Origin of the sequence: Paenibacillus sp. 2KB_20 (assembly GCF_052115765.1) — a bacterium.
Lineage (GTDB): Bacteria > Bacillota > Bacilli > Paenibacillales > Paenibacillaceae > Paenibacillus_AQ.
Map to the genome: position 1 here is coordinate 57,672 of NZ_JBFRHH010000016.1, position 57,671 is coordinate 115,342.

Here is a 57,671-nt window from a genome sequence, read left to right on the forward strand (position 1 = left end):
TATGAAGTCCAGGGGCACGGGAAGGTACTGATGCTGCCGATGAAGGAATTTGAACTTCTCTCCCAGCTTGCGAGCTACCCGGACCGGACGTTCTCGCGCGAGGAATTGATTCAGCTCATCTGGGGAACGGATTTTGACGGAGATGACCGGACCGTTGACGTCCATATCAAACGGCTGCGGGAACGCTTCGCGGACCGAAGCGGAGATTTCCAAATACGGACCATTCGGGGTGTGGGGTATAAATTGGAGGCGGCGCCGCAGTGAGAACTCTCTATTCGCGAATCGTCCTCACTACCATCGCCATTATGGTTATCAGCAGCTTGATTGCTTTTGTGCTGTCCAATCTCTACTACCAGTACAATCTCAAGCCATTTAATGATCAGAAGGTCACCACCATGGCCAAGGATATCGGGGATTTCTATGACAGCCACCCGGAGATTGATATTCATGAATATCTCCACCACATCGGACAGCTCGGCTATCAATTCTATCTGGTGAACGATCAAGGCAAAGAGTGGTTCTATGGCGGCTTATTCCGTGAACGCGATCTCTCGACCGAAACGGTGCAGCGGGTACTGAACGGGAAGGTGTACCATGGCATCGGGGAGTTCCCATCTGAACTGTTCATTACCGGCTTTTTTGACAATGTCCTAAGCAATTCCATCGGCATTCCATTACAGGTTGACGGCAGGTCTCACGCGCTCTTCATCAGGCCCGATATTACCGTTCAATTCGGGGAAATGCGGATCTTCTTCTCGATCATTATGGCCATCGCCATCCTGCTGAGCATTCTGCTTGTAGGCATCATTACGCGATATATCGTGAAACCGATTGTGAAGTTAACTGAGGCTACCCAGAGCGTGGCGCAGGGCCAATATAACATTGAGCTGAATGTCACCCGGCGGGATGAGCTGGGACAGCTCGCAAATCATTTTTCCCAGATGGCCAAAGGTTTGGCGCAGCTGGAGCAGATGCGTCAGGAGTTTGTATCCAATGTATCGCATGAAATCCAGTCACCGCTTGCCTCCATTCAGGGCTTTTCGCAGACGCTGCAAACCAAACGCTTGTCCGAAGAACAGCGGCAGCGTTACTTGTCGATCATTGAAGCGGAGAGCCGCCGCATATCCCAACTTAGCAAACAGCTGCTTATGCTGGCTTCCTTGGATAAGGAAGAGAACATTCTGGAGAAATCCACCTTCGACGTTGCCGAGCAAATCAGGCAGGTATTGTTTCACACCGAATGGAGCTGGCGCAGCAAGGACTTGACCATCGATATGTCGCTGCCTTCAACCTATATCTATGGTGATCAACACCTGCTGCATCAAGTATGGACCAACCTCATCACCAATAGCATTAAATTTACTGCTCCAGAGGGCGTCATCTCGCTGCGTGTCACCGAACAAAACAACAAACAATGCAGCATCGAGATCTCGGATACGGGCATTGGCATTCCGCAAGAGCATCTCCCCCACATCTTTAACAGATTCTACCGTGTGGATGAGGCTCGGGATCGTTCAGAGGGCAGCAGCGGATTGGGCTTATCCATTACTCAGAAGATTGTTGAGCTCCATGGCGGGCGTATTGAAGTAACGAGTGAGCCTGGAAAAGGAACCACCTTCACCGTCATTCTCTCCATCGTGTAATGCAACCTTATCGTGAGTTCATGCTCCGTTCATATTCCATTCCTATACTTAAGGCATATCCCTCAGAGATCGATAAAAAGGGATGATGCGCTACTCAATTACAGGAATGGAGATGAGAAACACATGTTTCTTGCACTGCGTGAACTTCGACATGCGAAGCTGCGCTATCTGCTGATTGGTTTCATTATGGTACTGATTGCCTGGCTCGTCCTGTTCGTGACGGGATTGGCTCAAGGGCTCTCCTCCGATAACGCCTCTTCCATACAAAATATGAAGGCCGACTATTTGGTGCTTCAGGAAGAGTCCGATCATCGGATCAATCGTTCCATTCTTACCGAAGAACTCTGGAACGAAGTACAGCGACACCCTGGTGGAAACGATGCCACGCCGCTAGGGGTGCACATGAACACGTTGACCAAGGAAGGCTCCACGGCCAAATTCGACGCGGCTTTTTTTGCCATCGATGTGGAGAGCATGTTGGCCCCCAAAGTTGTTGAAGGCACCATGATTAGCAATACGGATACAGACCATGTGATGGCCGACAGATCCCTGAAGGACGACGGGTACCGGCTGGGTGACCGGATCGTAGATCAGGCTACAGGCGCCGCTTTTACGATTGCGGCGTTTACGGAAGGTCAATCCTTCAGTCATGCCCCGGTCATTCATATAAATTTTGAGGAATGGAAGGCTCTTCTTCCAAGTAGTGCGAAGCAAGTACCCATCTATAGTGCGGTCGCTTTAAATGGCAGTCCGGAGCAGATAGAAGCCTTGGCCCGGGAGGTATCCGGCATTGAGATCATGACGAAAGACGAAGCGCTGCAGGGCATCCCCGGATTTAAGGAGGAGCAAGGCTCTCTTATCATGATGATTGTATTCTTGTTTGTGATCGCGGCTTTTGTCCTGGCTGTGTTCTTTTACGTCATCACGATTCAGAAAATGAATCAGTTCGGCGTCCTGAAGGCCATTGGAGCTGGAACCGGCTATCTGGTGAGGAATCTCATTTTTCAAGTCCTGACCCTTACCATCGTCAGTCTTGCGATCAGCATTGGCCTGACTTATGGAGTATCGCTCCTACTGTCCGGCATCGTACCGTTTTCATTACCCCCTTCGGTCGTCCTGCTCTGTTCGTTGCTATTCCTCGCGGTATCCCTGATGGGATCGCTATTGTCGTTGTATCGCGTCATCAAGATCGATGCCATCGAAGCTATCGGGAGGGCTGCATAATGAAATCATCCAAACTGTTATTGGATCAGGTGAGCAAACAATTCGGCGATGGGGATACCACAGTTAACGTACTTAACAACATATCACTGGACATCAAAAGCGGGGAATTTGTCGCGGTTGTTGGGCCTTCCGGCTCCGGCAAAAGTACCTTTCTCTCCATTGCAGGGGCACTGCTATCCCCTACCCAGGGACGAATATGGATGGGCGATCAGGAGGTTACAAGGCTATCTGCAAAAAAATTGAATCAGCTGCGGCTGAACCATATCGGATTTGTCTTTCAATCCTCCAATCTGATTCCTTATCTAACTGTTCGCGATCATCTCCTCCTGATTGCCAAGCTGGCAGGACAGCACGGCCAGGAGCCGCAGCAGCGGGCGGATGAGCTGCTTCATCGGCTGGGTTTATCGCACCGTAAGTTTCATTACCCTGAGAGCTTATCCGGCGGCGAACGGCAGCGCGTTGCCATTGCCCGGGCATGGATGAACAATCCGGAGCTCATTCTTGCAGACGAGCCGACTGCAAGCCTGGATTCGGAGCGCGGTCGAACCGTTGTTCAGATGCTCGCCGATGAGGTCAAGTTGCGCCAGAAAGCCGCCGTCATGGTCACGCATGACAAGCGCATGCTCGATCTATGTGACCGAATCGTCTATATCGAGGACGGCAAGTTAACCGAACAGCGACCGCCCACTCTGCTATAGTATGAAAAAACCGGATTCATCCCTAGTAACCTAGTAGATGAATCCGGTTTTTATTATGCTGGATCGTGTACCTTGTCCAGCTCTCAAGAAGGCCATACGCCTCATTGAATTCGTATGGCTTCTGTCCCCCCTACATTGTTCTGACTGCATATACCCGCTGCCTTTAGCCCCAATTCCAAATTATCAGCGTGCTGTCCTCTATGTCTCTCTCCATTATAGGGTGGATGGACAACCGACTAAGGGATAATATTATTCAAATGAAGGGACAAATTCTTCCACATTTTGGGTATCAATGTTATCTCGAGGTGTTTCTTGATTTCACTTCATTGCCCAAAAGAAAAACCCGCCGACAATATCATCGGCAGGTTCATGGACCTATCTTATTGTTGAAATTGAACTTCTAGTCTCTCTATTCTTGGTCCAAAGCGAGATTATTTCTCGTAAATCGGAAGCACTTGATTCGTCTGCTCCCGGTTGCGGCCAACGGAGAAGATGGCAATCGGAATGCCGGTCAGCTCGGATACGCGCTCGACATAGCGACGGGTGTTCTCCGGCAGATCCTCCAGCGTTTTTGCTCCGGTAATGTCTTCGTTCCAGCCTGGCAGCTCTTCATAGATTGCTTCGCATTCAGCAAGCATTTTCAGGCTTGCTGGATAGTGTGTGATTTCTTCACCGCGGAATTTATATGCCGTACAGATCTTAACGGTCTCAAGACCACTCAGCACATCAAGCGAGTTCAGGGACAAGCCGGTAATTCCGCTCACACGGCGAGCATGGCGTACAACTACGCTATCGAACCAGCCTACGCGGCGAGCACGTCCGGTCACCGTGCCGTATTCATGTCCTTTTTCACGAATGTACTCACCGATCTCATTGTCCAGCTCCGTTGGGAAAGGTCCATCCCCTACACGCGTCGTATAGGATTTAGCCACACCGATCACCTGTTGAATCTTCGATGGCCCTACACCGGAGCCGATACATACACCGCCGGCAGAAGGATTCGAAGACGTAACGAACGGGTACGTGCCTTGGTCGATGTCCAGCATAACGCCTTGCGCGCCTTCGAACAATACTTTTTGATTCGCATCGATTGCATCATTCAGGATGACGGAAGTATCACGCACATATTTACGAATGATTTCGGCGTATTCCAGGTATTGCGTCAGAATCTCTTCGACATTGAGTTCTTCCCCGCCATACACCTGGGTAATGACTTGATTCTTCTCCTTCACCAGATGGCGAAGCTTCAGCTCGAACTCTTCCGCATCCATCAAATCTGCGATCCGGATACCGTTACGTGCCGCTTTATCCATGTAGCAAGGGCCGATTCCCTTGCGGGTCGTACCGATTTTGTTCGGACCTTTGCGGTCCTCTTCCAGAGCATCCAATACCATATGATAAGGCATGATAACATGAGCACGATCACTGATTACCAGATTATCCGTGCTGAACCCGTTATCATGAATATAATTAATCTCTTCAATAAGTGCAGCCGGGTTAACGACCATACCGTTTCCGATCACACAGGTTTTATCTTTATAGAATACTCCGGATGGAATCAAGCTAAGCTTGAATTTTTTACCGTCAATCAGAATGGTGTGGCCGGCATTGTTGCCGCCTTGGTAACGGGCTACCACGTCAGCGCTTTCCGCCAAATAATCCGTGATTTTCCCTTTCCCTTCATCTCCCCATTGTGTTCCCACAACGACTACCGTTGACATATTCATTCCTCCGCCCGGGCTGTTACACCCTTAATATTTCACGTAACACTGATGAAATAACCTCTACATGATGAGTAAAATTCAACCTCACTGCACTAAAGCAGCAATACCAGTGTAACAGTCCCCATTTTTAAAGTCAAATACAAAAACGAACAATCGCACATCAGTGTGTACGATTGTTCGGAATTAGGACGAGATTATACAATGATTGCCGCATTATTCGGGGAACCGCCATAAGAAAAACGACTGTCAACGTACTTTCTCTGAAGACAGACCGCGGTTAGAGGAAGTTTTTCTTGCGATATCAGGAAGGCCCAAGCTTCGAAGTTTATACTTGATATCTTAAGAAATGCCCCTAACTTACAGCCAGCGGCAAGTATCTGTCTGGCTAGACCAAGGTTGAATACCGCCGTTATCCGGCGGCGAAGGCATCGGCATGGGTTCGCTCGTAATTGACGAATTTATTAAAGTTCTTCAGGAAGACCAGTTCCACCGTGCCTACAGGACCATTACGCTGTTTGGCAATGATGATCTCGATGATGTTCTTCTTCTCCGTCTCCTGATTGTAATAATCATCCCGGTACAAGAACGCAACGATATCGGCATCCTGCTCAATCGAACCGGATTCCCGAAGGTCACTCATCATCGGACGCTTATCCTGACGCTGCTCCACTCCCCGGCTGAGCTGTGACAGCGCAATAACCGGCACTTCGAGCTCACGGGCGATTTGTTTAAGCGTACGTGAGATCTCGGATACCTCCTGCTGCCGGTTCTCCCCCGCCTTGCCGCGTCCATGAATGAGTTGGAGGTAATCGATCAGGATCATGCCGAGCCCCTTCTCCTTCTTCAGACGGCGGCACTTCGCACGTATATCGGCAACCGTAACGCCCGGTGTATCATCAATGTAGATCTCGGCTTCCGACAGAGCTGCAATGCCCATCGTGAGTTTGGACCAATCCTCATCACCCTTGAAATCACCGTTACGCATGACCCCGGCGTCCAGGTTAGCCTCCGCACAGATCATACGCTGTACGAGCTGCGGCGCTGACATCTCCAGACTGAAGATCGCTACGGTTTCCTTGGCACGAATCGCCACATTCTGGGCGATATTCAAGGCAAATGCGGTTTTACCTACGGAAGGACGGGCAGCTACGATGATCAAGTCGTTGCGCTGGAATCCGCTTGTCATTTTGTCCAAGTCCACGAAGCCGGATGGAATTCCCGTTGTATTTCCCCGGTTCTGATGGAGAACCTCCACCTTCTCGAATACTTCCATCAGCACATCGCGGATCGCAATAAACCCGCTGCCTGTGCGTCGATTGGAGATCTCGAGAATGCGGCGCTCCGCCTCGCTGAGCATACCGGATACGTCTTCCCCTCCGGTATATCCTTCACTGACAATCTGTGTTGCGGTTCGAATCAACCGCCGCAGCATCGATTTCTCTTCGATGATCTGGGCGTAATAATCCACGTTTGCAGCCGTCGGAACCGCATGTGCCAGCTTAGCTAAATAGCTGACGCCTCCGACCTCTTCCAGCTGCCCTTTATCTTGCAGGAGAGATGTAAGGGTCACCAGATCGATCGGTTGATTGCCTTCCCCGAGCTGCACCATAACTTCATAGATCATCTGATGCGTTTTGTCGTAGAAGTCCTCGGCCTGCACCCGCTCCATCGCTGTAATCAGCGCTTCACTTTGCAGCAGAATGGCACCCAGCACCGCCTGCTCTGCCTCAAGGTTCTGCGGGGGGACCCGATCGAAATAGAGTTCTCCTCCCATACTACTCCTCCGTAATTTGAACCTTGAGCGTCGCCTTGACGTCAGGGTGCAGCTTCACCGGAATCTGGGTAACACCCAGACTGCGGATCGGATCGCTAAGTTCAATTTTGCGTTTGTCGATTTTGATCTTCTGTCCTGCCAGAGCTTCAGCAATTTGTTTGCTGGTAATGGCACCGAACAAACGGCCGCCCTCTCCAGCTTTAGCTTTCAGGACAACCGTCATCTCTTCCAGCTTCTTGCCGAGCGCCTGCGCCTCTTCCTTCTCCTGGGCTTTGCGCTTCTCCTCGGAAGCCTGCTGCTGCTCCAGCGTCTTCATGTTGCCGTCGGTTGCCGGACGAGCGACTCCCCGCGGAATCAGGAAGTTTGTTGCGTACCCTTCCGAAACTTCCTTCACTTCACCTTTCTTGCCTTGACCCTTCATATCTTTTATGAAAATGACTTTCATTCAAATAACCCCTCTTTCGCTTCGATGTCCTTCAGTACCTCCATCAACTTCTCCTCAGCTTTCTCAGGCGTCGTATCCAGTTGTACTGCGGCGTTCGTTAAATGTCCGCCTCCCCCGAGACGTTCCATAATCATCTGAACATTCATCTTGCCCATGGAGCGGGCGCTAATGCCAATCTTGCCGTCTGTGCGTTCGCTAATGACAAATGATGCCTGCACATCCGTCATATTCAGCAGCATATCCGCTACTTGAGCGATCAGCAGCTGCGGCATAGGCTCCCCACTCGTCGATACCGCAATGGCGATATGGTCATATACCATTTTAGCATGTTTCACGATTTCTGCCTTCGCTATAAATTCTGTCAGATCTTCCTTGAGCACCCGCTGAATCATCATCGTATCAGCTCCGTGACGCCGCAGGAAACCGGCAGCTTCGAACGTTCTCGATCCCGTATGGAGGGCAAAATGCTTGGTATCCACTGTGATCCCCGCCAATAAGGCTGTCGCCTCAACCGGAGTAAGGGATACCCGCTCGTGAATATATTGCAGCACCTCGGTAACCAGCTCACAGGTCGAGGAGGCATACGGTTCAAGATAGATCAGCACTGCGTCATTAATAAACTCTTCTCCGCGCCGGTGATGGTCCATCACCACAACCCGGCTTGCGCGATGAACCAGCCGCGGCTCCATCGTCATGGAGGCTTTATGCGTATCAACCACAACGAGCAATGTATGCTCTGTCATCATCTGCATCGCTTGTTCGGTGGAGACGAATCGGTTCATCAAGGCCTCGTCCTTGCGGACCTCTTCCATAAGCCTCGAAATCGACGGATTCATTCCCTCCATCACGATATAAGCCTCCACTTTATACATCTGGGCTGCTTTCAGTATGCCGATTGCAGCGCCGACCACGTCCATATCCGGCAGCTTATGGCCCATGATGATCACTTTGTCGCTCTCCTGCATCAAATCACGCAGCGCATGGGAGATGACACGTGCCCTTACGCGCGTCCGTTTCTCCACTGCATTGGATTTACCGCCATAGAAGGAAAGCCTTTGACCCGCTTTGACGGCAGCTTGATCTCCGCCGCGGCCCAGCGCCATATCCAAACTGGATTGTGCCAGCTGCCCCAGCTCCGTAATGTCCTCTGAACCGAAGGCAAGGCCAACGCTTAGCGTCAGCGGTACCTTCAGATCGGCGGTCATCTCCCGGACTTCATCCAAGATGAGAAAACGGCTGTTCTCCAGCGCATCCAGCGACCGGTGGTTGAGCATCATCAAATAGCGGTCCGAGGAAAGTCTCCGCAAATAGACGTTAAATTCACGCGCCCAATCGGTGATCTCACTGGTTACCTTCGCAATCAATGCCGTACGCTGTTGATCATCCATCCCCTGCGAGGCCTCATCGATGTTATCCATCATGATAATGCCCAAAGCCAATCGCTCATCCTCATACCGCTGCCTTAGCACGGCCAGCTCGGTAATCTCATCCAGATAAATGAGTCGCTCATCCGGAATGACGGTTGCTCCATAGAACTTATCCTCGTGGGAGATCTCCAGACGAATTTCTTTCGGCAGCTTCTCCTTGTTATCCTTCTTCTCTTGGGCTTCCTTCATCGCGTTAACCAGCTGAGGAAACAACTCCTGCAAGGATACCCCGACCAACGATTGATGCGGAAACATATTGACTACGAATTGGTTATGCCACTCCACAGTCTTGTCTTCGCTGTACAGCACAATGCCAAATGGCAGTACGCTTACCGCTTCGCCCTCGACCCGCTGAATCCGAAATGACAGATCCCCAATATAATCCACCAGCTCGCGGCGGAATTGCATCTCCGTCTTCAGCATCGCATAGCCGCCTACCACCGCAAGCAGCAATCCGACCAGCCCCAGAATGGTATTGTAGAACGACAGAAAAATAACAAGCAGAAGCACCAGCGCAAACGCCCAGACGGTATGATAGCCGTGCCAGCGCTTCTGCAGAAATTTAGGCATGACTCATCACCCTATCTTTTGGTTTTACTAAACGCCTGACGAAGTGGGAACGCCAAGTCCAGGATTCCGATAATCATAGCCGGCGGGAACAGCACAATCGGTATAGCCGTCAAAAGCGGTACAATCGGATGCCACTTCCGTTCGTGAGCGAGATAGTAGAAGAACCCCAGCGCTTGAATCATGAAGCAGATCTGCAGCAAAGGTGTAGCGTTAGCCACAATCATCTTCATGAAGGTATTGTCCGAATCGACGGTTGCTATGTTGATGAAGAAAATGAGCAAGTAGTACCAGATCAGGGAACGCGGCAGCATCCATTCTCTAGCCGGCTTCAGCCGCGGCACGGACAAGCCCATGCTGCCCAGCGTAGGACGAGCCAAAGCATGGGTTACCACCGTCATGAGGAACGAGCTGATAATCATCGCAAAAGGAACCAAGCGCATCGTTTGATCTTTAATGAACTGTGTATCGAGTTCTGTGCCAAGGAACTGTCCGCCTAGGCCGCCTTCTACACCCATCTCAGTGAGCGGAGCGGTCGTCATCTTCACAATCTCATCCACGTACTCCGACAGATTTAATTGGAAGAAGGCCGTGCTGATCATGAGCAGAATGAGCATTTCCACCAGCATGACAGCCATGCCATACTTCAATACCTGCATGGCAGCCTTCCGCTTCCGGTACAAATACCCCATGACGATCCCCGGAATGGCAAAATAGATCGCGAATAACACATATATGGGATGAATCAGAAGCGCGATCAGCCACACGGGCACCACATGCATGATAAATGATTTTGTATTCAAAGCCGTAAACAGAATCGCAACCGGCAGAACTAACAAGAAAGCCGTTACGATCGAAAAGGGTGTGAGTAGTGATAGCAGCAGAAACAAATAAATAACGCTCCATACCGCCGTAGTCCAGCGCAGTTTCAATATGTTCACCTCTTACGTAAATGTTCTTCGAGCGCGGAAATATCCTGGTACCAATCTTCCAGTTGATGTCCTTCCTGCTTATGCTTTTTCAATTTCTCTAACAAGAGATCGTCCAAATCCCGATAGGTCAAGCCGAGCCTTCGGCCCAGTATGTATGAGCTCATCATCAGGCTTGCCAAACTGTCTCCAACCTTTGTAGTGCTGCCTTCCCATAGAGCTTTGAATAACCGGGATACATTGTCAATTACTTCGGTTTTGAGCCATTCAATCACTTTGGCGCGTTTAGCTACATCCAAGTCCTTCGGCATATTTGGCATATCCATCTCTCCCTGAAAACAGCTTTATTCTCCATTATAGCATAAAAAAAAGCCGCCCACACAAAGGCCCATGCACCCTGTCCATCCTTAGAACCAGTGGATAGAGATAACCTACCTTCTCTTTGTACTCCAATCGGGCCACGGTTATTCCTCCCCGCTCTTTCACTGCTGCCTCGCTTCTATAAAAATAGGACGTGTTACCCACATTGTCATCGTGGTCCCACGCCCTTGTTTATTCACAAATCTACTTGATTATGATGCCCCGTGGGACTCCATCGTCTCCTTGGAGACAAACCGTTCACAATACTCAATGATAAGGCTTCTGCGTACAATGCCGATAAAGCGGTTCATATCGTCCACCACAGGCACAAAGTTCTGCACCTTGGCCAGATTAATCAGATCCTCCATCCGGGCGTCAATCGACACCGGTTTAATATCCATACGAAAAGGAACATCCTTCAATAAAAATTTCGAAGCATTCTCAAAGGTGATTTTGCCATCCGAATTTTTCATATGCCACAACAGATCACCTTCCGTTACAGTCCCTGCGTACTGTCCGTTCTTATCCAGTACGGGCACAGCCGTGTATCGGTGAAACTCCATCCGTTCCAGCGTCTGCCTGAGCGTAGAATCCAGTGTTAAACAGATCACTTCCTGCTTCGGTAATAGAAAAAAAGCGATATTCATAATGCATTATCCTCCTTATGACTCCAACTTCTGAAGTCATGTTAAGTAACCTTCCTGATTTAAAGCCTAGGTATGCAGGTTACTCCTTCCCCTATCCATACTCATACATACGTTAACTTCGTCGTTCTGATTCCTTGTATAGGGCACAAAATCAGCAGCCATCCGACTGCTGATTGAGATGAAGCAACGTACTATGACATTCATCCGGGTATACCGGTGTATATTTATTTCAACTTTTGCTTCTCTGCATCTTTGGGCTGCAGCAGCTGGTCAGCCGGTGTATCCGGATTCATCCAGTTGTCAATTAAATCCCGAGCTTCCTGCACATCATCCATGTCGGGCTCGTTGTAATAGACGCCGCCAATTTTCATGCCTTCCCCCATGATTGTAAAGCTGGTCATATCCACTTTGCCCCCCGTCAGCATCTGCTTCGCCAGGTCAATAATGAATTTAGGCTGCATATCGGTCTGGAAATTATCTCCCATGATCTCAATAAGTTCAGGCACCTTGCCGATCTGATCAAGCTTCATCACCCGCTTGGCCGCTACGTCCAAAAACACTTGTTGTCTCTTCGCACGATTAAAGTCGCTATCTTCCCGATATCGGACATAATTCAAAGCTTCCTCGCCGTTATAAATCGGTTTGTTAGCTTCAATTGTGAATTTCTCATGGTCTCTGCCTTTATTGACGATATCCTTGCCGATCGGCAGCTCCACGCCCCCGATGGCATCAACAACATTCTTCAAGCCCTTAAAATTAATGGAAGCATAATAATTAAGTTCTTCCTCGAAAAATGCCTCCATCGTATCTTTGGCCATTTGATGTCCGCCAAATGCAAACGCGTGGTTAATCTTGTCTTTCTTGTCCTTACCGATAATATCGACATACGTGTCCCTTGGAACCGATATTAAGAGCACTTTGGACTCCATGGGACGCACAACCGCATAGATCAACGTATCCGAACGCGCAGGTTCATCCTCCCGCTGGTCACTCCCAAGCAGCATAACGGAGAACGGTTCGCTCTGGAGTACTACAGGTTCAGGGGTCTTGTCGCTCTGGAGCGGTTTATACGATTTCTGCAATGATTCCTCTACATCTTTTGCCATAAACAGATCAAATGCTACAACCGCAAGCTGCGTTCTGAACAGAAACGCGGTGGAGCCCAGCAGTATGACCAAAGCGAGAGTAATATATATTGATTTCCTCTTCATGAGTTCGATTCCTTCTTTATTATAAAATAATTTAATGGATAAGTCAGATCGTTAAAGGCCCTTGCTTGCACCCCAAGCTACTTGGCTCACCCTCCTCTCCTTATTAAACGGGAACTCTTCCCGTTGACTCACTTCATATCAGTAGGCCAGTTTCAACACATCATCTATTGTAAACCAGATTATTGTTAAATGTGAACCCTTCACGGGCAGTTCTATAAATCTACCAAATCTTCAACGATCCGCTAAACGGGTCTCTTATCATACGTAAGAGCGGCTGTGACTCCTGAATATTGAAACCAGTCATCCAGTCGCTCTCTCCATGTTAACGTTTTAGCAAATCCGTAGTCAAACAGCTTGCGTGTCTCTTCGAATCTTGCTTCTTTAGACTCAGTACCCATGACAACAGCAACAAGCCGACTGCCTTGTTTCTCCGCGGTGCCCGTGAAGCAGTATCCTGCATTGACCGTGTACCCTGTTTTTAAGCCGTCCGTGCCTTCATAGGAATAAGGGCCTCCTACCGATGGCAGCATCCAATTGGTGTTGCTTAAATATAAATTGCGTCCACTGATCTTGGTTTGGGTCTTGCTGGAGGTGCTAAGAATATCCGGGTGGCTGCGAATCAAATGCGCTGCCAGTTTGGCCGTATCCTCTGCGGTCATCACTGTTTCTCCATCCAATGGCCAGGCTTGATCGCTACCTGTGTCTCGCTCGACTCCTGATGCGTTCACGAATCGTGTCGCGCTGGATAAACCAATCTCTTTTGCTTTGGCATTCATTTTTCGGACAAACGCTTCCTCAGAGCCCGCAAAATGCTCGGCAAGTGCTACGGCGGCATCATTCGCCGAATAAACCGTTATGCTCTGGAACAATTCGCGCACCGTCAGAATTTCACCCGATTTCAGGGCAATCTTAACTCCTCTGACGTCTGTTGCAAGATCGCTTATTTTGACTTCATCGTCCCAGGATCTGTTCCCGGTTTTGATATCATCAAGAATAACCAACTCGGTCATCAACTTGGACATGCTTGCAGGCGGTAAAGGTACATCGCCATTTTTGCTGAGCAAAATACGCCCGGTGTTTAAATCCATCAAGACAACCGCTCGCGCGTCCACCTTCGGTTTAAACCCCGCTCGTTCTATATTTCCTATGACAACCGCCCCAATCGGGACGATAATTAACAACATCATGACGAACCAAAGCCACCGTTTTCTCATAGAATTAGCCCTCCATAGTTATAGACGGTTGAAAGGCTCTTTTGGTCTGCTTTTTTTTCAGAAATTTTATTTAGAAATTTTTGTAAATGCGGTCGATTAGTCACTCGAAAATAAAAGAGAGACCCCCTTCCGTCCGCAGACGGAGGAAGTCCCCCTATGAATCTGTTTATTTTCTAATACATGTTCTAATTGCTGTCAGAAAACTTAGATGTGAAGAGTCATATTAAGCGTAGTGACAAGCAACGAAGTGATTGTTCCCCATATCGCGATACTCTGGAATCTCCTGCTTGCATAGTTCTGAAGCCAGTGGACAACGAGTATGGAACTTGCAGCCTGATGGCGGATTCGCCGGGCTCGGAATGTCGCCTTGCAATACAATCCGCTCGCGCTTCAGCGTTGGATCCGGTACCGGAACTGCCGACAACAATGCCTTCGTATAAGGGTGCAGAGGATTGCGGAACAGCTCTTCCTTGCTAGCCATTTCTACCATCGATCCCAGATACATTACCCCAATTCGGTTGCACAGATGCTCTACAACACTGAGATCATGAGAAATGAACAAGTAGGTCAACTGTTTCTCGCGCTGCAAGTCACTAAGCAAGTTGATGATTTGCGCTTGAATCGATACGTCCAGTGCAGATACCGGCTCATCCGCTACGATAAAGTCTGGATTCAGAATCAACGCGCGGGCAATCCCGATCCGTTGACGCTGTCCACCGGAGAATTCATGCGGATAACGATCATAATGATAGGCAGCAAGGCCGCAAATCTCAAGTGTTTCAATAACGCGATCCTTAAGATCCCTACGGTTAACTAAGCCATGGTCAATGAGTGCTTCGCCGATCGCTTCGCCAACCTTGATTCTTGGGTTCAGGGAACTGAATGGATCCTGGAACACGATCTGCATCTTCGGACGGAGTGCACGCATCTTCTCTTTGGATAAGGTATGGATATCTTGACCATTAAAGATAACTTTACCTTCCGTTTTCTCCAACAAACGGAGAATGGTTCGGCCAATGGTGCTTTTGCCGCAGCCGGATTCACCTACAAGCCCAAAGGATTCCCCTTTGTTGATAATAAAGCTGACTCCGTCAACTGCTCTTACATTACCCACCGTCCGCTGCAGTATGCCGCCGGTGATGGGAAAGTATTTCTTCAAACCATCAATTTCGATCAATGCTTGACTCATTACGCTTTCCCCTCCTCTTCATACAACCAGCAAGCGACCTTATGGCCGTTAGGATCCGTACCGAGCGGAGGTGTCTTCTCTCTACAAATCTGCATGCATGATTCACAGCGATCATGGAAATGACAGTTGTCTCCAAGATCTACCGGATTGGGTACCTGTCCCGGAATCGAATACAGACGTTCTTGGGTCTGGTTAATGATGGGCTTAGCTTTCAAAAGCCCCTTGGTATATGGATGCTTCGGCTGCTTGAAGAGCTCGATTACCGGAGCTTCTTCAATGACTTTTCCGGCATACATAACAACAACGTAATCAGCCATCTCAGCTACGACACCCAGGTCATGCGTAATCAGCATAATGGATGTATTCATTTTCCCTTTGATGTCGCGCATCAGATCCAAAATCTGGGCCTGGATCGTAACGTCCAGCGCAGTTGTTGGCTCATCTGCAATTAGGAGTTTAGGATTACAGCTAAGTGCAATCGCGATCATAATCCGCTGGCGCATACCACCGCTAAGCTCATGCGGATAGGAGTCGAAAATCTTCTCCGCACGCGGTATCCCTACCAGATTGATGAGTTCGATGGCACGGTTTTTGGCCTCTTTACGGTTTACGAGCTGGTGTAACACAATAGGTTCTACAATCTGCTCCCCGATCGTTAATACCGGGTTCAGTGAGGTCATTGGCTCTTGGAAGATCATGGCGATATCGTTGCCGCGAATCAAACTCATCTCGCGCTTGCTCATCTTCAGCAAGTCCTTGCCTTCATATAGAATTTCTCCTCCTACTGGAGGTGTATCGATTAAACGCATAAGAGACATGGCTGTTACGCTTTTACCACAGCCCGACTCGCCCACCACGCACAGTGTTTCACCTTCACGGATTTTGAAGCTTACATCGTCGACGGCTTTCACGGTGCCTGCGGAGGTTTGAAAATGCGTTTTTAAATTGCGGAACTCAACTAACTCTTTTGCCATATTCGCATCTCCTACTTCTTCATTTTCGGGTCAAGTGCGTCGCGAAGCCCGTCACCGATCAAGTTAATCGCAACCACGGTAACAAGAATACACATGCCTGGCGGTATCCATAACCATGGTCGCTTGCGGAAGTCGATGAGATTGTTGGCGGCAGAAATCATATTCCCCCACGATGGGGTTGGCGGAACAACCCCGACCCCTAGGAAACTCAATGCCGATTCAAACAGGATAGCCCCCGCTACACCAAGCGTTGCAGATACAATGATGATTGGAATCGTGTTAGGAAGCAGATGACGGAAGATTTTTCGACGATCTTTAAGTCCCAAGGCTTCCGTTGCTTGCATAAATTCCTGTTCACGGAGCCCCAATATTTGACCACGTACGAGACGGGAAATACTGCTCCAACCCAATATACCAATGATAAGCATCAAGAAATAGATGCGTTTGGAAGGATCTACCTTCAAATCAGATAATACCGCACCCAAGATGATGAGAATTGGGAGCGTGGGCAATGCCATAAAGATGTCGGCCATACGCATAATCAGCGTATCCACCCATTTACGGTAAAACCCTGCCAATGCTCCAAGGGTAGAACCGATAATAATGGAAATACCTGTCGCTACCAGTCCAACTGTGAGGGAAATCCTGCCTGCAAGCATCATGCGCAGGAGAATATCGCGCCCCAGTTTATCCGTTCCTAACCAATACTTCGAGCTTGGAGGCAAATTCTTATCAGCTACACTGTAATCAAATAGGGAATAAGGTGAAAAGACCGGGCCCATAAAACACAGCAAAAACATAAATACAATTATGAAAAGTCCGATGACAGCAAGACGGTTTCTGGAAAAACGGCGAATAGCCATTCTCCATGGAGAATCCGGCTGCTTCTTCGATACTGGTAGATTCGTTTTTAATGGTGCAGCCTCTGCGGACAAATGAATCTCCTCCTACTTTAAGCGAATTCTTGGGTCAGCGGCGCCATACAGGACATCAGATAACAAGTTACCTAGCAATGTCAGTACGGAAATAAATATCGTGAAGCCGAGCATAAACGGGTAGTCCCGCATATTGATCGATTCCAGATATACCTGGCCAACCCCAGGCCAAATGAATATCTTTTCCAAAATGATGGCTCCACCAAATAAGCCTGGCAACTCGAAGCCCATCAAAGTGATCGCAGGAAGCATTGCATTACGCAAAGCATGCTTGAAAATAACCGTACGTTCCTTCAATCCTTTTGCACGGGCTGTGCGGATATAATCCTGACGGATAACTTCCAGCATGCTTGTACGGAAATACCGCGTCAAGCTGCCTGTGCTTAGCATTGTAAGTACAGTCACTGGCAAGAACATATGCCATGCGATGTCAATCAGTTGCTGCCATGTGTTTCCATTCAAGCCTGAAGTTTTCATACCACCAACCGGAAACCATCCTAAATCTAAGGCAAAAATCTTGATGAGAAGGAGTCCGATAAAGAAAGAAGGCAGTGACATACACAAAAAGATAAATAAGGTTACGATCTTATCAAACAATGAATACTGAAATTTAGCCGAGAATACCCCTGCAAAGATAGCGATTATCCAGCTAAATATCAACGAAAAAATGGCAATAAAAACAGAGTTCCATACATAGTTACCCATAACGGTGGTAACCGGTTGTTTGTGCTGAAGGGAATCTCCGAGATTGCCCTTTAACATATTGCCAGCCCATGTGAAGTAACGCTCCACCGGCGGCTTATCCAAACCATAAATTTCCCGAAGCTGAGCTGCTTTCTCAGCAGTCATCGTCGGGTTATCCATTGCAGTGATATAATCACCTGGCACCATTGCTGATATTGCAAATATGAGAATCGAGATCCCGATCAATGTCGGGATAATCTGCAGCAGCCTCCGGATAATGTACTGCTTCATAATATTCCTCCCGGCTTATAAGTGGATATGCCCAGCTCTTGCGAGCTGAGCATATGTTTCCTGCTGTTATTGTTCAAGTTCGACTTTGTAAAGATCATGTACGAAGTCTTTATATGGAGTAATTTCCATACCTTTAACTCGGCTGTTGATACCCCACATATCACGTCTTTGGTAAATCGGGAGATCCGGAACGTCTTGATTCAGCACTTTATATGCTTCTGCATATGCTGCTTTACGCTCTTCAAGATCGAAGGCTTTCAGACCTTTATCCATTGCTGCATCATAAGCAGGATTGGAGTATCCGATATCATTTTGCTGTCCATCCGTACGGTATACAGTGGATTCTGGATCTGGAGTTAAGCCCCATGCAGCAAAGAACATTTCGAAATCGCCTTTATCCTTCTTATCCATGATCGCATTGAAGTCTAATGTTTCTGCAACGATCTTAATGCCAAGCTCTTGGTAGTTCTGATTCATTACCGGAATCAAAGCATCTACAACCGGGTTATCAGCTGTTGCAGAGAAGTGAAGCTCAAATTTCTTGCCGTCTTTTTCACGGATGCCATCAGCACCTGGAACCCAGCCTGCTTCATCAAGAAGCTGCTTCGCTTTCTCGATGTCGAAATCATGTGTATCGATACCTTCAGTAGTATATGCCCATGATACATTCGACTGTGGAATGTTGATTACGTTAGCATAAGGACCATAGATAATTTCAACGATTTCTGCACGGTTCAAACCGTATAATAATGCTTGACGAACTTTCGGATCTTGGAACTTAGGATTTTTATGGTTCAAGGCAACGTAACCGTACCCATTGGTTGGGAAGATGTTGATATCCAAGAAGCCCATGGATTTCAACTCTTCTACGGTATCTTCGTTAACGGTAACCATATCCATATCGATTTCACCGGATTGGAACATGGCCAATTTAGTTTCATCAGTAGTTGTTTTGTAAATTACGTTTTTGATTTTCGGAGCCCCCAGGAAGTAGTTCGGGTTAGCTTCCAATACAACCTCTTGACCAGGAGCGAAGCTCTTCAGTACATACTGACCGCTACCGATTGGTTTAGTATGCAGGTTCTTCATGTACTCCAGGTTGCCTTGTTTGTAATCTTTACCGTAGTATGCTTCTGGTACGAAAGAAATGTCTCCTAGAGAATCCTTCGTCATAGCGTTTGCTTCAGTTACTTCAATCTCGATGGTGTGGTCATCGATAACTTTAACACCAGAGATGTCCGTTGCTTTACCATCATGATACTCTTGACCACCTTTTACATGTGTCGAGAAGATATCAGATTGACCGTCATAGCTAGCATCATGAAGAACTTTCATCGCAAATGCATAATCTTTTACTGTTACAGGTGTGCCATCTGAATAAGTTACACCCTGTTTCAATTTAAACGTATACTTTAATTTATCCTCGGAAACTTCAACGCTTTCTGCCAAACGGTTCGAATACGTTCCATCCCCGTTCAACGTGAAGAAAGAATCGAAAATTGCTTCTACAACATATTTATCATATGCTGTTTGCCAGAAGAACGGGTTGAAAACACCTTTTGGTGAAGTCATACCAACGATCAGTGTATCTTTACGATTTTTAGCAGCTGTTGGATTCTTAGATGGATCAGTTGCTTCGAAATAACCTTGGCTTTCGTCTCCAGTTTCAGCAGGCGGTTCTGTAGTATCTTTGTCGCCTTCAGCTGGTGGTGTTTGCTCCGTTTGCTCCCCTTGACTTGGCTGTTCTGCTGTTCCTCCGCCTCCACATGCTGCCAATACCGTCATGGCCAAAAGCATGATTGCAAGCAGGAGTGACATTCTTTTCTTCATGCGAATCCTCCTCTTAAAAAATGTTGTTGCAATATAAATTATCAGGACGAATATTGAAATCATCCTTAAATAATTTCGGTATTGAAGTTCTCTAGGATGTCATTGCATGATGTGAAATAAATTGAAAGTTTTACAGAAAATATACCATTGGTCAATTAGTGCCAAAGTCTCTAGCAAAATCTTCTTGCCTATAAAATTAATGTTATGATACGTGTAAATTTAGGTAACGTCAATTACTTTTTTTCATTTTTCTCAAAAATCATGTTTTTAACGTCATTTTCGAGGTTAATAATTAAGTTTATCTCCGTTGGATATCCTTAGTTTACTGAAAATGTATGTAATATCAAGATTTATTTACAATTTATAACTATATTCGTTCATGGTTTTGCAGCGTTCATGTGATATTAAATTACATATATTTCGGAATTAAATTCTATTTATTAATTTTTCGGTCTATTAGGTAATGTGTATGTTATTTAATTTAACATAACTTGAGTTGGTCTACCCTGAATACAAGTAGGAACCATTTTTATGTAATATATTATCCTTACGATATGCTTCAATTCGTTATTAGATGACGCAGATTTATGATTCTACTTTTTCATAGTTTAGGCTCCTACTGCGTTAAAGCTTAAAAAAAGCAATCCGGGACTGTGATCCGGATTGCTTTCACGTTTAATTTCATGTCAGATAAATCAACCTTGCTCTTTCATACTTGCGAACTACAGATTTTTTACCCAAGCGAGTTTTAAATCCATCTCTTCAATGCACTGCCGTTGATCATGCGTATCGTCAGCTACTAACGGCGTCACCGGATACATTCGCATCTGTCCGCGATAAGTATGCAGCAGCGGATGCACAGCATGTCTTCCTTGGATTTCCGGATCCAGCCACTTTGCCATATTTTCCTCAGACAAAATCGCCGGCATTCGGGTTTCGAACTCTCGAATCGCTTCATTAGCCTCTGTCATTAGAACCGTACATGTTCTCATTTCATTTCCTCTTGCATCTCGCCATGTCTCGTATAGACCGGCCATACCAAATATTTCATGATCTCCGATAACGGTCCGTACCGCATAACTCCGTTTGCCAACCGTTCTCCAGTAATATAAACCGTTACAAGGGATCACACAGCGTCTTGTATCAATCGCTCTACGGTAAGTGGGATTTTGATCAACCGTTGTAATATCCGCATTGACCGCATCTTTACCCCAATAGGGCACTAGCCCCCACCGATACTCGTCGAGCACCCGCTCTCCCTGTTCCTGTACAATGACCGGCATGGTTTGAGTAGGGCTAATGTTGTATCGGCTTTTGTAGTAATACATTACCCGATTGATGCCAAAGCGTTGATTCACTTCATCGATCCCAGCGGACAGCGAGAATCGTCTGCACATACAACTACCTCCTTTTTCCTTTATCGTTTGGATAATGGAGGCGGAATATGCATAATAATACTAACAACATGGAGCTTCCACTACTTGTACGCTTGTATCCCTGGAGTGGACATTGTATAATTGAAAGGTTTCTGCAAGTTTTATGTAATCACATTATTAAATTTTCTTTAGCGCTCTGTCGTACCAATGTTCTGATATCATGTTTGTATACGATAGACATCATCTTCGACCAAGTAAGCATCAAATTTGCCCATAACGTTCTCTTCTATTGAGCCAACATTTCGATTGTACTTTATTTTCAAAGTGGTGATCTTCCCAGCTCTCATTTGATGAGCCGATACATACCTATATATAATAGAAGGAATTTTTTCAGATTTCTTTTTTTCGCCTTCATAATCGTATTTTTAATTCTTACAAGAGTACTCCAGTTATCTTATAAAATGTATTGCTTACAATAGACACTGTCCATTTAAAGCAGACATGGTTTCAGGGCTTTAAAACTGGAAAGCTTTACACTAGGCTTGTGTTTCTCGGTAGCTGCTTTTCCTTCTTAGTGTACACTCTGGGGAGACACGGTTCTTCTGTGGAGACATTGTATATCCCAACATTTGGATAACCCTGATTCATCCCAAAATCAATAATTTCCGCATCACGTGCTGAGCTTTCACACCTGTGAGGTAAGCTTGGATTGTAACTTGTAAGACTCTCGTCTTTAACAACTCTCATCACATCCCTCCTCGAAACCACCCTGTACTCTTCCATAATAAAAAGCGGTCCAGCCTATAAGTTAGGCTGGACCGCTCTGACACAAATGATTACTCAGTTGTGTATGGAAGCAATGCGATTTGACGGGAGCGTTTGATCGCAATCGTCAGGGCACGCTGATATTTAGCGCTAGTACCTGTTACACGACGAGGCAAGATTTTTCCGCGCTCGCTGATGAATTTCTTGAGCAGGTCTGTATCTTTATAGTCAATGTGAGTAATTTTGTTCACAGTGAAGAAACATACTTTACGACGCTTGTTGCGGCCGCCACGGCGTGCCGGTCTTTTGTCGTTGTCTCCGCCTTCTCTTTGTTTAAAAGCCATGTGTTGTCAGTCCTTTCCGTATTAAAATGGCAAATCATCATCCGAAATATCGATCGGTTTTCCTTCATCGGAAAAAGGATCCTGATTGTTGTTTCGCGAGTTGTTATTGTTCCCACGGTTTCCGCCATTGCTATTGCTGTTGCTTCCTCCGCTAAACGATGATTCCTCACGATTTCCTCCGCCACCGCTTGTTTCACGGTTTGACTCCAAGAAGCGAACATTATCGGCAATGACTTCGGTGACGTATACACGCTTACCTTCGTTATTCTCGTAATTCCGCACTTGAATACGCCCTTCTACAGCCGTCAGACGGCCTTTACGCAGATAGTTTGCACAAGTTTCCGCAAGCTGTCTCCAGGTCACGACCGGAATGAAATCCGCTTCGCGCTCCCCGCCTTGTCCAGTAAACGGACGATCAACAGCAAGTGTAAATTGCGTTACAGCAACACCTGAAGGAGTATATCGCAGCTCGGGATCCTTAGTCAGTCGGCCAATCAAAATGACACGGTTCAACAATCCAATCCCCTCCTTAGAACGAAATCAATTACAAAGTTTTTTTACGTATTAAGCAACGTCGTTCGTGATGAGATAACGAATAACTTCGTCAGAAATCTTCATGAGACGCTCAAGCTCAGCTACAACTTCAGGTGTTGCGTTGAAGTTTACCAGAACGAATACGCCATCACGGAATTTCTTGATCTCATACGCAAGACGGCGTTTACCCATTACGTCATGCTTTGTAATTTCTCCGCCGTTGGAGATGATGCCTTGGAATTTATCGACTGCAGCTTGAACAGCTTCTTGTTCAATGTCAGGACGAATAATGTACATCACTTCATATTTGCGCATATGTTTCACCTCCTTATGGACTTCGGCCCTCAATCTCTGTTGAGAGCAAGGAGCGAGTCTAACTCGCACCATAATACTATATCAGAACGGGTGATCGGATGCAAGTTTCTTTTCAATGCTGAATATGCTCTCTTCCCTTTATTACCGCGCTTTTCTCACTTTCCCTGCGATGATTTAGAGTCCAATGGCGCATGATAATACATGCAGTCCATCCATCATAATGAGGAGGAATTCCACAATGGGAGAACAGTCCGAATTTCGTGCAGGTGACAAAGCCCCAAACAACGGCATTTATATGGAAGTGGGCGTCAGAGACCATATCATGGGGATCGAAAATCCTCGTCAAATCCAAATGAACAAAGGTGATACGTTTCCTGAAACCCAAAATGACGATCGTGTATGGTTAAACAAGCGCAGAGTGCAGCCTAAGTAACCACCTGAAGTCATCAGCCTGGAGTTTTTTACATTATGCTTACCTCATCCTATGCGCACGGTACGAAGTCAGGGCATGGCTTGAATCACTGTTGACCAAGCCATGCATTCTAAACATTTGATATTGGAATTTTTATCCGGTGAATTTTGTGTGTATACAAAGACACCTTTATGCGCACATTATAATCAGGCGGTGCATGAGAGAGGTGTGGTTCCGTTGAACGTTGCAGCAGAACGACGCATGAGGTTTCTGATCGTCACACGGATTGCAAGCTGAGGAAATGAGCCGAATGCTTGACCTCTTGGACAAGTGAAGCTATTGACAAGGTTCGCAGAAGTGCTGATAAAATGATTCCAATTCACAAGCACCGCCTACCCAGAAGGAAGGGCCCAATCGGGCCCTTCTTTTTTGTGCAAAAATACTCGGACCAAAAACTCAAGTTTGTTCCAACGAAAAACACCCTCTGCAGGTCGTCTGCATGAGGGTGTATTATTCAAAGGCGCTTTACAGCTTAACGCCTAACTTATGTATCAACATCGTTTATAACCATAACAGCGGAACATTAAACGATTGGTGGCGGAAAGGGTGGGATTCGAACCCACGCACGCCTTGCGACGCCTAGCTGATTTCGAGTCAGCCCCCTTGGGCCTCTTGGGTACCTTTCCACAGCAAGATTGATTATATCATGGAAACATTATATGGTCAATAGCCTATCTTAACGCTTCGGGGAGGAGATATTACGGTGTATCTCCTGCCCCTTCCGTCTCTTGAGCCGAACGCAAAACCTTCTTCATATTCTTCTCAAACTTTAAACGGGGGATCAACACACTATGCTGACATTTGGTACATTTGATCCGAATATCCATCCCCATGCGAATAATCTCCATCTCATTATTCCCACAAGGATGCGGCTTCTTCATCTGAACGATATCCCCTAACTGAAATACCTTGCGCTCCATGGCTACCGCTCCCTTTTACTTCTATCACTTCTTCTATCTATTATATATCATTGGTTAACCGATTAGATCAACCCTGCACGCGTTCTTGTCCCAAATTCCGTGCTTCAATCGCCTGTTTGATATCCGTAAAAATCTGACGCTCCACATCTTCCCTTGCATTCGGATTGCATTCCGCTACAATACGAACAACATATTCGGAAGTATTCAATGACTGGATTCCTAATACATCCGGTATCCTCTGTACCTCTGGGCGACGGTCCATGATTCCCGTAAGGGCCGCTTGAATCAGTGTAATCGTGTCCTTCACCTGCTGGTCGTTCTTTACCGGTAGATCTACAATGGCTAATGAGTTGGAAAGGGAGTAGTTCGTGACACTGGTAATCATCCCGTTCGGAATAATATAGGTTTCCCCATTCAATCCCTTTACACGCGAGGTGCGAAGCCCGATCATTTCGACAGTTCCCCGGTACTCACCACTTTTGATTACATCACCTACCGCAAACTGATCCTCGAATATAATGAAGAATCCGGTAATAACGTCCTTCACTAAACTCTGTGCACCAAAACCTATAGCAAGACCAAGGACTCCGGCACCGGCTAACAGCGGTCCTAACTCGAAGTGGAACTCCGAGAGAATGATCAAAATCATGACAAAGTTGCATACAACGGAGGTTACATTTTTTAACAACTCCCCTACCGTGACAAAACGTCTTGAGTTCACTTGTATTCGACTCTTCTCCTGCCTAAGGAGAAACTGATCAATCATTTTATACACAACCCGTATCACAAGACGCGTCAGAATAAAAATGATGATAACCCGAATGCCGGATGACAGGATATGCATCCACATCTCTTCATTCGTTAACCATCCCCAGACTTTATCTTTCAAGCCTTCAGCCTCCTTAGCCAATCCCTCTAAATCCACATCATCTGCATCCCCTGATAAGTAACCAAAGCCCCTCATCCTGATGTCCTCCCCTTACTCTTCGATGTTGATATACCTCTCGTTGTTATCCAGCGCAAAGATGCCCCGGATCTCCACATGCTCCTGCTGAATGATCTCTTGAACATCTTTTAACGCATCAGATGGGAATTGAATCGATAATGCACAGCCTGCTGTAATCTCTTTTGGTGTAGGAAAAAGATCAATTTCGATATCCGCGTACTCCAACAGCATTTCCGCACGCAGTGCCTGCTGGGTCGAATCGAATGCGATCAACATCGCGCCTTCCACTGCCCTGTCCCCCTCCATCATGCCTATCATTTCTATGTATGTTCTTCTCATCATCATTTCCAATGATTAAGAGTTTTATATAAACCTTTTCATAGATCAACATATTCATATACCTCATGCAGTCCAGGTCATATCCTCTTTCTAAGAACATCCTTCTGTCTGACATGAATATAAATCACATTTTAAGCGAATCCCAAAGTATAAAAACAGTCTTTCATCCATATACTGATACTACCAAATGCAGACGAAAGGAAGATTCTATGAACCGTCTATCTAAAATCACGTCTCGCCCGGAGGCTTCCAGCTTAAAAATACCACACACGGACCCTAATATCCATTCTGCTATTATACATCGCTTGCTCTTCCATCTCTCTGACGCCCGTATTCAGCATCGTCCGCTTGTCATTGTCTGCATCGGTACCGACCGATCTACCGGCGACTGCCTGGGGCCGCTTGTCGGCACCTCACTTGCACGCTACAACAGTTCCATGTTTCATCTCTACGGTACGCTGGACGAGCCTGTCCACGCCATGAATCTGAAGGATACGCTAACGGCCATATACGAAAAATTCGACAACCCTTTTGTAATCGGAATTGATGCTTGTTTAGGGCAATCATCAAGTGTAGGCTCTATTCAGATATCCGATGGTCCTCTAAAGCCTGGAGCCGGCGTACATAAAGAATTACCGCCGGTCGGCGATATCCATGTAACGGGTATCGTCAATGTCGGCGGCTTTATGGAATACTTCGTATTGCAGAACACTCGCTTAAGCTTGGTCATGCGGTTGTCTGATATTATTGCAACCTGCCTATTTGCAGGCATCAAAGAGTGGAACCGTTCTACCCTTCTTGCAGCGCAAGAGTGACGGCCTCTTTTTCTTCCGGAGACAATGGATATTTGGACTGCCCATCCTTCAGTGGTTTAGCATACACAAAAGAGCTCTCCCGGTTATGCAGACCGGTCAGCACGATCCCTTCCTCTTGTTCGCTGAGAATAGCCAGGGAGAAGCTCATTTCGTTTCCCCGCTCGCCAAACGCATTGTATCGTACGATACCAACCTTGGACTTCATCCCTTTCAAACTGCCGCTGATCGTATCCAGCATTTTTTGATGATGGGCATGTCCCTCTTCAATCTCATCCATTTGGATTTTCAATTGGACCAACAGCGATTCGATGTCTTCTACCCCACTGCCTTCCATCATCGCATCATAACGTCGCCTCATTTTACGCAGTTTTGTCCCTTGTACAATTAAAGTTACCCATAAGATCAAGATGATCATGACCATTCCGACGACAAACCAATGAAGCTGCTCCATGATCAATTCATTTAATTCAGACATGCTTTCTTCCTTCCTCTTCTCCATCTTGATCTATTCGATTAACTATGAATCTCTGCAATCGCTTTTCGCATGAACTCTACCTCGTCACGGCTAGTAGATATCCCCACGCTTGCTCTGATTGCACCCGTCTGTTCCGTGCCTGATACCATATGGGCAAGCGGTGTACAATGATAACCGGCACGCACAGCAATTCCATATTCCCGGTCCAGTCGGAAAGCCAATTCAGACGCACTGAACCGCTCCGACACAAATGCAACAATACCTGTCCTCGCCTGTCCAAGAGCAGGACCTAGTATTCGAAGGCCTCCTACCTCTTGTAGACCCTCCATCATATATTGCGTTAACTCCCATTCATGCCGGTAAATATGCTGGGGTGTCCATTCAAGCACCTTCTTCACACCCGCTTGCAATCCCGCATATCCAATCGTGTTAGGCGTCCCTGCCTCATATCGATCCGGACGTACCGTTGGCTGTTCAATAGCCTCCGATTGACTCCCTGTGCCTCCGTGCAGTAATGGTTCCAGATCAATATCAGGCGAGATATACAACCCGCCTGTCCCCTGCGGCCCCAGAAGCCCTTTATGCCCCGGAAAAGCCAACATGCCTACATGTATCTCCTCCACGTGAACATCCAGCATACCGGCACTCTGGGCAGCATCTACGAGCAGTACGGCCCCTTTCCTCTTCACCAGTTCTCCTATTTCAACGAGAGGAATAATCGAACCAAGAAGATTGGAACTGTGACTACATACAACAAGCCTAGTATTAGAACGAAAAGCTCCCTCCATTAGTTGCACATCAAGCTGACCTTCCTCATCGACAGGAACGTAGTCCACTTGTATCCCTCGGGTGCGTTTCAAAAACTCTAACGGTCTTCGCACTGAGTTATGTTCAATCATAGTGGCAATCACATGGTCGCCTTCACGCAAATAGCCTTTGATTGCTAAATTCAACGCTTCTGTTGTATTCGATGTCAGCGCAATATCATTAGGATTTTTCACTCCAAACAAATCCGCGAGCGTCTTTCGCGTTCCGTAGAGTACACGAGAAGCTTTCACCGCCATCCGGTGACTCCCACGTCCCGGGTTTGCAGCCTCCTCCTCCATCGCCTTTCTCATCGCCTCAAATACTTCAGGAGGCTTTGGCCACGAAGTGGCTGCATGATCCAGATAAACGATCGGGTCCATGATGTTTCCCCTTCATCTTTACCGTATTGGTGTCTCTTAACAGGATATGTCCAAAACCTCTTTAATCCAGAATCAAGGCTATGGCTTCACGTTTAGTTAAATAAAGACATATCTCATTCCCTTACAGGAACGTCGACATGTCTTTGGTTTTTAATCACACTCATTTGCTGTTCGACCATTTGTTGTTCAACCCGTCACTCACAATAGTATCTTCTTCAACAAAACTACGACTCTTTATTGAAGAAGTTCCAACAACCGCTCCAGGTCCTGTCTGCTATAGTAATTAAGCTCAATCTTCCCTTTATCCTTATTGTGCTTAATTTTCACAGTTGTTTTAAACCGTTCTCTCAGATCCTCTTCCAAATGATCGATATAAGGATCTCTATTCTTAACCTTAGGCTTCGCTTTATCCGTTGGTTTACGATCCAGATTCTTAACAGCTTCCTCTAGTTCACGAACACTCCACTCTTGCTCAACACACTGTTTTGCCAACTGCTTAACAAGAATTGGATCCTTTATTCCAACGATCGCTCGGGCATGTCCCATGGACAATGTTCCACGTGAAACATTATCCTTCACTTCTTCTGGTAGGGAAAGCAACCGCAAAAAGTTAGCGATGTGAGAACGAGACTTACCTACCTTCAATGAAAGCTCTTCTTGGGTTAAGGAAAATTGTTCCATTAAGCCTTGATAAGCTACAGCAATCTCCATGGCGTTCAGGTTCTCGCGCTGCAGGTTCTCAATCAGGGCAATTTCCATAACTTGTTGATCGCTAAAAGATCGAACCACCGCCGGAATCGTAGCTTTTCCGCAATATTGAGATGCCCGGAATCTGCGCTCCCCGGCAATAATCTCATACCCTTTCAGCACACTGCGGACGATAATCGGTTGTATAACTCCATGCTGACGGATCGATTCCGCCAATTCCTGGATTGCCTCATCGTTAAATGTCTTGCGCGGCTGATACGGATTCGCTCGCAATTGACTGAGCGGAATTTCCACTACCTTGTCATCATCATGAATAGACAAAGATGGAATAAGCGCATCCAGCCCTTTTCCCAATCGTTTACTCATACGAGATCACTTCCTTTGCCAGCTCCAAGTATACTTCCGCTCCCTTAGAACGAGGATCATATGTAATGATCGACTGTCCATGAGAAGGTGCCTCACTCAAACGAATGTTTCTAGGAATAATCGTTCTGTACACTTTTTCCTGAAAATACTTTTTCACTTCTTCAATCACTTGAATGCCCAGGTTCGTGCGCGCATCCAGCATCGTCAGCAATACGCCTTCAATCTTGAGAGAGGTATTCAGGTGTTTCTGAACAAGGCGAACCGTATTCAGCAGCTGACTCAGACCCTCCAGTGCGTAATACTCACATTGAATCGGGATAATTACTGAATCGGCCGCGGTCAATGAATTGATCGTTAAAATGCCAAGCGATGGAGGACAATCAATCAAAATATAATCGTACTGAGGCTTGATTAATTGTAGTGATTTCTTCAATCGTACCTCACGAGAAATCGTAGGGACAAGCTCAATCTCAGCACCAGCCAATTGAATGGTTGCCGGAATGATGTCCAATCCTTCTATGTTAGTCCCACAGATGGCGTCCTTCGGGTGTACTTCATTGATGATAATATCATATATGCAATTTGCAACATCGGCTTTATTAATGCCAACCCCGCTCGTTGTATTTCCTTGGGGGTCTATATCCACCAAAAGCACCCGTTTGCCTAGCGAAGCCAATCCAGCTCCCAGATTGACGGAAGTCGTCGTTTTGCCGACACCGCCCTTTTGATTTGCTATGGCAATTATCTTTGACACTCATTTCACCTCAATGTAGGAAGACTCTTCTAAGTAGTCGCAATAGATGATATACAGCGATAGGCTGTATATGTGTATTAAGCGAACGTTCCCGGTAATTCCGGGATGTCCAGGATATAGCGGATGAAAATGAGTAATAATAAATTACATGGTTCTCATCTGTAACAACAAACCTAACCCCTTCGTTAATCGATACAGTCTGGTGTAGAGCACTATCTCTTGATCAACAGAAAAAGCGGTACGATGCATACCGCTTCACACCATATCTTAACGTTTAGGTATTTTTATAACGATTTCATAGTGATCTTCATGATCATTCTCTGTTGTTTTAATTGCCATCCCGGAACCGGATACCATATCAATCGATTGACGAATCGTGTTCAAAGCCAGGCGAACATCCTTACTATAAGATATACGCTTAGACTTCTTCATCGTTGTTACTTCTTTATAAAAGGCGATTCGTGCCTCCGTCTGCTTCACATTCAGTTCCTTGGTAATGATCTCATCCAGCACCTTGAGCTGGGTTTCTTCATTATCCAAAGAAAGCAGCGCACGAGCATGGCGTTCCGTCACTTTACGTTCCATCAAAGCCACTTTGACTGCTTCTGGCAGCTGCAGCAAGCGAATCTTGTTTGCAATCGTAGACTGGCTTTTTCCTAAACGCTGTGCCAAGCTCTCTTGTGTCAGTTGATGAAGATCAATCAGCTTCTGATAAGCAACAGCCTCTTCAATGGACGTCAGTCCTTCACGCTGCAAATTTTCGATTAACGCAATCGATGCCGCCTGTGAATCGTTGAACTCACGAACAATGGCCGGAATCGTGTCCAGACCCAGCTTCTTAACCGCACGCCAGCGGCGTTCCCCTGCAATGATCTCATACATGCCATTACGGACGCGAACAACGATAGGTTGAATGACTCCATGAGTTTTAATCGTCTGGAGCAGTTCATCAATCTTCTCATCATCAAAAATCGTCCGTGGCTGGTATGGGCTGCTGACAATCTCGTTTACCGGGATTTGTTTCACTTCATCCCCTTGGTTCCGCTCTGCCGCTAAGCCAAACAATCTCGAAAATTGTTCTTTCATTCCGTATATTACCACCTAATTTCATGATAGCACGGATAAGCCTCCGAATATCCCGGAATCGGTTAAACGATTGGACAACCACAATATGGAGCCATACACAGATGATTCCACCATCCATTGGCGCTAGAATCCACTGTGGTGCCAGGCATTTCCCTGCAAAAACAGATTTCATGCTGATCAGAGAAAAGACGCCTGTGGTGATCATAGACGTATTACTCTGATCCAAACCGCTGCATGAAGCGGTTTCTTCTTGAGAGATATAACAGGAGGTTTTATCATGATGCTTACTATCAATCGATATCTCACAAGTGGTATATATGTTTTCTACTTCGCATAAGGCCATGATCCCCTTGGGATCGCACGGCACTTTCCAAAAAACAGCAGCCACAACGATCAAGGTTGTTGACTGCACGAAGCAAGGATGGAAAAGTGACCAAACCAGGATTTATACTCTTTCATCCTATTAAAGAACGGGCAAACCGGCCCTTCTGTCCAAATGGATACTACGATTCTATTCTACCACTTTTTGTCCTATAACTCTATTCTCCAATATCACCTTTTTTCCTTCATTTCTCGCTTGCTTTATACATGATTTGTGCACAGTTCCAAAGTTTTTGCGTCGATATCATGTTAATAGGCCACCTTTATCTATCCTGCAGCCTTTCTAACGATCCTAGCATTCAGAATAATTGTGGGATTTGCCAATAGATTAGATCTCTCCAACGACCAATATCACCCAAGCAAGACGAGCTGAATCTCAAAAGCTAGTAGATGAATGAATACGAATTATGTAACATCGTGCGTCACTGCTCCCTTTGCGCACTTAGCGTTCTCCGGCGCATGATTACGATACCTTCAAACTTCCTTTCCTTAGGGGGGGTCTATCCTTCAATATTCAAGTTAGATAGCATAGTTGATATCAAAATAATCCGACAAGAAATAACACTTCCAAAGGGATGTCTATTTATATCCGAAAACTTACTTCTAATGTTTCACGTGAAACATTGCAAATTTATCAGGTGCATCCACAGTGTTGATTTCATTCTTATTTATAAGCTCAGCTTGAACTTAAAAATCTCCCTTTAGAAGCCAGCCTTGGTTCTGTTTAATAAGATCCACGCAAAGGGTGAACGCGTGACCAAAACCTAAAGATGCTTCTGTATAGACTGCCTCCCACTCGGTGATCCGAGTCGAATTCTTTATGTGATTTCACCCCACGTCCCAATCTATAGAATAGATAAACGTACTGATGGACTTAACCAATGAAATTAAAATAAACAACGGTCTCTATGTATTGCATATGTGAATAGAAAAAGATATTAACGATCGATCTGCCTGCTCAACAAATCTTACACAGCCAATTAAAAAAGAGAAGAACTCCATAGAGTCCTTCTCTTTGATTAGTTTACTTGTCTCCTTGCCAAGCTTGCTTCTGCAAGGGAGTCATTGATAGTGCCTTAGATCGGAGTTGCAAGATACTTACACAATCGGCATCTTGCTGGCCGTACCCGCCTTGCGGGGGTACTTGGAAGGCGTGGCTCCCTTTTTATCGATCACCACGATATGCCGGCCAGATTCCTCTACGGGTAAGGAGAACGAATGAACCTTGTTCAAAGCCCCTCTCAGCTCCTTCAAGCTGCGAGCCGCCTCCTTCACCTCTTCCGTAGGGTCACTGCCCTTCATAGCGGCGAATCGCCCCCCTACCTTGGTGAAAGGTAGACAGAACTCGTTCAACACAGCCATGCGAGCAACCGCTCTTGCGGTGACCAGGTCGAACCCGTCACGGTACCCCTGCTTACGAGCAACCTCTTCCGCACGTCCGTGAATCAGTTCAACCCCATTCAGGCCAATCGTATCCACAACATGCTTCAGAAAGTTAATTCGTTTGTTAAGCGAATCCACAATCGTCAGTTTCACATGCGGGAAACATATTTTCAGAGGAATACCTGGGAAGCCAGCGCCTGATCCGATATCCGCCAGATTGCCGATTTGAGTCATATCCACGTAAAAGGCGAGTGTAATCGAGTCGTAAAAATGCTTCGTATAAACTTGCTCCCGTTCGGTAATTCCGGTTAAATTCATTTTCTCGTTCCACTCTACCAGTATTTCGTAATACATCTCGAACTGGTGAAGCTGTATCTCATCGATCGTAATCCCGTGCTCACCGAGCCGGTCAACAAAAGCCTTCTGAATGTCGTCCATTCCTTATCCTTTCGCTGCGGTTACCCGGTTATAATGCTCCAGGTAAACGAGAAGTATCGAAATATCCGCTGGCGTTACACCTGCAATGCGTGATGCCTGACCGATGGAGATCGGACGGATCTTGTTCAGCTTCTGCCGAGCTTCCATGGCCAGTCCGTTGATTTCGTCATAAACGATATCTTCGGGAATGCGTTTTTTCTCCATCTTCTGCAGCTTTTCCACATGACCCAGCTGTTTCTCAATATAACCCGCATATTTGATTTGAATTTCGACTTGCTCCTTCATTTCCTCATCCAGTTCGTAAGGAGACGGCGAGAGCGACTCAATCATCGCAAACGTGATTTCCGGACGACGCAGGATCGTCAGCATATTGCTTCCATCCACAATCGGTGCAGAACCGGCCGCTTCCAGCATCGCATTCACTTCAACCGGCTTCACCTTCGTTTGACGAAGACGTTCGATCTCCTGCTCAACCAGCTGCTTCTTCTGAATGAATTTAGCATAACGCTCTTCCGAAATGAGGCCGATGTCATGACCGATTTCAGTAAGACGCAAATCGGCATTATCATGACGAAGCAGCAGACGATATTCTGCACGGGAGGTGAGCAAACGATAAGGCTCATTTGTCCCTTTAGTCACCAGATCATCGATCAGCACTCCAATATAACCCTGGGAACGATCCAATATCACTGGCTCTTTACCCTGCACTTTACGTGCTGCATTGATTCCCGCCATAATGCCTTGTCCTGCTGCCTCTTCATAGCCCGAGGTTCCATTGATCTGTCCGGCTGTGAACAGACCCGGCAGTTTTTTCGTTTCCAAAGACGGCCACAGCTGTGTTGGCACCATTGCATCATACTCGATAGCATATCCGTTACGCATCATTTCTACCTTCTCCATTCCGGGGATGGAACGAAGAACCGCAAGCTGAACATCCTCAGGCATGCTGGTGGATAGCCCTTGCACGTAGTATTCTTTCGTATTTTTACCTTCAGGCTCAAGGAAAATTTGATGTTTCGGTTTGTCGGCAAAACGAACGATCTTGTCCTCGATGGATGGGCAATAACGTGGCCCGGTACCTTCAATAACGCCGGAGAACATCGGTGCGCGGTGAAGGTTGTCATTGATGATCTGATGCGTATCCACCGACGTATACGTCAACCAGCAAGGAAGCTGCTCATTGTCGGAGGACTTTGTTTCATAAGAGAAGAACTTAGGCTTCTCATCCCCAGGCTGAATTTCGGTCTTGGAGAAATCAATCGTATCCTTATGCACCCGCGGGGGTGTACCTGTCTTGAAGCGAACAAGGTCAAATCCAAGCTCGCGCAGGTTATGCGCAAGTTTTACCGACGGCTGTTGATTGTTCGGACCGCTCTCATACATCAATTCACCCATAATAACTTTACCGCGCAAATACGTACCGGTTGTCAGCACAACGGCTTTCGCACGATATTCCGTACCCGTCTGCGTTATGATCCCCACGCACACACCATCTTCTACGATGAGCTGATCCACCATACCCTGACGAAGGGTAAGCTTCTCTTCCTTCTCCATCGTCTCTTTCATGGTATGCTGATAAGAAAACTTATCGGCTTGAGCACGCAGCGCATGGACAGCCGGACCTTTACCTGTATTCAACATTCGCATTTGAATGAAGGTTTTATCAATATTTCGTCCCATTTCTCCGCCCAGTGCGTCGATTTCGCGCACGACATGGCCTTTGGCAGGCCCTCCAATGGACGGGTTACACGGCATAAAAGCAACCATATCCAAGTTGATGGTAACCATCAACGTTTCAGCACCCATTCGTGCAGATGCAAGTGCAGCCTCGCAGCCGGCATGTCCTGCACCGACTACAATCACGTCATAAGTGCCACCCATATAGCTCATAGCTCACCATCCTGTTCTAATTGTGTTATATACGTAATCAAAGGGCATCTACCTCGGATATCCCTGAAATTGCTGAGCTGTTCCTACTATATATAGTAATCCTTGGAGCTTATTTACCCAAGCAAAACTGTGAAAAAATCTGATCAATGAGCGAATCGCCAACCGCTTCGCCCAATATCTCACTTAACTGCTCCCAAGCCATTCTCACATCGATTTGGATCATATCAATCGGGATGAGCTGTTCAGCCGCATCGTAAGCATCCTGCAGCGACTGCTTGGATTTCTTCAGCAAAGCGATATGTCGGACATTGCTTACATACGTCAGATCTCCGCCTTCAATCTGGCCGCTGAAGAACAAGTTGGATATAGCCTCTTCCAACCGGTCAATTCCCTCTTGTGCCTTCATCGACATCGGAACAATCAATTCATTGGGGTAGTACCGATGCAGAATGTCCAGATCGAGATTAGACGGTAAGTCCATTTTATTCATAATGACAATACATTGTCTACCGCGTATTTGTTCCATCAATTCCAATTCGTCCTGATGCAGCGGTTCACTGGCATTCAGCACGAGCAGAATGAGATCCGCTTCGTTTACCGCATGCTTGGATCGTTCAACGCCGATCTGCTCGACCACATCCATCGTTTCCCGGATGCCCGCCGTATCGAGCAGTTTCAACGGAATATTGTTAATGGTCACAAATTCCTCAATGACATCGCGAGTCGTCCCCGGTATATCCGTGACAATCGCCCGATTATCCTGGGCCAGCGTGTTCAGAAGCGAAGATTTGCCCACATTAGGGCGACCTATAATGGCTGTCGTAATCCCTTCACGCAGGATTTTCCCTTCTTGCGCAGTCTTCAGCAGCTTATCAATTTCACCCATGACAAGCTGGCTTTTCTCTTTAATGAATTCTGAAGTAAGCGACTCCACGTCATGCTCAGGATAATCGATATTCACTTCAATATGGGCCAGCGTTTCGACCAAGGTATGACGAAGCTCGTTAATCTTACGGGATAACGTTCCTTCAACCTGCTTGAGGGCAACGGAAAAGGCGCGATCGGATTTCGAACGAATCAGGTCGATAACGGCTTCCGCCTGGGATAGATCGATCCGCCCGTTTAAGAAAGCCCTCTTCGTAAATTCACCGGGTTCCGCCAAACGGATGTTTAATTGAAGCAACAAATCCATCACCCGCTTGACGGAGATGACCCCACCATGGGCACTGATCTCGACGACATCCTCGGTCGTGAACGATCGAGGAGCACGCATCACCGTCACAAGCACCTCTTCGAGGTTTTCTCCCGTTTTCGGATCTACAATATGACCGTAATGAACGGTATGGGAGTCCACTTCCGTTAACTTGTTTTTACTTTTGAATATACGCTCCACTTCCTGAACGGAATCCGGCCCGCTAACGCGAATAATCGCAATGCCGCCTTCACCGACAGCTGTTGAAATAGCTGCAATCGTATCACTAAACATCGTTTCCTTCACCTCTTTCTTTCGTAAAAAACATCAGAATTACAGCCATATCATATATAATTCGGCTGCTGCATCTATCAACGTTAAAGAAAACCTCCTGATGGAGTCTTCCTGTATATGTCTTTTTAAAAAACAATGACTCCCTCTTGAAGCTTAAGGAGTCATTGTTTATATATACTCTTCAACTCATTTAGGACGACTTGGGTGTAATGACAACCCGCCGGTTCGGCTCTTCGCCCTTGCTGTACGTCTTCACGGCTCCATGCGACTGGAGTTTGGCGTGAATCACCTTCCGCTCAGCAGCAGGCATAGGCTCAAGCACAATCTCTTTACGGGTCTTCAGAACCCGTCCCGCTAACCGATCCGCCAGATCCTCCAGCGTCTTCTTGCGACGGTCACGGAAGTTCTCAGCATCCAGTACGATGCGAAGATAACTGTCGGAGTAACGATTAGCTACGATATTCGCCAGATACTGAAGGGCATCCAGAGTCTGACCTCTGCGCCCGATCATCAGTCCAAGTCCGGCGCCGGAAATTTGAAGCGTGGTAAAGTCTTTCCCCTTCTCGACGTCAACCGAAATATCAAGCCCCATGGCTTGTCCGGTTTCAATCAGAAAGGTGATGGCTTCCTGGTAAGGATCCTTGCCTGCAAGCGAAGCTGTGTCAGGGCTCTTTGTATCCATGCTGACAGCAGGTTCCTGCGTCATTACAGAGGTATTAGAGACCTGAACCACTTTGGCTGGAACAGCTTGCGCGTTCGTAGGTGGTACTTCCTTCACAGATGAATCGCCGCCAGCACCGTCAGGCAGGAGCGTTAGTTCGACTTTCGCTTCCTTGACCCCGAACAGGCCCAGGAATCCTCTTGATGGCTGACTCAATACTTGAACCGATACACGGTCTTGACTTACACCCCATCGGGCCAGCCCTTGTGCGACAGCATCTTCAATGGTTTTTCCTGTTGCGACGATTTTACTCATCTCGACTTCTTGGCTCCCTTCGAACCTTTTTTCCCGCCTTTGCTGCCACTCTTTTTCCCGCCCTTGTTACCGCTCTTATTGCTCTTCTGACCGTCGGTTGCGCTGGCAACGCTTGCCACGATAGCAGCCTTGTCATTGTTGCGGTACAAGAAGTAGTTCTGCACGATCGTGTAGAGGTTACTGTAGAACCAGTACAACGGAAGTGCCGAAGGGAACTGGAAGGACATTACAAAGATCAGAATCGGATAAACAAACAGCATGAACTGCATCATTCCCATTTGCTGAGACGGGTTCATCTTCATCATCATTTTCGTTTGGAAAAACGTAGTTACAGCGGCAAGCACCGGCAAAATAAACAGCTTGTCCGGTTGACCTAATTGCAGCCACAGGAATTCGTGATCACGAAGGAGATTGTTATAGTAAATCGAATGATAGAGTGCGATAAATATCGGCATTTGTACGATCAGCGGCAAACATCCCGCCATCGGATTAACCTTATTCTCCTGGAAGAGCTTCATCGTTTCCATTTGAACTTTTTCAGGTTGATCTTTATATTTCTCGCGAATTTTCTGAATTTCAGGCTGAATGGCCTGCATTGCCTTCGAGCTTCTGACCTGTTTCAGAGTCAGCGGTAAAATCAAAGTACGGACGATAAGCACCATCACGAGTACGGACAATCCGTATTCACCGTTAAACCATGTAGCAAACGTATCAAGTGCCCATGTAAAGTAATAAACAACGTTGCTCTGCCAAAAGCCTCCATTTTTCAAATCTTCAATGGTACGCGTTTGGTCAGCTCCACCAGGCGCACAACCTGATATAACGGCCACTGCAAGTATTACAGCGGTGAGGAGGAACCATTTCCCTCGTCTTGTCTTCATGAACGACACTTCAAAACCCCTCTCTTCGCCATTCCATTCCACGGTAAATCATAACATATTTATATGGACAAATAAACACATGGTTCAGCCCCTCTTCGCTTTCAGAAGGGACGATTTCCTCAATACATGAAGCACGCTTTTTTCCAGCTCCTGATATGACTTATCGAGTGCTCCCTTTCGAACGATAAAGATCAGGTCAATATGCTCGATAATCTGATGCTGATGGTGCCTGACAATCTCTTTAACCAGCCGTCTCATCCGGTTGCGGACAACCGCATTACCGATCTTTTTGCTGCATGAAACGCCAACGCGAAACTGCTCTACCTCTTTTTTGCGTGACCAATATACAACAAATTGATGATTGGCGAAGGACTTTCCGTGTCGATATACCCGGCTGAAATCAGCGCGGTTCCGTAAACGAAGTTTTCTATGCACAAGTTTCTCCCGCCCTGCCGTTAATCAAGTTCAAGAATCAAACGTTTCTTTGGCATCTCTTCTATTATAATAGTATAGTCATGCCAAAACCGCTATAAACACTCACTTGGAATACTTTAAGACACACTATAGCCTATATCCTGCCGATTTCAAAAGGAAACTCCTCACACTGCAGGAGATATTACGAAAAAAAGACCACCTCGGTGGTCTTCGTGGCACAATATTAAGCGCTCAGTACTTTTCTGCCTTTTTGACGGCGGTTAGCCAATACTTTGCGTCCGTTCTTCGTGCTCATTCTTTTACGGAAGCCGTGTACCTTTTTACGTTTGCTTACATTCGGTTTGAAAGTCGGTCTCATGAATTAATGCACCCCCTTACAGGAATATGTCGTACCCATATTTTAAGATCATAACGTCAATCGACGCACTTTCACGGAAGAATAGACCGCGATTTGTTGAACCGACGTCTATGGACGTATCTCTTGTAAACAGACCGCTAAATGGTAGCGGATAATGTTCTCATCTTCACAGAAAATGCCTTTATACATTTAATCACGTTCAGGCCCAAAAGTCAAACCTTAGTTAACTTCAGCAAGCACTTAAGTTTTCCACAAGTAGTCATTATTGCTAGTTTTGAATTATCCACATGGGGATAACCTATTTAAATAGATTGTGGATGTCATTTTTCGATCCATATAACGCCTTTCATCCCTAAAATGTCCCTTATTTACACAGGCGCTATAAAAGAGTAGTATAAATAATTGAATTTAAGTTGTATACAAGTATACACCGAAGAAGGAGCTGCTTTGTTTTATGAAAATAGGCATGATCGGTCTGGGGAAAATGGGCCTCAATCTGGTTCAGAATCTAATTCATCATCAGCATCAGGTCGTAGCTTACGACTTAAATAAGGAATTGGTCGATCAAGCTGCCCAGTGTGGTGCCGAGGCCGCAACATCAACTGAATTGCTTGTTGCCAAACTGGATAAACCCCGCATCGTTTGGATGATGGTACCCGCTGGAGATATCGTGGATTCCGTCATCGATTCCCTCACCCCACTCCTCGAGTCCGGTGATATTCTGATTGACGGTGGTAATTCACATTATAAAGATTCCAAAGCCCGTGCAGCGCGCCTGGCGGATCAAGGCATTTATTATTTTGATGCCGGCACTTCCGGCGGTATGGAAGGCGCTCATAACGGTGGCTGCTTTATGATTGGGGGCAACCGCGACGTATTCAACAGCATTGAACCCCTATTTAAGGATATGGCTGTTGAGAACGGTTACTTGTATGCCGGGGAAAGCGGCAGCGGTCATTTTCTGAAAATGGTCCATAACGGAATCGAATACGGCATGATGCAATCCATTGCGGAAGGTTTTGAAGTGTTGGAAAAAAGCGCGTTCGACTTCAACTATGAGGATGTCGCGCGGGTATGGTCCAATGGTTCCGTCATTCGGAGCTGGCTCATGGAGCTGACGCAAAACGCATTTTCCAAGGATCCGAAGCTGGATGGCATCAAAGGCGTGATGAAATCATCCGGTGAAGGAAGATGGACCGTTGAAACGGCACTTGAGGTTCAAGCCAGCGCTCCAGTCATTGCCATGTCGCTGTTCATGCGATATCGCTCCCTTGACCAAGATACGTTCCACGGCAAAGTCGTTGCAGCACTGCGTAATGAATTCGGTGGCCATGCGGTTGAAAAATCGGAATAGCATTAATTCTCTTCTATAACCTGCTGTTTCTTAAGGGCATCATGTCATAGTCTCTTTATGGTCCCTTTTCCTTTCGATGTGGTATCATTACCACTAGAGAAAATTAGAATCAGTACCGGATTGGAGAATTATGCTATGAAATTTCCCTCAACGTGGCTTCAAGGAGCCTCTCTCGGAGAGGCCATCGCCAGTGAACTGAGATTACAGATTATTAGTGGTACCATCAAGCGCGGAGAAATCCTGTCCGAGAATCGGATTGCAGGTGAATTCGGCACCAGCCGATCTCCTGTGCGGGAAGCAATGAAAACGCTGTCTAGCGAAGGATTGATACAATTGGAGCGCATGGGCGCCGTTGTCATGGGCTTATCGCTTAAGGAAGTAGAAGAATTATACGATGTCCGTTTTCTTATTGAGAGCTTTGTTCAAGGCAAAGTATTTGCGAATCCCCAGCCGAAATTAATCCAACATTTAAAACAAATCGTTGATCGGATGGAACTTGCCGCGAAACATCAGGACCCGGTTGAATTCTCCTATCAGGATTTGGCTTTTCATGAACGGATCATTACGGAAGCAAACCATAAACGGATTCTTCATCTGTGGAAGAGCATTCGCCCTATCGTGATCACAGTCATGTTAATTACGACCCGTCAGGTGTTCGGTGGCGGAGGCACCAAGATTCGGTATGTCATGGACAAGCATCTTCAGCTTATTGCAGAGATGGAATCCCTGGATTCAGGACGGATCCAAACGGCGGTTCAACATTATTTCGATGATTCCCGTCAAACGCTTCATCTTAGTTTTCCGGAGGGTTAGCTTAATCCTCCCTTCCTCCGTCTTACGAAACACTGCATGCGCTCTAAGTTGTCGACAAGTATACAATCGAATTCAGCTTTGTTTTGGGTATACTACCGCAGAACAGCTCGATATGAACCATTTCCCAATTCAAAATGGGTAATCTATAGGAGGAAGCAAGATATGAACTCACTATTCGGTCTCAGTCATAATGCTACATTAATGATCTGGACGCTGCTGACGATCGTCTTCCTGATCGTGCTGATTTCCAAATATAAATGGAACCCATTCGTGACCCTACTGATCTCCGCTCTGATCCTTGGTCTATTGACGGGCATGAAGCCTGCGGATGTTATTACTTCGATCACAGGCGGCCTGGGGGGAACGCTTGGAACGATTGCCATCGTTATCGCCCTTGGTACCATGCTCGGAAAAATGATGGCTGAATCCGGAGGCGCCGAGCAAATCGCGACCACCCTCGTTGATCGCTTCGGCGAAAAGCGGGTCCATTGGTCCATGATGATTGTCGGCTTTATCGTCGGTATTCCCGTATTTTTCGAGGTGGGCGTTATCCTGTTGATTCCTATTGTCTTCACGGTTGCACGCAAAACGAAAATGTCTCTGCTGCACATCGGCATTCCGATTCTCGCCGGATTGTCCACCGTTCACGGTTTGGTACCTCCGCATCCCGCTCCAATGATTGCTATTGAAGCTTATGATGCGAACCTTGGCATGACGATCCTATACTCGCTCCTGGTCGGGATCCCTGCAGCGATACTGGCCGGTCCGGTGTTCGGCAAATTTATCGGCAAACGGATCCGAACCGAACCACCCGAGGAACTTGCCGAGCAGTTCTCAAGCAAAGCTGAACGCGGATTACCCGGCTTCGGCATCACGTTGTTTACAATCTTGCTGCCGGTCATTCTGATGCTTATCGGTTCCGCAGCCGATATTATCGATCCGGAGTCCACCAGCTTTATAGCCGTGTTCTGCAAATTTATCGGTCATGAAGTCATTGCACTGCTCGTAGCTGCAGTCTTCTCCTTCTTCTCGCTGGGATTCGCACGCGGCTTTAATAAACATGATCTGTCCCGCTTCACCAGCGAATGTCTCGCTCCGATCGCTACGATCATTCTGATCATCGGTGCGGGCGGTGCATTCAAGCAGGTTCTGATCAACAGCGGCGTCGGCAATGCCATTGCCGAAATTGCAACCGGTGCAAATATCAATATTATCCTGTTCGCATGGCTTGTAGCCGCACTCATTCGAGTTGCAACCGGTTCCGCCACTGTAGCCATGACGACTGCCGCAGGGATTGTGGCTCCTGTGCTTGCCATGACGCCTGGGGCTAACGTAGAGCTTGTGGTTCTCGCTACCGGGGCAGGCTCCATCGTACTGTCTCACGTGAACGATGCTGGCTTCTGGATGGTAAAAGAATTCTTTAACATGACGGTAGCCCAGACGCTGAAATCCTGGACCGTGATGGAGACAATTCTGTCCCTGACCGGACTGGTGTTGGCTCTGATTCTCAATGTAATTGTATAATGAAGCAATAAGACACATGGGGGCTCCCGGAATGCTGATATTTTGACAGCGAACTGGGTGCCCTTACGTAGAAAGAAGGTATATCTCTTGAGTACTCAGAACTATATGATCGGTGTTGATATCGGAACAACCAGCACCAAAGCCGTGCTTTTCAAGGAGAATGGTGAGGTTGTAACCAAAGCCGGCGGCGAATATCCGCTGCTCACCCCTACTCCCTCTACGGCGGAACAAGATCCGGAGCAAATCTTTCAGACCGTCATTTCCTCTGTCCAAGGGGTCATGTCGCAGAGCGGGATTGATCCGGCTCAAGTTCTATTCGTATCTTTCAGTGCGGCTATGCACAGCGTCATTGCCGTAGATAGCCAAGGCACCCCGTTGACTCGCTGCATTACCTGGGCCGACAACCGCAGTGCTGTCTGGTCTGCAAAGCTCAAAAAAGAACTCGGCGGCATGGAGCTGTATCTTAGAACCGGAACTCCGATTCATCCGATGTCGCCTGTGACCAAGCTGATGTGGATGCGCCATGAGCTGCCTTCCATCTTTCATCAAACAGCCAAATTCATTTCGATTAAAGAATATGTTTATTTCAAACTATTCGGCCAATATATTGTAGACCACTCCATTGCCTCCAGTACCGGAATGATGAACCTCGAGGCACTGGCATGGGACCAGCAGGCGCTCGAGCTCGCTGGCATCACGGAGGACCATTTATCTACGATAGTACCGACGACACATATCATAGAAGGCCTGAAAAGCGAGTATGCCGCAGCCATGGGGCTCTCCACTTCCACCCCCTTCGTCCTTGGAGCTGCCGACGGCGTGCTGTCGAACCTCGGCGTGAATGCCATTAAACCGGGAGTCGTTGCCGCTACCATCGGTACGAGCGGTGCAATCCGTACGGTTGTCGACAAACCGATGACTGATCCGAAGGGTCGTATTTTCTGCTACGCATTAACGGAGAAGCACTGGGTCATCGGCGGCGCGGTTAACAACGGCGGCATGATTTTCCGCTGGGTTCGCGATGAATTTGCCGCCTCCGAGGTCGAAACAGCCAAGCGGCTCGGCATTAATTCGTATGATGTTCTAACCAAAATCGCGGACCGTATTCCGCCAGGCTCGAACGGACTGCTATTCCACCCGTACCTGACCGGAGAACGTGCGCCGTTATGGGATCCGAATGCCCGTGGGTCGTTCTTTGGTTTAACCCTGAATCATAAAAAAGAGCATATGATCCGCTCCGTGCTGGAGGGCGTGATCTTTAATATGTATACCGTTCTGCTGGCGATGGAGGAACAAATCGGCCGGCCGGCCAAAATCCATGCCACCGGCGGTTTCGCCCGTTCACCGATCTGGCGGCAGATGATGGCGGATATTTTTGACCAGCAGGTGATCGTGCCGGAAAGCTACGAGAGCTCATGCCTTGGCGCCGTAGTCCTTGGTCTGTACGCTACAGGAAGAGCGGATTCACTCGACATTGTAGAGACGATGGTTGGCGGCACCCATGAACACCAGCCTGTGAAGGAAAGTTCTGATGTTTATAAGGCTCTGCTGCCAATCTTTATCCGCATTTCGCGGAAGTTGGAAGAAGATTATGAAGCCATCAGCCAATTTCAGCGCCGATTCGAGCAATCGTAAGCTTACTATAGTAAGGAAAACGTCTATCTACGTACATTCTAGAGAAAACAGACCGCGATTAGATGTTGTTTTTCTTGCAATATCAGGTAGGCCATGTTTCGAAGTTTATACTTTATCTGAAGTAAAAGCCCGTTTTCGATGGATCCGATCCATGGCGAAAACGGGCTTTTTTTGTCATAATGCCTGTGTGAAAAATATCCACAATGAGAATCCCATACCGAAAATTCCCCCTCCCTTACACATAAAGAAGTAGAAATCGCTGGGCTCCGGATTATCAACCATCCAATTCGAGGGCGACATATGAAACATAAAGCGTTGAAAGGCTTCATAACGGAATCCGCACCAGGCATAGATCAGCATCACGAGCGCCAATATGAAGAATCCTACGCTGCCATTAGGGTCATGAAACTGCTCGTCGGCAGCCTTTGCAAGCTCCGTGGGGAAGTAGCGTGGCTCTTCCGGATCGGAACGGTGAACTTGGCTGCCGACCATGAACCTGATGCCGGGTACCACCATCTCCCCTTTCTCGTTGTAAGCAAGAAAGCTCCGGTCTCCAAAAGGTTTCACGAGGTAGGTCTTACCGTCAGGATAACTCACTTCGTATGATGCAGAATGGCCTGATTCCTTTCCACATGCCCGGATTTCATATACCTCGCCCGCAATCTCAACCCGTTTCTCATCTTCATAAGTATGAACATAAATCGGCTCGCCGCGGCCAAATGATGCCCTATATTCGATGCTCCCGCTTCCCAAATCGGCATATTTGGCGTACTTTAGTCCTTCCATATGAAACACTTTCTTCGAATAATAGCCCTGGGCCCACACGGTAATTAGAACCAATGCGGCCGCCAGAGCGAGTAATAACCCTATTCTTCTCCAATTCAAGGCCTTCCCTTCCGTCCGCATCCTTGACTCCCCGTTCCGATTTTTTCTAATCATACGGTCCCTTCACAAAAAAGGTTTCAAAAGCCATAGGATTGCCTATTGCCAACTTAAGTCCCTAATAAACTGCCGTTATACGACACCCATCGCGATTTAAACCTTAAATAAGGGGCCCTTTCAAAGGCTTACGGGTACAGATTAAGCAAGATTTTTCTATAAAAAAGCCCTCAAATGGAAATCTAGCGATTCCATTTGAGGGCTATCCACAGTCATTTTTCACCTTTGGTCGATTGATTGGCTGCTAGAACATTCAACCATAAGTTATGAACAGATGGTGAGAGAAGAAAATTCTGCTTGCGAATCGGACAACCTGTGAATAATTTTTTGCGTTTTGAGGCCAATGATGTCGAAGGCTAAACAAATTATAAACAATATATAGTGGTGTGAATAAAAATTATGCACAACGTATTGAATTTGTGGATAAATTAGCGACATACATTGAAAATAAGGCCTTCTTTTGCTATGATGATATTACTTTTGGTTGTGAATATGTGAATGAAGCTATAATATTATCAACAGGCTGTGGATAAAGTTGTGAACAATTTCAATTTATCCATATTTTTTTGTTTCCACAGGAGTTAGTTCTGGGGATAATTAGACATCATTCATTTTCTTTCGACAATTCCACACATGGCTCTAGCCACATTTGGAAGATTTAAAGGAGTGACAGTTTTGGAAAGCCATACTTCCGAATTATGGCAAGAAATATTATCGATCATACAAACCAAGCTGAGTAAACCGAGTTTTGACACTTGGTTTAAAGCGACCAAGGCATTGACCATTAACGATCACTCCGTCGTCATTTCAGCACCGACAACGTTTGCTGTGGAATGGCTGGAGAGCCGATACACCAAGCTGGTTAGTGCAACCGTACTGGAGGTGGTGGGCAAACAGGTGGATGTCCGCTTTGTCATTGAAGAGGCTAAAGGACACGAACCTGTGCCGCAGCAGCCCTCGCCGCCGCTTGAAATATCCGGGGAAGAAATTCAGTCTCATATGCTGAATCCGAAGTATACGTTTGATACTTTTGTCATCGGTTCTGGCAACCGGTTCGCGCATGCTGCCTCGCTCGCTGTTGCTGAAGCTCCGGCTAAGGCGTATAACCCATTATTCCTATATGGTGGAGTTGGTCTTGGAAAAACGCACTTGATGCATGCGATCGGCCACTATATTTTGGAGCACAATCCCAGCAGTAGAGTCGTATATATTTCCTCCGAGAAATTCACCAACGAGTTCATCAACTCCATTCGGGATAACCGCGCTGAAAGCTTCCGCAACAAGTACCGTAGCGTCGATATTCTGCTCATTGACGATATTCAGTTCTTGGCAGGCAAAGAATCGACGCAGGAGGAATTTTTCCACACGTTTAACGCCCTGCACGAAGAGCGGAAGCAGATTATCATATCCAGTGACCGTCCGCCTAAGGAGATACCGACGCTGGAAGAACGGCTCCGTTCCCGGTTCGAATGGGGATTGATCACCGATATTCAACCACCGGATCTAGAGACGCGGATCGCTATTCTTCGCAAGAAAGCGAAGGCCGAGAATCTGGATATTCCGAACGAAGCCATGATGTATATCGCCAATCAGATCGATACGAACATTCGTGAGCTCGAAGGTGCCCTGATCCGTGTCGTTGCCTATTCCTCCCTAACCAATCAGGACGTAACCACGCATCTGGCAGCCGAAGCTCTGAAGGATATTATTCCGTCCAGTCGGCCGCGAATGATTACGATTCAGGACATTCAGCAAAAGGTCGGCGAGTATTACAACCTGAGGCTGGAAGACTTCAAAGCCCGCAAACGGACCAAAGCCGTCGCGTTTCCGCGGCAAATTGCCATGTACCTGTCCCGCGAATTAACCGACTATTCCCTTCCCAAGATCGGAGAAGCATTCGGAGGCCGGGATCATACCACTGTCATACATGCCCATGAGAAGATTACCCAATCTCTGAAAAATGACCAGGAGCTGTTTAAAGTGGTCAATAATATTACGGAGAAAATCAAAAATCCAACCTGAACAAGTTCAAAGCCTATGCACAATCTATACACATGTGGATAGGCTTAATTTTATGCCTTTTCCGGGGCTTATCCACATATTCAGTGCCCCTATTACTATTACTAATAATAATTAATAAATAATTTAACCATAAAGAGGGGAATCCTCTTGGCATTCGCCAAGTGAAAAAACCCCTCTCATTTTTCCGTAAGGAGTGAAATTGATGAAAATCAGCATATTAAAAAATGTATTAAACGAATCCATTCAACACGTATCCAAGGCGATTTCCAGCCGAACCACAATTCCGATCCTCAGCGGCATTAAACTGGATGTCACCTATTCGGGTGTCACACTAACTGCTAGCGATACTGATATTTCCATTCAATCGTTTATTCCTGCGGAAGATGAGAAGCATACCATCGTCCAAGTAGAACAGCCTGGTAGTGTTGTGCTGCCAGCCAAATTTTTCGTTGAAATCATCAAGAAACTCCCTTCCCAAGAAATCCAAATGGAGGTAAAAGAAAACTTCCACACCTTTATCTCTTCGGGAGCTACGGAAATTCAGATGGTGGGTTTGGACCCGGAAGAATTCCCTGTATTGCCTAACATCGAAGACAGCCAAACCGTTTCTTTGCCTGGAGATCTGCTAAAAAATATGATCAAGCAAACGGTATTCTCCATTTCCACCCATGAAACAACGCCTATTTTGACTGGGGTATTATGGAGTCTGAACGACAATGAGCTGAAATTTACCGCTACAGACCGTCACAGATTGGCAACTCGCTCCGCCCAGCTGGACAATGCGCAGGACATTTCGTTCAACAATGTCGTTATTGCGGGTAAAACGCTGAATGAGCTGAGCAAAATCATTCCGGACCAAAATACGCTGGTTGATATCGTTGTAGCCGATAATCAGGTATTATTTAAAATTGACCGTGTTCTGTTCTATTCCCGTATACTGGACGGCATTTATCCCGATACTTCTAGAATTATTCCAACATCGCATAAAACAGAACTCGTTTTGGACACAAAAAAATTAAGCGAGTCGATCGACCGCGCCTACCTGCTCTCCAAAGAGGAGAAAACGAACATTGTTCTCCTGCAAACGATGGAACATGGCGGCATCGAGATCTCTTCCAGCTCTTCCGAGCTTGGTAAAGTGCGTGAAGAATTGGATCTCATCGATTTCAAAGGGGAGCCGCTGCGCATCTCGTTCAACTCCAAATATATGCTGGACGTGCTCAAGGTGGTTGAAAGTGAACAGCTGATGATCGCTTTCATGGGAGTTATGAGCCCGATCATTCTTAAACCGCTCGACGACAGCAAGAGTCAATATATTATTCTGCCGTACCGTACGGCCAATTAAAGTTATCCCCATGTTGATAGGGATGAAAGGACGAAGTCATGAAACAAATATTTATCCACAGTGAATATATCAAGCTGGATCAGTTCTTGAAGCTTTCAGATTGCGTATCCACAGGTGGGATGGCGAAGGCACTGCTGCAGGAAGGAGCAGTTCTGGTCAACGACGAAAAGGAAGAGCGGCGCGGACGCAAACTGGTACCTGGCGACATCGTCAAGGTGGAGGATTGCGGAACGTTTCAGGTGGCAGCACAATAGACAGCCTCCCGCAGCCGCTTTGGCGCTACGCGCGGAAGACGAGGGAGAGGATAAGCTTGTTTGTCAAAAATGTCAGCCTGCAGCACTATCGAAACTACGAGAAGCTGCAGCTTGAGGCGTTTGGTGACGTTAATTTGATTATCGGACGCAATGCTCAGGGAAAGACGAATTTGATGGAGGCGCTCTTCGTGCTTGCTTTAACGAAGAGCCACCGTACCTCCAAGGATCGCGAATTGATTGGATTCGAGCAATCCAGTGCCCATATATCAGCCGAGATCGACCGCAAGTACGGAGCTTTGAAGCTGGAGCTGAGCTTATCCCAGCAGGGGAAGAGAGCAAAAATCAATGGACTTGAGCAGCGGAAGCTTAGCGATTTCATCGGCTCGCTCAATGTCGTGATGTTTGCTCCCGAGGATCTGGAGATTGTCAAAGGCACGCCGGGGGTTCGCCGCCGGTTTCTTGACATGGAGATCGGCCAGGTGGCACCAAGCTACTTGTTTCATCTGCAGCAATACCAGAAGGTGCTCGTGCAGCGTAACAATCTGCTGAAGCAATTATGGGGGAAGGGCAGCGCCGAACAAGCGATGCTGGACATTTGGAACAGCCAATTGGCAGAACATGGTGTTAAAATCGTCAAGAAGAGGAAACAATTTATAAAAAAGCTGCAAAAGTGGGCTGAAAGCATCCATCAGGGAATTACAAACGGCCTGGAAGAGCTCTCTTTACACTACCTTCCGTCCTTTGCTGACGCGGAGGAAGAAGATGAAGCTGTCTTATTTGAGACATTTATGATAAAATTATCACAAATGAAAGAGCAAGAAATACGGCGTGGTATGACATTGGCAGGTCCTCATCGAGATGATCTGGCTTTTTATATTAATGGCAAAGAAGTCCAAACGTATGGATCTCAAGGTCAGCAGCGGACGACGGCGCTATCTTTGAAACTGGCTGAAATCGAGCTGATACAGGAAGAGATCGGTGAATATCCGGTGCTGCTTCTGGATGATGTGCTTTCTGAATTGGATCCGTACCGGCAGACACAATTGATCGAGACATTCCAGAGCAAAGTGCAGACATTCATCACGGCGACGGGCATTGAGAGTTTGAATACCGACAAATTGAAGGGTGCCAGCATTTTTCATGTCCATGACGGACAGGTGGGCTCTTAAGGAGTGATTCCATATGTATATTCATTTGGGCGGAGAGAAGATCATCCGTTCGTCGGAGCTGGTTGGAATTTTTGATATCTCGATCGAGAAATCCTCAAAAATCTCCAAGCAGTTCGTCACGCATGCCCAGCAGCATAAAGTCGTGGAGATGATTGGCGAAGAAGATCCGAAATCCATTGTGGTGACGAAATCGATCGTCTATTACTCTCCGATCTCCTCTGCAACGCTTAAGAAGAGAGCCAATCATTTTGTAGCTCAGGCATAACAGAATCTGTAGAAGTAGGTGAAGGCATGTCTATGAATCAACCGACATATGATGAGAATCAGATTCAGGTACTGGAAGGATTAGAAGCCGTTCGTAAACGTCCGGGGATGTACATCGGGTCCACCAGTGCCAAGGGTTTGCATCATTTGGTATGGGAAGTTGTGGACAATAGTATTGACGAAGCAATGGCGGGAATATGCGACCATATCGAAATCATTGTCCATGAGGATAACAGTGTTACCGTTGTCGATAACGGGCGCGGAATTCCGGTCGGCGAGAACGCCAAACTGAAGAAGTCGACGCTGGAAGTCGTTATGACCGTCCTTCATGCCGGCGGTAAGTTTGGCGGCGGCGGATATAAAGTATCCGGCGGTCTGCATGGTGTTGGTGTCTCAGTTGTGAATGCACTGTCTTCGAAAGTCGTGGTTCAGGTCAAACGTGATGGGCACATCTACCAACAGGAGTATCATCGCGGCGTACCTCAATATGATATCAAGATCATCGGGGATTCCGACGATCACGGGACAACCGTAACCTTCCTGCCGGATTCGGAGATTTTCACGGAAACAACGGAATATGATTACAACACGCTGCTGACACGGATCCGTGAGCTGGCGTTTCTGAACAAGGGCATTGCGCTTACACTGACGGACGAACGTACAGGTGCCTCCGACTATTTTAAATACGAGGGCGGAATCATTGAATACGTCAAGTTCCTGAATGAGAAGAAGGAAGCGCTGCACGAAGACCCTATCTATGTTGAGGGTTCACGGGATAATATTCAGGTTGAAGTGTCGCTCCAGTATAACGATAGCTATACCGAGAATATTTACTCTTTTGCAAATAATATCAACACGCACGAAGGCGGAACGCACGAATCCGGCTTTAAGAGTGCGCTCACTCGAATCATCAATGACTATGCCCGCAAAACGGGATTGATCAAAGATAACACCAACAACCTGTCGGGTGACGATGTGCGTGAAGGATTGACGGCAATCATCTCGGTCAAAGTACCGGAACCGCAGTTCGAAGGACAAACCAAAACCAAGCTCGGCAACAGTGAAGTGCGCGGTATTGTGGAATCCTTGTTCGCTGAGAAGCTGCAGGAGTTCCTGCAGGAGAATCCATCGGTTTCCCGCCGGATCTTGGAGAAGGCGCTCCAGGCATCACGTGCTCGTGAAGCGGCGCGTAAAGCCCGCGAGATGACACGCCGGAAGAGTGCGCTTGAAGTCAGCGCATTGCCAGGTAAACTGGCAGACTGCTCTTCCAAGGATGCCTCCATCAGTGAGCTGTACATCGTCGAAGGTGACTCTGCCGGCGGATCCGCCAAGCAGGGACGCGATCGACATTTCCAAGCCATTTTGCCGCTTCGGGGTAAAATTCTCAACGTGGAAAAGGCGCGGCTTGACCGTATCCTCTCCAATGCGGAGATCCGGGCGATCATTACGGCGCTGGGCACAGGGATTGCGGAAGATTTCGATCTGTCCAAGGCTCGTTACCACAAAATCATTATTATGACTGATGCCGATGTCGACGGTGCGCATATTCGTACCTTGCTGCTGACGTTTTTCTACCGTTACATGCGTAAGCTGGTGGAAGCTGGTTATATCTATATCGCCCAACCGCCGCTCTTCAAGATCGAGCGCAATAAGGTGATCCGTTATGCTGGCAGTGAGAAAGAACGTGACCAGATCATTAAGGAGTTCGGTGAGAACGTCAAAATTAACGTACAGCGCTACAAAGGTCTCGGCGAGATGAACGCCGGACAGCTGTGGGAGACGACGATGGATCCGGAGAGCCGTACCATGCTTCAGGTGACCATCGAAGATGCGATCTTGGCCGATACATTGTTTGATACCCTGATGGGCGATAACGTTGAACCGCGACGGGATTTCATTCAGGAGCATGCGAAGTCGGTCCGTAATCTGGACGTATAAGGTTTTCATTCAAAAAGGGGCATCCCAAGGTCTGTGAAGGCCTCAGGGCTGCCCCTTTATTTTTACGATGGATGTGGATTTGGTGTACTCGCCATATAACCAAATTTGGGGATTAATTAATATATCGTATGCTAACCGGTCTTTTTGACTTTTTTCTTCTTGGATAAGTTACGCCCATAAGCGGTCGCATATTTTTTTACTTGATTGTAGATGCTCGGATCTTTGAAAAATTTCTTGAACGGGAACAGTGCAGGTTTGGTATTAACCTCTAAGATCCAGATGTTCCAGCGACCGTCAATGGCTATATCAAGGCCGATTTCTTTTAGCTTGGGATAGGATTTCTGCAGCTGCGACGCGACATTCACCCCAAGCACGTTCAGCTCCTTACGGATGTTCTCCGCCTCTTCTGCTGTCATATGCTCGGTCATCAGCGGTTTATAGTGCTGGACTGTCCCACCGCTATGGTGGTTGGTAATGATTTTATTCTTGGCCGCCACCCGCCCGATTATTCCTGTGCTCACCCACTGACCGGAAGGGCTCTTCTGAGTTAGTACCCGTAGATCAAAGGGGCGGCCTTTATGGCGAAGCAGATGGATGCCTTGCTGAATGAGATACTCATTTCCCTGAAACAAAGCACTCAGTGTTTTATCGAGACTCTCCAGGGAGGTAAATATTTCAGTTTTCTGATCATAACGAAGTTTGTAGGAAATAGTCGGGGTTTCGTCGGCATCAGCGTTTTGGGATTGGAGCTGCTCGACTGACATGACGCCGATGCCGTAGGTCCCCCGGTCAGGCTTGATATACACAAGCGTATGTGTGCCCAGCATGTCACCAAGCGCCTCCATTGAATATTGGCGGGTAGAGGGAACATAAGAGGCGAGACCTTTATTTTTTAAGAGTATTTTCGTTTTCGCCCACTTGCTTGCAACGCGTTGGATAGTCAACCATCTTCATCCTTTCCAGCTGTGTGATAGGAGTGACAGGATTTGACCTGTCTCGTAATACAAACTCGTGTCGATCCGGTTGATTTGAAAGAATCGGGTTGTCTCCAGCAAGAGAGCTTATACCCGGAAAACATAGGACAAGTATGACAAACAGTGGTATAATATAAAGATGTGATGATACGAAAAGTCCTGTGCAATGCATTGTATGTGAAAAGGGGCACGGAGGACAGGGCGTATATCCCGGTTTCCGGGCAAGAATCATTCTTTCACTTGATCCATCCCGTGTTTAATTGTGCTCGGTTTGTGAAAGTAATATAATAAAGGTTAGTGCGTTTTTAGATTTCTGATCACTATTCTGCTTTTTTCACATAGATCAAGGCATGGTTGATAGGAAAATGAAGGAGGTCCAGCATGGCGGAAGAAAATTTCTCCCAAATCAAAGATCGTGACATTGGTACCGAGATGCGCGAGTCCTTTATGGACTACGCGATGAGTATCATTGTCAGCCGGGCTTTGCCGGATGTACGGGACGGAATGAAGCCAGTACACCGTCGTATTTTATATGCGATGTCTGAACTTGGAATGGCCCCGGATAAACCGCATAAGAAATCGGCAAGAATTGTTGGCGAGGTTATCGGTAAGTACCATCCTCATGGTGATTCCGCAGTTTATGAATCCATGGTTCGGATGGCGCAGGACTTCTCCATGCGTTATATGCTTGTTGATGGACACGGAAACTTCGGTTCCATTGACGGCGATATGGCAGCGGCTATGCGTTATACCGAGGCTCGTTTATCGAAGATTGCTATGGAAATGCTGCGTGATATTAATAAAGAGACTGTAGATTTTGCTCCTAACTATGACGGTGAGGAACAGGAACCGGTCGTTCTTCCTGCGCGTTATCCTAACTTGCTGGTCAACGGCGTATCCGGGATTGCAGTAGGTATGGCTACTAATATTCCGCCTCATAATCTCGGTGAAGTGATCGATGGCGTTCAGGCGATGATTCGAAACCCTGATATCACACCGATGGAGCTGATGGACTATATTCAAGGACCGGATTTCCCGACAGCGGGATATATTCTGGGACGTGAAGGGATTCGTCAAGCCTACCGCACGGGGCGAGGGTCCGTTACGATGCGGGCAAAGGCGACCATTGAAGAGAATAACAACAAGGCGCGCATTGTCGTTCACGAGATTCCGTATCAGGTGAACAAGGCTCGTTTGGTTGAGAAGATCGCGGAACTGGTTCGCGATAAGCGGATTGATGGCATTACGGATCTCCGCGACGAGTCGGACCGTAACGGTATGCGGATTGTTATTGAGCTGCGCCGGGACGTCAATCCGAATGTCGTTCTGAATAATCTGTACAAACATACGGCCATGCAGTCTAATTTCGGTATTAACATGCTGGCCATCGTAAACAATGAGCCGAAAATTTTGAACCTGCGTGACGTGTTGTTCCACTATTTGGAGCATCAGGTCGTCGTTATCCGTCGCCGGACCGAGTTTGAACTGAAGAAGGCGGAAGCTCGGGCTCATATTCTCGAAGGTTTGCGGATTGCGCTGGATCATCTCGATGAGGTTATTGCCCTCATTCGCGCGTCACAGACCACAGAGGCTGCTCGCGAAGGCTTGATGGAGCGTTTCGGTCTCAGTCATGAGCAGGCGCAGGCCATTCTGGATATGCGTTTGCAGCGCCTGACTGGACTCGAACGTGAGAAGATTGAGAACGAGTACCAGGAATTGCTTGCCAGAATCGCGGAACTGCGCGAGATCTTGGCTAATGAGCATCTTGTGCTGCAGATTATCAATGATGAGCTCCAAGAGATTAAGGAGCGCTTCTCTGATGAACGCCGTACCGAAATTACGGTCGGGGAAGACAGCATCCTGGACGAGGATCTGATTCCACGTGAAGAAGTGATCATCACCATTACGCATACCGGTTACATCAAGCGTCTGCCTGCGAACACCTATCGCAGCCAGAAGCGGGGCGGCCGCGGCGTAGTGGGGATGGATACGAAGAGTGAGGACTTTGTCGAGCATCTCTTCGTTACGAATTCTCACCACTACCTGATGTTCTTCACGGACAAAGGGAAGGCGTACCGGTTGAAAGCTTATGAGATCCCAGAGCTTAGCCGTACCGCCCGCGGAACACCGATCATCAACCTGATTCAGATTGAACAGGGCGAGTCGATCAATGCCGTGATCCCTGTGGAGAACTTTGACAGCGATAATTTCCTGTTCTTTGCAACGCGCCAGGGTGTCGTTAAGAAAACCCCACTTGAGGATTATGTCAATATCCGCAAGGGCGGTCTGATTGCGATCAACCTGCGCGAGGATGATTCCCTGATCGAGGTTAAGCTGACAGATGGTCAGCAGGAGATCATCATGGGTACGGCACAGGGAATGTCCATCCGCTTCAAGGAGAGTGATGTTCGCTCGATGGGAAGAAGCGCGACGGGGGTTAAAGGAATTACACTGGATGACCATGATGAAGTCATTGGCATGGACGTGGTGGACCAGGAACTTGATATCCTTATTGTAACGACCAAAGGTTACGGTAAGCGGACGCCTGCAAGCGACTACCGCAGCCAGACCCGTGGCGGTAAAGGGATCAAGACCATCAATATTACGGAGAAAAATGGACCGGTTGTGGCACTTAAGGTCGTGAAATCAGAAGAGGATCTCATGATTATTACGTCTAGCGGCACCATCATCCGTACGAGCATGGAGGGTATCTCTACCATGGGCCGTTATGCTCAGGGCGTGAAGCTGATCAACATCCGTGAGGATGATTCCGTAGGTACCGTGTGCCGTGCGGATAAGAGCGATGAGCCTGAGGCCGGCGAAGAGGAAGAAGAAGGCCAAGATGGCACGGAGGCGATTGAGCCGACGGAAGAATAATCCAAAGTATCGGGCATGGATGCAGATTTGCATTCATGCTCTTTTTTTGTCTTACCGGATTACAAATTCAGGCAATTGGTATTGTACAGGCCGCGAAAGACGAACTATAATATGTATAATATAAGGTGAAGTTTGCTGCTATGACGCAGCTTAATAGATGGAGAGGTTGATCATGACGATCAAAGCCGTGAATGAAGTGGTGGCTGGAGTAAAGCTGGCCAAAGATGTGTATACGCCTCTGGGAGGCCTTTTGCTTCAAAAAGGGAAGGTCTTGCTTCCTCGGGATCTAGAGGTTTTGAAAGCTTTCATGGTGGACCGTGTTATTGTGGAATCCGTTGAGGCAGACAGCACTAGAATACCAACCGTAAAATCCGCCGGACAGAAGCCGTCGCTGATCTTTACGGGAAATCAACAGGGCAGTGGGAACGAAGAGGCAACTGTCCGAAAAGACTTGGCTTTGCATGAGGAATACGACAAGACCATGATCCTGGTCAAAAACTGTTACCAATCCGCCATAACGGGCGAGCTGCGAATGTATGAAGTTCGCAATCAAATGGACAACTTATTAAAACACCAACATGAGTATCATATCCTTAAATTTATTCCACGCATGACCAATCGCCATGATTATCGCTATCACAGTGCAGTACTGTGTGCCCTTTCCTCTTATAAGCTGGCACAATGGGTGGGGCTCCCGCAAAAAGATTGGATGCAGGTAGCCTTTGCAGGACTGCTGCATGATATCGGAAATGCCAAGATTGATCCGATTGTGTTGAACAAACCTTCCAAACTAACCGACGAAGAGAACGAAGAAGTACGTCAGCACACGACCTACGGTTATCAGATTCTCAAGAATGTTGCGGCGGTGAATGAAGGAGTTCGGCTAGCAGCTCTCCAGCATCATGAGAAAGTAGATGGCTCGGGGTATCCACTGCGGCTGGAGGGGAACAAGATTCATATCTATGCCAAGATCGTTGCTGTTACCGATATCTTTCATGCGATGACACTGGATAAGTTCTATCGAAATGCCCAATCGCCTTATGTTGTGTTGGAACAAATCCAACTGGAGGCCTTTGGCAAGCTGGATCCAAAGATCGTTCAGACTTTCATCCACAAGGTAACCGCCTTGCATTCAGGTACTCGAGTGCGGTTGAGTAATGGCACTTC

The 57,671-nt window shown here is 47.1% G+C and carries 53 protein-coding genes and 1 tRNA gene (2 of these 54 cut by a window edge); 18 read left to right on the top strand and 36 right to left on the bottom strand.

Going from position 1 to position 57,671, the window contains the following annotated elements:
* From AB4124_RS29455 to AB4124_RS29470, 4 genes are all read left to right on the top strand, one after another.
* Positions 1 to 264, top strand: the end of a protein-coding gene (locus AB4124_RS29455) for a response regulator transcription factor (protein WP_441975037.1). It extends 414 nt beyond the left edge of the window; 264 of the gene's 678 nt are visible here — the last part of the coding sequence; its start codon lies beyond the left edge, outside the window; the stop codon is at positions 262 to 264.
* Positions 261 to 1,643 carry a sensor histidine kinase gene (locus AB4124_RS29460; protein ID WP_441975038.1) on the top strand — a complete coding sequence of 461 codons (1,383 nt, stop codon included), beginning with the start codon at positions 261 to 263 and terminating at the stop codon, positions 1,641 to 1,643. Before AB4124_RS29455 ends, AB4124_RS29460 begins: the two co-directional genes overlap by 4 nt.
* Positions 1,644 to 1,766: 123 nt before the next feature.
* On the top strand, positions 1,767 to 2,867 hold the full coding sequence (locus tag AB4124_RS29465; RefSeq protein WP_430128197.1) for an ABC transporter permease: 1,101 nt from the start codon (positions 1,767 to 1,769) through the stop codon (positions 2,865 to 2,867).
* Positions 2,867 to 3,565 carry an ABC transporter ATP-binding protein gene (locus AB4124_RS29470; protein ID WP_430113287.1) on the top strand — a complete coding sequence of 233 codons (699 nt, stop codon included), beginning with the start codon at positions 2,867 to 2,869 and terminating at the stop codon, positions 3,563 to 3,565. Before AB4124_RS29465 ends, AB4124_RS29470 begins: the two co-directional genes overlap by 1 nt.
* 431 nt (positions 3,566 to 3,996) lie before the next feature.
* Here AB4124_RS29470 and AB4124_RS29475 read toward each other — a convergent pair whose 3' ends face one another.
* The 18 genes from AB4124_RS29475 to rpsF all read right to left on the bottom strand — a co-directional run bounded on the left by AB4124_RS29475 (position 3,997) and on the right by rpsF (position 23,100).
* A complete protein-coding gene (locus AB4124_RS29475) occupies positions 3,997 to 5,286 on the bottom strand; it encodes an adenylosuccinate synthase (RefSeq protein ID WP_098749584.1) in 1,290 nt (429 codons plus the stop codon).
* Positions 5,287 to 5,698: 412 nt separating this feature from the next.
* A complete protein-coding gene (gene dnaB, locus AB4124_RS29480) occupies positions 5,699 to 7,063 on the bottom strand; it encodes a replicative DNA helicase (RefSeq protein WP_071219350.1) in 1,365 nt (454 codons plus the stop codon).
* A 1-nt stretch (position 7,064) separates the two neighbouring features.
* Positions 7,065 to 7,508, bottom strand: a complete 444-nt coding sequence (gene rplI / locus AB4124_RS29485; RefSeq protein WP_071219349.1) for a 50S ribosomal protein L9 — start codon at positions 7,506 to 7,508, stop codon at positions 7,065 to 7,067.
* Complete coding sequence (locus AB4124_RS29490) at positions 7,505 to 9,505, bottom strand: DHH family phosphoesterase (RefSeq protein ID WP_076326271.1); 2,001 nt, start codon at positions 9,503 to 9,505, stop codon at positions 7,505 to 7,507. The genes rplI and AB4124_RS29490 overlap by 4 nt, the downstream gene beginning before the upstream one ends.
* A gap of 11 nt (positions 9,506 to 9,516) precedes the next feature.
* Entirely contained in the window at positions 9,517 to 10,434 is a 918-nt protein-coding gene (locus tag AB4124_RS29495; protein ID WP_441975039.1) for a DUF2232 domain-containing protein, read from the bottom strand.
* Between the two features lie 5 nt (positions 10,435 to 10,439).
* On the bottom strand, positions 10,440 to 10,742 hold the full coding sequence (locus tag AB4124_RS29500; RefSeq protein WP_179090743.1) for a MazG-like family protein: 303 nt from the start codon (positions 10,740 to 10,742) through the stop codon (positions 10,440 to 10,442).
* Positions 10,743 to 11,003: 261 nt separating this feature from the next.
* Complete coding sequence (locus AB4124_RS29505) at positions 11,004 to 11,438, bottom strand: CBS domain-containing protein (RefSeq protein WP_076326274.1); 435 nt, start codon at positions 11,436 to 11,438, stop codon at positions 11,004 to 11,006.
* A 224-nt stretch (positions 11,439 to 11,662) separates the two neighbouring features.
* Complete coding sequence (locus AB4124_RS29510; RefSeq protein ID WP_076326275.1) at positions 11,663 to 12,649, bottom strand: LCP family protein; 987 nt, start codon at positions 12,647 to 12,649, stop codon at positions 11,663 to 11,665.
* A gap of 242 nt (positions 12,650 to 12,891) precedes the next feature.
* The gene (locus AB4124_RS29515) at positions 12,892 to 13,863 is read right to left on the bottom strand and encodes a D-alanyl-D-alanine carboxypeptidase family protein (protein WP_098749588.1); all 972 of its coding nucleotides are present in this window, start codon (positions 13,861 to 13,863) and stop codon (positions 12,892 to 12,894) included.
* 223 nt (positions 13,864 to 14,086) lie between these two features.
* Positions 14,087 to 15,052 (bottom strand): ABC transporter ATP-binding protein, encoded by a 966-nt coding sequence (locus tag AB4124_RS29520; RefSeq protein WP_430113284.1) that lies wholly within the window; start codon positions 15,050 to 15,052, stop codon positions 14,087 to 14,089.
* Positions 15,052 to 16,026, bottom strand: a complete 975-nt coding sequence (locus AB4124_RS29525) for an ABC transporter ATP-binding protein (protein ID WP_430177931.1) — start codon at positions 16,024 to 16,026, stop codon at positions 15,052 to 15,054. Before AB4124_RS29525 ends, AB4124_RS29520 begins: the two co-directional genes overlap by 1 nt.
* An 11-nt stretch (positions 16,027 to 16,037) precedes the next feature.
* On the bottom strand, positions 16,038 to 16,961 hold the full coding sequence (opp4C, locus tag AB4124_RS29530; protein WP_430113282.1) for an oligopeptide ABC transporter permease: 924 nt from the start codon (positions 16,959 to 16,961) through the stop codon (positions 16,038 to 16,040).
* Positions 16,962 to 16,973: 12 nt separating this feature from the next.
* Positions 16,974 to 17,936: an ABC transporter permease gene (locus AB4124_RS29535; protein WP_430113281.1), complete on the bottom strand. Its 963-nt coding sequence runs from the start codon at positions 17,934 to 17,936 to the stop codon at positions 16,974 to 16,976.
* Between the two features lie 66 nt (positions 17,937 to 18,002).
* Entirely contained in the window at positions 18,003 to 19,766 is a 1,764-nt protein-coding gene (locus AB4124_RS29540) for an ABC transporter substrate-binding protein (protein ID WP_441975040.1), read from the bottom strand.
* Positions 19,767 to 20,488: 722 nt separating this feature from the next.
* Positions 20,489 to 21,163 (bottom strand): SOS response-associated peptidase, encoded by a 675-nt coding sequence (locus AB4124_RS29545; protein WP_379411920.1) that lies wholly within the window; start codon positions 21,161 to 21,163, stop codon positions 20,489 to 20,491.
* An 815-nt stretch (positions 21,164 to 21,978) separates the two neighbouring features.
* Complete coding sequence (gene rpsR / locus AB4124_RS29550) at positions 21,979 to 22,251, bottom strand: 30S ribosomal protein S18 (protein WP_006207333.1); 273 nt, start codon at positions 22,249 to 22,251, stop codon at positions 21,979 to 21,981.
* Between the two features lie 21 nt (positions 22,252 to 22,272).
* Positions 22,273 to 22,767 (bottom strand): single-stranded DNA-binding protein, encoded by a 495-nt coding sequence (ssb, locus tag AB4124_RS29555; protein ID WP_441975041.1) that lies wholly within the window; start codon positions 22,765 to 22,767, stop codon positions 22,273 to 22,275.
* A 48-nt stretch (positions 22,768 to 22,815) separates the two neighbouring features.
* Positions 22,816 to 23,100 (bottom strand): 30S ribosomal protein S6, encoded by a 285-nt coding sequence (rpsF, locus tag AB4124_RS29560; protein ID WP_036640509.1) that lies wholly within the window; start codon positions 23,098 to 23,100, stop codon positions 22,816 to 22,818.
* A gap of 238 nt (positions 23,101 to 23,338) precedes the next feature.
* Here rpsF and AB4124_RS29565 point away from each other — a divergent pair, with 238 nt between their 5' ends.
* A complete protein-coding gene (locus tag AB4124_RS29565) occupies positions 23,339 to 23,533 on the top strand; it encodes a YjzC family protein (RefSeq protein WP_053490757.1) in 195 nt (64 codons plus the stop codon).
* Positions 23,534 to 24,107: 574 nt separating this feature from the next.
* Here AB4124_RS29565 and AB4124_RS29570 read toward each other — a convergent pair.
* The 4 genes from AB4124_RS29570 to AB4124_RS29585 all read right to left on the bottom strand — a co-directional run bounded on the left by AB4124_RS29570 (position 24,108) and on the right by AB4124_RS29585 (position 25,726).
* Positions 24,108 to 24,198: transfer RNA gene (locus AB4124_RS29570), tRNA-Ser, on the bottom strand.
* 72 nt (positions 24,199 to 24,270) lie between these two features.
* Positions 24,271 to 24,492: a DUF951 domain-containing protein gene (locus tag AB4124_RS29575; RefSeq protein WP_076326286.1), complete on the bottom strand. Its 222-nt coding sequence runs from the start codon at positions 24,490 to 24,492 to the stop codon at positions 24,271 to 24,273.
* Positions 24,493 to 24,559: 67 nt separating this feature from the next.
* Complete coding sequence (locus AB4124_RS29580) at positions 24,560 to 25,456, bottom strand: mechanosensitive ion channel family protein (protein ID WP_441975042.1); 897 nt, start codon at positions 25,454 to 25,456, stop codon at positions 24,560 to 24,562.
* Between the two features lie 15 nt (positions 25,457 to 25,471).
* Positions 25,472 to 25,726 carry a DUF3343 domain-containing protein gene (locus tag AB4124_RS29585; RefSeq protein WP_430113258.1) on the bottom strand — a complete coding sequence of 85 codons (255 nt, stop codon included), beginning with the start codon at positions 25,724 to 25,726 and terminating at the stop codon, positions 25,472 to 25,474.
* A gap of 260 nt (positions 25,727 to 25,986) precedes the next feature.
* Between AB4124_RS29585 and yyaC the strand changes: the two genes are divergently transcribed.
* On the top strand, positions 25,987 to 26,592 hold the full coding sequence (yyaC, locus tag AB4124_RS29590; protein WP_076326288.1) for a spore protease YyaC: 606 nt from the start codon (positions 25,987 to 25,989) through the stop codon (positions 26,590 to 26,592).
* On the opposite strand, the gene AB4124_RS29595 is transcribed toward yyaC, so the two are convergent.
* The 12 genes from AB4124_RS29595 to rpmH form a co-directional block, all read right to left on the bottom strand.
* The gene (locus AB4124_RS29595; protein WP_339269150.1) at positions 26,567 to 27,067 is read right to left on the bottom strand and encodes a DUF4446 family protein; all 501 of its coding nucleotides are present in this window, start codon (positions 27,065 to 27,067) and stop codon (positions 26,567 to 26,569) included. The two genes, yyaC and AB4124_RS29595, sit on opposite strands and share 26 nt — an antisense overlap.
* Positions 27,068 to 27,105: 38 nt before the next feature.
* The gene (locus tag AB4124_RS29600; protein ID WP_441975043.1) at positions 27,106 to 28,254 is read right to left on the bottom strand and encodes an aminotransferase class V-fold PLP-dependent enzyme; all 1,149 of its coding nucleotides are present in this window, start codon (positions 28,252 to 28,254) and stop codon (positions 27,106 to 27,108) included.
* Between the two features lie 234 nt (positions 28,255 to 28,488).
* Positions 28,489 to 29,328 carry a ParB/RepB/Spo0J family partition protein gene (locus AB4124_RS29605; protein ID WP_076326291.1) on the bottom strand — a complete coding sequence of 280 codons (840 nt, stop codon included), beginning with the start codon at positions 29,326 to 29,328 and terminating at the stop codon, positions 28,489 to 28,491.
* The gene (locus tag AB4124_RS29610) at positions 29,321 to 30,082 is read right to left on the bottom strand and encodes a ParA family protein (RefSeq protein ID WP_076326292.1); all 762 of its coding nucleotides are present in this window, start codon (positions 30,080 to 30,082) and stop codon (positions 29,321 to 29,323) included. Before AB4124_RS29610 ends, AB4124_RS29605 begins: the two co-directional genes overlap by 8 nt.
* A gap of 267 nt (positions 30,083 to 30,349) precedes the next feature.
* Entirely contained in the window at positions 30,350 to 31,168 is an 819-nt protein-coding gene (gene noc / locus AB4124_RS29615) for a nucleoid occlusion protein (protein WP_076326293.1), read from the bottom strand.
* A 1,479-nt stretch (positions 31,169 to 32,647) separates the two neighbouring features.
* The gene (rsmG, locus tag AB4124_RS29620; RefSeq protein WP_430113257.1) at positions 32,648 to 33,370 is read right to left on the bottom strand and encodes a 16S rRNA (guanine(527)-N(7))-methyltransferase RsmG; all 723 of its coding nucleotides are present in this window, start codon (positions 33,368 to 33,370) and stop codon (positions 32,648 to 32,650) included.
* Between the two features lie 3 nt (positions 33,371 to 33,373).
* Positions 33,374 to 35,260 (bottom strand): tRNA uridine-5-carboxymethylaminomethyl(34) synthesis enzyme MnmG, encoded by a 1,887-nt coding sequence (gene mnmG, locus AB4124_RS29625; RefSeq protein ID WP_076326295.1) that lies wholly within the window; start codon positions 35,258 to 35,260, stop codon positions 33,374 to 33,376.
* Positions 35,261 to 35,369: 109 nt separating this feature from the next.
* Positions 35,370 to 36,746, bottom strand: a complete 1,377-nt coding sequence (gene mnmE / locus AB4124_RS29630) for a tRNA uridine-5-carboxymethylaminomethyl(34) synthesis GTPase MnmE (protein WP_441975044.1) — start codon at positions 36,744 to 36,746, stop codon at positions 35,370 to 35,372.
* 190 nt (positions 36,747 to 36,936) lie between these two features.
* Positions 36,937 to 37,722, bottom strand: coding sequence for an RNA-binding cell elongation regulator Jag/EloR (gene jag, locus AB4124_RS29635; RefSeq protein ID WP_441975045.1), 786 nt, complete (start codon positions 37,720 to 37,722; stop codon positions 36,937 to 36,939).
* On the bottom strand, positions 37,719 to 38,612 hold the full coding sequence (locus tag AB4124_RS29640) for a YidC/Oxa1 family membrane protein insertase (protein WP_076326298.1): 894 nt from the start codon (positions 38,610 to 38,612) through the stop codon (positions 37,719 to 37,721). The genes jag and AB4124_RS29640 overlap by 4 nt, the downstream gene beginning before the upstream one ends.
* Before the next feature lie 75 nt (positions 38,613 to 38,687).
* A complete protein-coding gene (gene rnpA, locus AB4124_RS29645) occupies positions 38,688 to 39,038 on the bottom strand; it encodes a ribonuclease P protein component (protein WP_009591465.1) in 351 nt (116 codons plus the stop codon).
* A gap of 223 nt (positions 39,039 to 39,261) precedes the next feature.
* Positions 39,262 to 39,396, bottom strand: coding sequence for a 50S ribosomal protein L34 (rpmH, locus tag AB4124_RS29650; RefSeq protein WP_006207379.1), 135 nt, complete (start codon positions 39,394 to 39,396; stop codon positions 39,262 to 39,264).
* A gap of 454 nt (positions 39,397 to 39,850) precedes the next feature.
* On the opposite strand from rpmH, the gene gnd reads away from it, so the two are divergent.
* The 4 genes from gnd to gntK all read left to right on the top strand — a co-directional run bounded on the left by gnd (position 39,851) and on the right by gntK (position 44,722).
* Positions 39,851 to 40,750, top strand: a complete 900-nt coding sequence (gene gnd, locus AB4124_RS29655; RefSeq protein WP_430113255.1) for a phosphogluconate dehydrogenase (NAD(+)-dependent, decarboxylating) — start codon at positions 39,851 to 39,853, stop codon at positions 40,748 to 40,750.
* A 135-nt stretch (positions 40,751 to 40,885) separates the two neighbouring features.
* On the top strand, positions 40,886 to 41,563 hold the full coding sequence (locus tag AB4124_RS29660; protein WP_441975046.1) for a GntR family transcriptional regulator: 678 nt from the start codon (positions 40,886 to 40,888) through the stop codon (positions 41,561 to 41,563).
* Positions 41,564 to 41,725: 162 nt separating this feature from the next.
* The gene (locus AB4124_RS29665; protein ID WP_441975047.1) at positions 41,726 to 43,087 is read left to right on the top strand and encodes a GntP family permease; all 1,362 of its coding nucleotides are present in this window, start codon (positions 41,726 to 41,728) and stop codon (positions 43,085 to 43,087) included.
* 87 nt (positions 43,088 to 43,174) lie between these two features.
* Positions 43,175 to 44,722 carry a gluconokinase gene (gene gntK, locus AB4124_RS29670; RefSeq protein WP_441975048.1) on the top strand — a complete coding sequence of 516 codons (1,548 nt, stop codon included), beginning with the start codon at positions 43,175 to 43,177 and terminating at the stop codon, positions 44,720 to 44,722.
* Between the two features lie 174 nt (positions 44,723 to 44,896).
* Here gntK and AB4124_RS29675 read toward each other — a convergent pair whose 3' ends face one another.
* Complete coding sequence (locus AB4124_RS29675) at positions 44,897 to 45,661, bottom strand: hypothetical protein (protein WP_441975049.1); 765 nt, start codon at positions 45,659 to 45,661, stop codon at positions 44,897 to 44,899.
* A gap of 675 nt (positions 45,662 to 46,336) precedes the next feature.
* Between AB4124_RS29675 and dnaA the strand changes: the two genes are divergently transcribed.
* The 6 genes from dnaA (at position 46,337) to gyrB (ending at position 52,653) form a co-directional block, all read left to right on the top strand.
* The gene (dnaA, locus tag AB4124_RS29680; RefSeq protein WP_076326303.1) at positions 46,337 to 47,683 is read left to right on the top strand and encodes a chromosomal replication initiator protein DnaA; all 1,347 of its coding nucleotides are present in this window, start codon (positions 46,337 to 46,339) and stop codon (positions 47,681 to 47,683) included.
* 202 nt (positions 47,684 to 47,885) lie between these two features.
* Positions 47,886 to 49,028: a DNA polymerase III subunit beta gene (gene dnaN, locus AB4124_RS29685; RefSeq protein ID WP_427493558.1), complete on the top strand. Its 1,143-nt coding sequence runs from the start codon at positions 47,886 to 47,888 to the stop codon at positions 49,026 to 49,028.
* A gap of 38 nt (positions 49,029 to 49,066) precedes the next feature.
* Positions 49,067 to 49,282, top strand: a complete 216-nt coding sequence (yaaA, locus tag AB4124_RS29690; RefSeq protein ID WP_076326305.1) for a S4 domain-containing protein YaaA — start codon at positions 49,067 to 49,069, stop codon at positions 49,280 to 49,282.
* A gap of 56 nt (positions 49,283 to 49,338) precedes the next feature.
* Entirely contained in the window at positions 49,339 to 50,451 is a 1,113-nt protein-coding gene (gene recF, locus AB4124_RS29695) for a DNA replication/repair protein RecF (RefSeq protein ID WP_430128161.1), read from the top strand.
* Between the two features lie 13 nt (positions 50,452 to 50,464).
* Entirely contained in the window at positions 50,465 to 50,716 is a 252-nt protein-coding gene (gene remB / locus AB4124_RS29700; RefSeq protein ID WP_071219299.1) for an extracellular matrix regulator RemB, read from the top strand.
* Between the two features lie 26 nt (positions 50,717 to 50,742).
* Positions 50,743 to 52,653 (top strand): DNA topoisomerase (ATP-hydrolyzing) subunit B, encoded by a 1,911-nt coding sequence (gene gyrB, locus AB4124_RS29705; RefSeq protein ID WP_076326307.1) that lies wholly within the window; start codon positions 50,743 to 50,745, stop codon positions 52,651 to 52,653.
* Between the two features lie 131 nt (positions 52,654 to 52,784).
* On the opposite strand, the gene AB4124_RS29710 is transcribed toward gyrB, so the two are convergent.
* Positions 52,785 to 53,597 carry a YheC/YheD family protein gene (locus AB4124_RS29710; protein ID WP_430113250.1) on the bottom strand — a complete coding sequence of 271 codons (813 nt, stop codon included), beginning with the start codon at positions 53,595 to 53,597 and terminating at the stop codon, positions 52,785 to 52,787.
* A gap of 411 nt (positions 53,598 to 54,008) precedes the next feature.
* On the opposite strand from AB4124_RS29710, the gene gyrA reads away from it, so the two are divergent.
* Positions 54,009 to 56,504 carry a DNA gyrase subunit A gene (gene gyrA / locus AB4124_RS29715; protein WP_441975050.1) on the top strand — a complete coding sequence of 832 codons (2,496 nt, stop codon included), beginning with the start codon at positions 54,009 to 54,011 and terminating at the stop codon, positions 56,502 to 56,504.
* Between the two features lie 172 nt (positions 56,505 to 56,676).
* Positions 56,677 to 57,671 carry the 5' portion of an HD-GYP domain-containing protein gene (locus tag AB4124_RS29720; protein ID WP_379412111.1) on the top strand. Its footprint extends 118 nt past the window's final position, so the window shows 995 of its 1,113 coding nt (coding positions 1-995); the start codon lies at positions 56,677 to 56,679; the stop codon falls past the right edge of the window.

Coding starts and splice junctions, on each gene's coding strand:
- gyrA (WP_441975050.1), top strand. CDS start 54,009: ATGGCGGAAGAAAATTTCTCCCAAATCAAAGATCGTGACATTGGTACC.
- AB4124_RS29470 (WP_430113287.1), top strand. CDS start 2,867: ATGAAATCATCCAAACTGTTATTGGATCAGGTGAGCAAACAATTCGGC.
- yyaC (WP_076326288.1), top strand. CDS start 25,987: ATGAACCGTCTATCTAAAATCACGTCTCGCCCGGAGGCTTCCAGCTTA.
- AB4124_RS29575 (WP_076326286.1), bottom strand. CDS start 24,492: ATGGAGCGCAAGGTATTTCAGTTAGGGGATATCGTTCAGATGAAGAAG.
- AB4124_RS29535 (WP_430113281.1), bottom strand. CDS start 17,936: ATGAAGCAGTACATTATCCGGAGGCTGCTGCAGATTATCCCGACATTG.
- AB4124_RS29565 (WP_053490757.1), top strand. CDS start 23,339: ATGGGAGAACAGTCCGAATTTCGTGCAGGTGACAAAGCCCCAAACAAC.
- AB4124_RS29520 (WP_430113284.1), bottom strand. CDS start 15,052: ATGAGTCAAGCATTGATCGAAATTGATGGTTTGAAGAAATACTTTCCC.
- gnd (WP_430113255.1), top strand. CDS start 39,851: ATGAAAATAGGCATGATCGGTCTGGGGAAAATGGGCCTCAATCTGGTT.
- AB4124_RS29660 (WP_441975046.1), top strand. CDS start 40,886: ATGAAATTTCCCTCAACGTGGCTTCAAGGAGCCTCTCTCGGAGAGGCC.
- AB4124_RS29605 (WP_076326291.1), bottom strand. CDS start 29,328: ATGAGTAAACGATTGGGAAAAGGGCTGGATGCGCTTATTCCATCTTTG.
- yaaA (WP_076326305.1), top strand. CDS start 49,067: ATGAAACAAATATTTATCCACAGTGAATATATCAAGCTGGATCAGTTC.
- rpsR (WP_006207333.1), bottom strand. CDS start 22,251: ATGGCTTTTAAACAAAGAGAAGGCGGAGACAACGACAAAAGACCGGCA.
- AB4124_RS29540 (WP_441975040.1), bottom strand. CDS start 19,766: ATGAAGAAAAGAATGTCACTCCTGCTTGCAATCATGCTTTTGGCCATG.
- AB4124_RS29515 (WP_098749588.1), bottom strand. CDS start 13,863: ATGAGAAAACGGTGGCTTTGGTTCGTCATGATGTTGTTAATTATCGTC.
- AB4124_RS29595 (WP_339269150.1), bottom strand. CDS start 27,067: ATGTCTGAATTAAATGAATTGATCATGGAGCAGCTTCATTGGTTTGTC.
- AB4124_RS29525 (WP_430177931.1), bottom strand. CDS start 16,026: ATGGCAAAAGAGTTAGTTGAGTTCCGCAATTTAAAAACGCATTTTCAA.
- remB (WP_071219299.1), top strand. CDS start 50,465: ATGTATATTCATTTGGGCGGAGAGAAGATCATCCGTTCGTCGGAGCTG.
- AB4124_RS29475 (WP_098749584.1), bottom strand. CDS start 5,286: ATGTCAACGGTAGTCGTTGTGGGAACACAATGGGGAGATGAAGGGAAA.
- dnaB (WP_071219350.1), bottom strand. CDS start 7,063: ATGGGAGGAGAACTCTATTTCGATCGGGTCCCCCCGCAGAACCTTGAG.
- mnmE (WP_441975044.1), bottom strand. CDS start 36,746: ATGTTTAGTGATACGATTGCAGCTATTTCAACAGCTGTCGGTGAAGGC.
- rpsF (WP_036640509.1), bottom strand. CDS start 23,100: ATGCGCAAATATGAAGTGATGTACATTATTCGTCCTGACATTGAACAA.
- AB4124_RS29545 (WP_379411920.1), bottom strand. CDS start 21,163: ATGTGCAGACGATTCTCGCTGTCCGCTGGGATCGATGAAGTGAATCAA.
- rpmH (WP_006207379.1), bottom strand. CDS start 39,396: ATGAGACCGACTTTCAAACCGAATGTAAGCAAACGTAAAAAGGTACAC.
- rsmG (WP_430113257.1), bottom strand. CDS start 33,370: ATGGACGACATTCAGAAGGCTTTTGTTGACCGGCTCGGTGAGCACGGG.
- AB4124_RS29510 (WP_076326275.1), bottom strand. CDS start 12,649: ATGAAGAGGAAATCAATATATATTACTCTCGCTTTGGTCATACTGCTG.
- AB4124_RS29600 (WP_441975043.1), bottom strand. CDS start 28,254: ATGGACCCGATCGTTTATCTGGATCATGCAGCCACTTCGTGGCCAAAG.
- AB4124_RS29505 (WP_076326274.1), bottom strand. CDS start 11,438: ATGAATATCGCTTTTTTTCTATTACCGAAGCAGGAAGTGATCTGTTTA.
- AB4124_RS29490 (WP_076326271.1), bottom strand. CDS start 9,505: ATGCCTAAATTTCTGCAGAAGCGCTGGCACGGCTATCATACCGTCTGG.
- dnaN (WP_427493558.1), top strand. CDS start 47,886: ATGAAAATCAGCATATTAAAAAATGTATTAAACGAATCCATTCAACAC.
- AB4124_RS29500 (WP_179090743.1), bottom strand. CDS start 10,742: ATGCCGAAGGACTTGGATGTAGCTAAACGCGCCAAAGTGATTGAATGG.
- rplI (WP_071219349.1), bottom strand. CDS start 7,508: ATGAAAGTCATTTTCATAAAAGATATGAAGGGTCAAGGCAAGAAAGGT.
- AB4124_RS29580 (WP_441975042.1), bottom strand. CDS start 25,456: ATGAGGGGCTTTGGTTACTTATCAGGGGATGCAGATGATGTGGATTTA.
- noc (WP_076326293.1), bottom strand. CDS start 31,168: ATGAAAGAACAATTTTCGAGATTGTTTGGCTTAGCGGCAGAGCGGAAC.
- AB4124_RS29675 (WP_441975049.1), bottom strand. CDS start 45,661: ATGATTAGAAAAAATCGGAACGGGGAGTCAAGGATGCGGACGGAAGGG.
- mnmG (WP_076326295.1), bottom strand. CDS start 35,260: ATGAGCTATATGGGTGGCACTTATGACGTGATTGTAGTCGGTGCAGGA.
- AB4124_RS29465 (WP_430128197.1), top strand. CDS start 1,767: ATGTTTCTTGCACTGCGTGAACTTCGACATGCGAAGCTGCGCTATCTG.
- gyrB (WP_076326307.1), top strand. CDS start 50,743: ATGTCTATGAATCAACCGACATATGATGAGAATCAGATTCAGGTACTG.
- AB4124_RS29665 (WP_441975047.1), top strand. CDS start 41,726: ATGAACTCACTATTCGGTCTCAGTCATAATGCTACATTAATGATCTGG.
- jag (WP_441975045.1), bottom strand. CDS start 37,722: ATGAGTAAAATCGTCGCAACAGGAAAAACCATTGAAGATGCTGTCGCA.